The 57,671-nt window shown below is 36.6% G+C and carries 46 protein-coding genes, 6 tRNA genes, 2 rRNA genes and 1 pseudogene (2 of these 55 running past the window's edge); 9 read left to right on the top strand and 46 right to left on the bottom strand.

The genetic code is table 11. From position 1 onward, the window contains the following. Positions 1-138, bottom strand: a pseudogene (locus MHB51_RS13140) (transposase) (it extends 1,218 nt beyond the left edge of the window). Positions 139-802: 664 nt separating this feature from the next. Here MHB51_RS13140 and MHB51_RS13135 point away from each other — a divergent pair. The 3 genes from MHB51_RS13135 to MHB51_RS13125 all read left to right on the top strand — a co-directional run bounded on the left by MHB51_RS13135 (position 803) and on the right by MHB51_RS13125 (position 3,874). Continuing rightward, a complete protein-coding gene (locus tag MHB51_RS13135; RefSeq protein ID WP_342558328.1) occupies positions 803-1,045 on the top strand; it encodes a hypothetical protein in 243 nt (80 codons plus the stop codon). Between the two features lie 141 nt (positions 1,046-1,186). Next, positions 1,187-2,164, top strand: coding sequence for a hypothetical protein (locus tag MHB51_RS13130; protein ID WP_342558327.1), 978 nt, complete (start codon positions 1,187-1,189; stop codon positions 2,162-2,164). Positions 2,165-2,224: 60 nt separating this feature from the next. Beyond that, the gene (locus MHB51_RS13125; RefSeq protein ID WP_342558326.1) at positions 2,225-3,874 is read left to right on the top strand and encodes a GIY-YIG nuclease family protein; all 1,650 of its coding nucleotides are present in this window, start codon (positions 2,225-2,227) and stop codon (positions 3,872-3,874) included. A gap of 248 nt (positions 3,875-4,122) precedes the next feature. On the opposite strand, the gene MHB51_RS13120 is transcribed toward MHB51_RS13125, so the two are convergent. The 8 genes from MHB51_RS13120 to MHB51_RS13085 form a co-directional block, all read right to left on the bottom strand. Continuing rightward, a complete protein-coding gene (locus MHB51_RS13120; RefSeq protein ID WP_342558325.1) occupies positions 4,123-4,725 on the bottom strand; it encodes a transposase in 603 nt (200 codons plus the stop codon). Beyond that, a complete protein-coding gene (locus MHB51_RS13115; RefSeq protein WP_342558324.1) occupies positions 4,691-5,377 on the bottom strand; it encodes a transposase in 687 nt (228 codons plus the stop codon). Before MHB51_RS13115 ends, MHB51_RS13120 begins: the two co-directional genes overlap by 35 nt. Positions 5,378-5,436: 59 nt before the next feature. Then, complete coding sequence (locus MHB51_RS13110; protein ID WP_342558323.1) at positions 5,437-5,712, bottom strand: transposase; 276 nt, start codon at positions 5,710-5,712, stop codon at positions 5,437-5,439. Positions 5,713-5,774: 62 nt separating this feature from the next. After that, positions 5,775-6,128 carry an IS66 family insertion sequence element accessory protein TnpB gene (tnpB, locus tag MHB51_RS13105; protein WP_342558322.1) on the bottom strand — a complete coding sequence of 118 codons (354 nt, stop codon included), beginning with the start codon at positions 6,126-6,128 and terminating at the stop codon, positions 5,775-5,777. Continuing rightward, positions 6,125-6,319 (bottom strand): hypothetical protein, encoded by a 195-nt coding sequence (locus tag MHB51_RS13100; protein WP_342558321.1) that lies wholly within the window; start codon positions 6,317-6,319, stop codon positions 6,125-6,127. The genes tnpB and MHB51_RS13100 overlap by 4 nt, the downstream gene beginning before the upstream one ends. 479 nt (positions 6,320-6,798) lie before the next feature. Next, entirely contained in the window at positions 6,799-7,065 is a 267-nt protein-coding gene (locus MHB51_RS13095; protein ID WP_342558320.1) for a hypothetical protein, read from the bottom strand. A gap of 120 nt (positions 7,066-7,185) precedes the next feature. After that, positions 7,186-8,382 carry an IS256 family transposase gene (locus tag MHB51_RS13090; RefSeq protein WP_342558243.1) on the bottom strand — a complete coding sequence of 399 codons (1,197 nt, stop codon included), beginning with the start codon at positions 8,380-8,382 and terminating at the stop codon, positions 7,186-7,188. Positions 8,383-8,488: 106 nt separating this feature from the next. Further along, complete coding sequence (locus tag MHB51_RS13085) at positions 8,489-9,139, bottom strand: helix-turn-helix transcriptional regulator (protein WP_342558319.1); 651 nt, start codon at positions 9,137-9,139, stop codon at positions 8,489-8,491. 204 nt (positions 9,140-9,343) lie between these two features. On the opposite strand from MHB51_RS13085, the gene MHB51_RS13080 reads away from it, so the two are divergent. Beyond that, the gene (locus MHB51_RS13080) at positions 9,344-10,156 is read left to right on the top strand and encodes a hypothetical protein (RefSeq protein WP_342558318.1); all 813 of its coding nucleotides are present in this window, start codon (positions 9,344-9,346) and stop codon (positions 10,154-10,156) included. A gap of 587 nt (positions 10,157-10,743) precedes the next feature. Here MHB51_RS13080 and MHB51_RS13075 read toward each other — a convergent pair. After that, positions 10,744-10,965, bottom strand: coding sequence for a hypothetical protein (locus MHB51_RS13075; RefSeq protein ID WP_342558317.1), 222 nt, complete (start codon positions 10,963-10,965; stop codon positions 10,744-10,746). Between the two features lie 718 nt (positions 10,966-11,683). On the opposite strand from MHB51_RS13075, the gene MHB51_RS13070 reads away from it, so the two are divergent. Next, a complete protein-coding gene (locus tag MHB51_RS13070; protein WP_342559501.1) occupies positions 11,684-11,965 on the top strand; it encodes a hypothetical protein in 282 nt (93 codons plus the stop codon). 336 nt (positions 11,966-12,301) lie between these two features. On the opposite strand, the gene MHB51_RS13065 is transcribed toward MHB51_RS13070, so the two are convergent. Beyond that, on the bottom strand, positions 12,302-12,409 hold the full coding sequence (locus tag MHB51_RS13065) for a nucleotidyltransferase domain-containing protein (RefSeq protein WP_342558316.1): 108 nt from the start codon (positions 12,407-12,409) through the stop codon (positions 12,302-12,304). Between the two features lie 207 nt (positions 12,410-12,616). Here MHB51_RS13065 and MHB51_RS13060 point away from each other — a divergent pair, with 207 nt between their 5' ends. Next, positions 12,617-14,191 carry a histidine kinase N-terminal 7TM domain-containing protein gene (locus tag MHB51_RS13060; RefSeq protein WP_342558315.1) on the top strand — a complete coding sequence of 525 codons (1,575 nt, stop codon included), beginning with the start codon at positions 12,617-12,619 and terminating at the stop codon, positions 14,189-14,191. 86 nt (positions 14,192-14,277) lie between these two features. Here MHB51_RS13060 and MHB51_RS13055 read toward each other — a convergent pair whose 3' ends face one another. Next, positions 14,278-14,958, bottom strand: coding sequence for a VOC family protein (locus MHB51_RS13055; RefSeq protein WP_342558314.1), 681 nt, complete (start codon positions 14,956-14,958; stop codon positions 14,278-14,280). A 213-nt stretch (positions 14,959-15,171) separates the two neighbouring features. Here MHB51_RS13055 and MHB51_RS13050 point away from each other — a divergent pair, with 213 nt between their 5' ends. Both MHB51_RS13050 and MHB51_RS13045 read left to right on the top strand, forming a co-directional pair. Further along, positions 15,172-15,648 (top strand): NUDIX hydrolase, encoded by a 477-nt coding sequence (locus tag MHB51_RS13050; RefSeq protein ID WP_342558313.1) that lies wholly within the window; start codon positions 15,172-15,174, stop codon positions 15,646-15,648. A 177-nt stretch (positions 15,649-15,825) separates the two neighbouring features. Then, positions 15,826-16,347: a hypothetical protein gene (locus MHB51_RS13045; RefSeq protein WP_342558312.1), complete on the top strand. Its 522-nt coding sequence runs from the start codon at positions 15,826-15,828 to the stop codon at positions 16,345-16,347. Positions 16,348-16,360: 13 nt separating this feature from the next. On the opposite strand, the gene MHB51_RS13040 is transcribed toward MHB51_RS13045, so the two are convergent. The 18 genes from MHB51_RS13040 to rocF form a co-directional block, all read right to left on the bottom strand. Beyond that, entirely contained in the window at positions 16,361-16,657 is a 297-nt protein-coding gene (locus MHB51_RS13040) for a hypothetical protein (RefSeq protein WP_342558311.1), read from the bottom strand. A 247-nt stretch (positions 16,658-16,904) separates the two neighbouring features. Then, positions 16,905-18,347, bottom strand: a complete 1,443-nt coding sequence (locus MHB51_RS13035) for a hypothetical protein (protein ID WP_342558310.1) — start codon at positions 18,345-18,347, stop codon at positions 16,905-16,907. Between the two features lie 51 nt (positions 18,348-18,398). After that, positions 18,399-20,165 (bottom strand): ATP-dependent helicase, encoded by a 1,767-nt coding sequence (locus MHB51_RS13030; protein WP_342558309.1) that lies wholly within the window; start codon positions 20,163-20,165, stop codon positions 18,399-18,401. Then, on the bottom strand, positions 20,155-22,314 hold the full coding sequence (locus MHB51_RS13025) for an AAA family ATPase (RefSeq protein ID WP_342558308.1): 2,160 nt from the start codon (positions 22,312-22,314) through the stop codon (positions 20,155-20,157). Before MHB51_RS13025 ends, MHB51_RS13030 begins: the two co-directional genes overlap by 11 nt. A gap of 14 nt (positions 22,315-22,328) precedes the next feature. Beyond that, entirely contained in the window at positions 22,329-23,885 is a 1,557-nt protein-coding gene (locus tag MHB51_RS13020; RefSeq protein ID WP_342558307.1) for a Tn7-like element transposition protein TnsE, read from the bottom strand. Continuing rightward, the gene (locus MHB51_RS13015) at positions 23,860-25,749 is read right to left on the bottom strand and encodes a TnsD family transposase (RefSeq protein ID WP_342558306.1); all 1,890 of its coding nucleotides are present in this window, start codon (positions 25,747-25,749) and stop codon (positions 23,860-23,862) included. The genes MHB51_RS13020 and MHB51_RS13015 overlap by 26 nt, the downstream gene beginning before the upstream one ends. Positions 25,750-25,760: 11 nt before the next feature. Continuing rightward, positions 25,761-27,332: an ATP-binding protein gene (locus MHB51_RS13010; protein ID WP_342558305.1), complete on the bottom strand. Its 1,572-nt coding sequence runs from the start codon at positions 27,330-27,332 to the stop codon at positions 25,761-25,763. Then, on the bottom strand, positions 27,325-29,463 hold the full coding sequence (locus MHB51_RS13005) for a Mu transposase C-terminal domain-containing protein (protein WP_342558304.1): 2,139 nt from the start codon (positions 29,461-29,463) through the stop codon (positions 27,325-27,327). Before MHB51_RS13005 ends, MHB51_RS13010 begins: the two co-directional genes overlap by 8 nt. Beyond that, positions 29,463-30,272 (bottom strand): TnsA endonuclease N-terminal domain-containing protein, encoded by an 810-nt coding sequence (locus MHB51_RS13000; RefSeq protein ID WP_342558303.1) that lies wholly within the window; start codon positions 30,270-30,272, stop codon positions 29,463-29,465. The genes MHB51_RS13005 and MHB51_RS13000 overlap by 1 nt, the downstream gene beginning before the upstream one ends. 23 nt (positions 30,273-30,295) lie before the next feature. Continuing rightward, complete coding sequence (locus MHB51_RS12995; protein ID WP_342558302.1) at positions 30,296-31,108, bottom strand: DUF5677 domain-containing protein; 813 nt, start codon at positions 31,106-31,108, stop codon at positions 30,296-30,298. A gap of 176 nt (positions 31,109-31,284) precedes the next feature. Continuing rightward, a complete protein-coding gene (glmS, locus tag MHB51_RS12990; protein ID WP_342558301.1) occupies positions 31,285-33,087 on the bottom strand; it encodes a glutamine--fructose-6-phosphate transaminase (isomerizing) in 1,803 nt (600 codons plus the stop codon). Positions 33,088-33,786: 699 nt separating this feature from the next. Beyond that, on the bottom strand, positions 33,787-34,311 hold the full coding sequence (locus MHB51_RS12985; RefSeq protein WP_066165260.1) for a type 1 glutamine amidotransferase domain-containing protein: 525 nt from the start codon (positions 34,309-34,311) through the stop codon (positions 33,787-33,789). A 125-nt stretch (positions 34,312-34,436) separates the two neighbouring features. Beyond that, on the bottom strand, positions 34,437-35,789 hold the full coding sequence (gene glmM / locus MHB51_RS12980) for a phosphoglucosamine mutase (RefSeq protein WP_107943828.1): 1,353 nt from the start codon (positions 35,787-35,789) through the stop codon (positions 34,437-34,439). A 447-nt stretch (positions 35,790-36,236) separates the two neighbouring features. Continuing rightward, positions 36,237-37,241, bottom strand: coding sequence for a CdaR family protein (locus MHB51_RS12975; RefSeq protein WP_342558300.1), 1,005 nt, complete (start codon positions 37,239-37,241; stop codon positions 36,237-36,239). Further along, positions 37,234-38,061: a diadenylate cyclase CdaA gene (gene cdaA / locus MHB51_RS12970; RefSeq protein WP_066165453.1), complete on the bottom strand. Its 828-nt coding sequence runs from the start codon at positions 38,059-38,061 to the stop codon at positions 37,234-37,236. Before cdaA ends, MHB51_RS12975 begins: the two co-directional genes overlap by 8 nt. Before the next feature lie 189 nt (positions 38,062-38,250). Continuing rightward, complete coding sequence (locus tag MHB51_RS12965; RefSeq protein WP_066165252.1) at positions 38,251-38,862, bottom strand: anti-sigma factor; 612 nt, start codon at positions 38,860-38,862, stop codon at positions 38,251-38,253. A gap of 13 nt (positions 38,863-38,875) precedes the next feature. Next, positions 38,876-39,439, bottom strand: a complete 564-nt coding sequence (gene sigW / locus MHB51_RS12960) for an RNA polymerase sigma factor SigW (RefSeq protein ID WP_066165449.1) — start codon at positions 39,437-39,439, stop codon at positions 38,876-38,878. A gap of 442 nt (positions 39,440-39,881) precedes the next feature. After that, positions 39,882-40,781 carry an arginase gene (rocF, locus tag MHB51_RS12955; protein ID WP_066165248.1) on the bottom strand — a complete coding sequence of 300 codons (900 nt, stop codon included), beginning with the start codon at positions 40,779-40,781 and terminating at the stop codon, positions 39,882-39,884. 334 nt (positions 40,782-41,115) lie between these two features. Between rocF and MHB51_RS12950 the strand changes: the two genes are divergently transcribed. Next, on the top strand, positions 41,116-41,766 hold the full coding sequence (locus tag MHB51_RS12950; RefSeq protein WP_342558299.1) for a hypothetical protein: 651 nt from the start codon (positions 41,116-41,118) through the stop codon (positions 41,764-41,766). 81 nt (positions 41,767-41,847) lie between these two features. Here MHB51_RS12950 and MHB51_RS12945 read toward each other — a convergent pair whose 3' ends face one another. The 16 genes from MHB51_RS12945 to MHB51_RS12870 form a co-directional block, all read right to left on the bottom strand. After that, positions 41,848-42,063: a DUF6366 family protein gene (locus MHB51_RS12945; protein WP_342558298.1), complete on the bottom strand. Its 216-nt coding sequence runs from the start codon at positions 42,061-42,063 to the stop codon at positions 41,848-41,850. A gap of 818 nt (positions 42,064-42,881) precedes the next feature. Next, positions 42,882-43,163 carry a hypothetical protein gene (locus tag MHB51_RS12940; RefSeq protein WP_066165240.1) on the bottom strand — a complete coding sequence of 94 codons (282 nt, stop codon included), beginning with the start codon at positions 43,161-43,163 and terminating at the stop codon, positions 42,882-42,884. A 559-nt stretch (positions 43,164-43,722) separates the two neighbouring features. After that, the gene (locus MHB51_RS12935) at positions 43,723-48,156 is read right to left on the bottom strand and encodes an InlB B-repeat-containing protein (RefSeq protein WP_342558297.1); all 4,434 of its coding nucleotides are present in this window, start codon (positions 48,154-48,156) and stop codon (positions 43,723-43,725) included. Between the two features lie 120 nt (positions 48,157-48,276). Next, positions 48,277-48,876: a TetR/AcrR family transcriptional regulator gene (locus MHB51_RS12930; protein WP_066165227.1), complete on the bottom strand. Its 600-nt coding sequence runs from the start codon at positions 48,874-48,876 to the stop codon at positions 48,277-48,279. 164 nt (positions 48,877-49,040) lie between these two features. Continuing rightward, complete coding sequence (locus MHB51_RS12925; RefSeq protein ID WP_342558296.1) at positions 49,041-49,877, bottom strand: N-acyl homoserine lactonase family protein; 837 nt, start codon at positions 49,875-49,877, stop codon at positions 49,041-49,043. A gap of 34 nt (positions 49,878-49,911) precedes the next feature. Continuing rightward, complete coding sequence (locus MHB51_RS12920) at positions 49,912-51,084, bottom strand: iron-containing alcohol dehydrogenase (RefSeq protein ID WP_342558295.1); 1,173 nt, start codon at positions 51,082-51,084, stop codon at positions 49,912-49,914. Continuing rightward, the gene (locus tag MHB51_RS12915) at positions 51,085-52,515 is read right to left on the bottom strand and encodes an aldehyde dehydrogenase family protein (RefSeq protein WP_342558294.1); all 1,431 of its coding nucleotides are present in this window, start codon (positions 52,513-52,515) and stop codon (positions 51,085-51,087) included. 143 nt (positions 52,516-52,658) lie between these two features. After that, positions 52,659-53,645 carry a LacI family DNA-binding transcriptional regulator gene (locus MHB51_RS12910; protein ID WP_066165216.1) on the bottom strand — a complete coding sequence of 329 codons (987 nt, stop codon included), beginning with the start codon at positions 53,643-53,645 and terminating at the stop codon, positions 52,659-52,661. A 208-nt stretch (positions 53,646-53,853) separates the two neighbouring features. Beyond that, a tRNA-Lys gene (locus MHB51_RS12905) sits at positions 53,854-53,926 on the bottom strand. Positions 53,927-53,943: 17 nt separating this feature from the next. Next, positions 53,944-54,018: transfer RNA gene (locus tag MHB51_RS12900), tRNA-Gln, on the bottom strand. 14 nt (positions 54,019-54,032) lie between these two features. Then, positions 54,033-54,116 (bottom strand) — tRNA-Tyr (locus MHB51_RS12895). A 15-nt stretch (positions 54,117-54,131) separates the two neighbouring features. Beyond that, positions 54,132-54,207, bottom strand: a tRNA-Val gene (locus MHB51_RS12890). A 32-nt stretch (positions 54,208-54,239) separates the two neighbouring features. Further along, positions 54,240-54,314, bottom strand: a tRNA-Glu gene (locus MHB51_RS12885). 355 nt (positions 54,315-54,669) lie between these two features. Further along, a tRNA-Asn gene (locus tag MHB51_RS12880) sits at positions 54,670-54,744 on the bottom strand. A 227-nt stretch (positions 54,745-54,971) separates the two neighbouring features. Beyond that, positions 54,972-55,087, bottom strand: a 5S ribosomal RNA gene (gene rrf / locus MHB51_RS12875). Between the two features lie 250 nt (positions 55,088-55,337). Further along, a 23S ribosomal RNA gene (locus MHB51_RS12870) occupies positions 55,338-57,671 on the bottom strand; it runs 594 nt beyond the window's last position.

Genomic DNA, 57,671 nt, shown 5'->3' with positions numbered 1-57,671 from the left:
ACGCAATGTCTTTTTAGAAAAAAGCTGAAAAATTGGCTGTACATCGAAAGTGGAGAAAATGGCATCAAAACGACGTGAACTTTCCAAATCCAATAATTCTTGGATGTCAAAAAGGCTAATTTGTTTTACAATAGTCATAGGGCATTCACCTCTTGGTTAATTTGGTTTCGTCGCTTAAATTATACCAAAATGGGGAGGTGCCCTTTTATTTTTGTTTGATACCCCTTGATACCAAAGGGATTGGAATTATGAAATTAACTCAATTAAAGAAAGATTTGATTGATGAGGAAATTGTAAGACTAGCTGTAGAGGACAGTGGTTTGGCATGAAGCGAGGAGTTTTAGTCTATAACCAGCGGGAGCAAGAATAGCAAGTGTGGATCGGTCAGACGTGTTATTGGATTCAACCAGGTGACATGTTTGAATTGAAGATTCAAAAAGACTATTTTAAAGCTTTTTTAGAAAAAGATATAAGTGAAGGGATTATAAGGCTAAATCAATCCGTTGTATTTACTCTAAACGTGCATGAAGTTTATAAGATTCGTATTAAAACACAAGATTATTTTCCAGTTAATGCCCTATTTTAGGGCATTTTTTTATAAGTCTACATCTGAAAAAATGTGAACGAGAATGTGCACATTCTGAAATAAAGTGAAAAAAATCGCACATTAATTCAGATTTTCTCCTGAAATAAAGTGAAAAGGAGTACCCGAAATAATGTGCTCGGTTACAACAAGATAGGAAAAAAGATTGTAAGAAATGACTTCACAGGTGAATTAACTTTTCAATATTCTTCATTAAGATTGGAACAAGTAGAGCGTTTATTAAAAGCAATTTCCAATGAGTTAGGATTTCCTATTGCATTACCAAATGAAGAATTTATAGAAATTCAACAGTTTCATCTTGTATATGTAAATGCAGATGAAGTAAGCGACTTGATGGGAAATGAACGAGTTTTTAGTTATGCGTTTACAGGCAAAGATAAGATTGCTGTGAGTTATATGTACAAACGAGATATAGAGAGATTAAGGAAAGCAGGGGCTTAATGCTCCTGTTTTTTGAGTGGGGAAAACGCTCCTATAATAAAGTAAGTAAAAGGTGGTTTTCTTCAAATTTAATTTAGGATTTTGTCCTATTTTTTCGTAATAAATAAACAACTTCAATGTTGATAGAAAGAGAGCAATTTAATGACAACTAAGACAGACACAAATTCACCAATTGGTAAGGAAATATCAAAAGTTCCTAACCGTCATAAAGCATACTTTGAAACAGATGAAAGTGGAATCATCACATCATACAAGCGTAGCGTAGGCATTGATAAAGCCATTCTTAAAGCACGTTTAACAACAGAGGAAATTGATGATTTGCTTTCACGATTCAACTACTATATTGAGCATGAATCGCTATCAAATGGCTATATTGAGCATGAATCGCTATCAAATGGCTATATAAAGATTTACTACATCATGGACTTGAGAGAGCCGTTTGGTGTCTTTATAAAGTTACAGCCATTTGAAACAGGTGTTAATGCAGAAATTCAACTTCATTCACAGTTCGTAACCAATTTAGCAGGGAACAGCCCTATAATTCTTGATGTATTGAACAATCCTAAGTGGTTTATCGTTCGCTTAGATGTTGCTACAGATTATGTAACACCGTTTAACACAAGTGCTTATTTGCGTACACATGGTAATAAGAAGCAGGAGAACTTTGATACATCATCATGGGCAGGTTCTACCGCTAACCCTAACAAAAAATCATGTGATTCACATTATGATAGGGCTGTTGAAGATGATACACTTGAAACAAATTTTATCAATCGTTTTGAGGTTAAATTATTCTTTAAAGAAGCCGACAATATGACTTTTGGTAATCTAAATCATTCAGTGATTGTACAGCGATTGCAAAAAGAAATGTTTATACCATGCCTGACGTACTCGTATTTTAACGATAAGAGCGTTAAGACGAACAGGGGTACTAAATCATATATTGACCTTATTAAGCAAGCCAAGCAAGCAGGTAACGAGAACGCTATACGCTTGCTGTTGACTGATAGCCAATGGAAAACATTCCGTAAATGCTTCAAGGAAAGTCGTGATGATATTGAACAGGCATATCTTGATTCACTAAGTTATATATATGGATTTTTAAAAGCACATCTTTGATTTGATGTGCTTTTTTAATTTATAATATGTATAATTACGGTAAACTTGGAGGTGTTTATTTTGGAGGAACAGTACAATATTGAAGAGATTAATGATAGAAAACAAAGGCTCGTAGATTTATTACAAGAACGAATCTATGAATATGCAAGTGTAACTGATAAAGAAGATTTTATTATAGGTATTCACGTTGAAGAATTTTCATCGCAAGCCTTAGAATTTGAAAGCATTTACGCTTTGAAAGTGGTATTAGAAGGACTTATAGAAGATTACGAAATGGACACAGAGAGCGTAATATATAAACTCAATAAACTATTAGGCAATATAAATGGTTATGAAAGTTATCAAGAAATGAACAATGAAAATTCGGGATATATTTATTTGATGGTGAATCCTTCAATGAATGGCATTGTAAAAATAGGTTTAACTAAAAGAACTCCCGAAGAGCGTTTAGATGAATTATCTAAAGCAACAGGTGTACCTACTCCGTTTATTTTAGTTTATAAAGAGAGGTTTAATGATTGTGTTCGTGCAGAAAAAATAATTCATTCTTTATTAGAGGAACGGGGAGAGAGAGTATCTTCTAATAGAGAGTTTTTTAGTACAGAAACTAGCGAGGCAATTAAAATAATTCAAGAAGTGAAAGAAAACTACGATACAGATAGTTGGGACTTAGCAGAACAAAGTTATGATTGGTACGATGATAAACCGATTTCAAAAGAGTATCTTGAAAAAGGTATAGATTACCTTAATGGATATGGAAACTATCTACAAGATTATGATAAGGCAATTGAATACCTTGAAAAAGCAGGAGAATTAGGTGAAGCACAAGCATATTATGAATTAGGGAATCTTTATGTTGATACTATGAAAGAAGAGGAATTTACCTTAGATGTTAAGAAAGCCATAAAATATTTTGAAAAAGGTAGGAAACTCACAGGGAAATATGCTAATTACTGTAATGCAGGTCAAGCCTTATGCTATGTAAATGACTATTTTACTTATGCCAAAATTAAAAATTATACTAAAAATGACGCTAATGCAGAGAAATGTTGGAAATGGTTTTTTGAAAACTTAGATTTTAATGAAAGCGATTATCTAGCAGGAAGTCATATTTTCGATTTTTTAAATCATTTTATGTTGAATAATGAAGTATATGACGGCTATAAAAAAGCATTAGATAAAATTTCAATACAATATATAACGAAATGTAGATATGATTTATACAAAAGAACGTTAGATTTTTCTAGTTGGGATAAGATTAGAAAACATTTATTGAGTAAATTTAGTAAAAATCAGTTGGAAAGAAATGTTGATATAGAATGGTTAAGAGAAGAAAGTTCCTATGATGAAGATGGTATTAATTTTAATATAAAAATTAATAAAGGTTTTTTAAATAAAGAGGACATAATTAGTTTTAATGGAAATGGTGGGGCATATCGAAAGATAAAAGAAATAATCAAGAATGGGGATTCAGTGGATTCATTACAATTAGGTGATGTAGGAACATTAGTTGTTGATAGTGTTCTTGAAGATTTCGATGGTTATATGGTTAAAAGTTCAAGTCTAGAAGTAATAGGAAATGAAGTTTTAGAGGAAAAAGAAGTAATAAGCAAAGTGGATACAGTAAAAGTAAATGAAAGTAAAAATACTAATATTGAAAATACTACGGGCAAGGGAATATTGGGGAAAGTGAAAAGTTGGTTCGGTTGATTTAAAAGTGAATCAAATATAATGTGATGTTAATATTTTACGATACGATAGCGTTTGACCATTTCAAAATATTTTGAAGTGGTCTTTTTTTGTTCGATATTATACGTTAAAAAATTGGAAAGTTACTTTGCGACTAACTTTGTAGCAGAAGCAATTAATGTGTAAGCCCGAATTCAAAAAAACAAGCGCACCTGATCGCACGCACGACAAATAGCCAGCTTTCTGACGATTTTTTAAGAAACTGGCTTTTATGCTGTTTTGATCTTGGCACATGTTGCTTGAATTTTGGCCGACCAAGGCATGTACTCTTGTAATAATACAGGTTGCTGATGAATAGGTAAGTTCGGCAGTTCCGTTAAAAGTTTTACCAAGTATTGATAGAAATCAATTCCGTTTGCTTTTGTTGTTTCCGCTAAACTCAAACAAATCGCATTCGCTTTTGCACCCGCTTCACTGATAGAGAAGAGCCAATTTTTTCGGCCGATGACCGTTGGACGAATCGCATTTTCTGCTGGGTTATTATCAATTTCAATTTGCCCATTATAAAGAAATGCTTTCAGCTCTTTTCTTCTATTCAACGTATACTCGGTTGCCGTAGCTAATGCATTTTTACCAAAGAACTGTGACTTTTCAAGCCAGCCAAAAAACTTTCGAATAACCTTTCTTGCGTAACGCCATCTCATTTTTTGTCGTTGCTTTGGTGATAATCCTTTGAATTTTTGTTCTAATACATAAAGTTTGTTGCAGTAAGCCAAGCCAATACGCCCGTTCTTACTTTCAACTTTCCCCCAATATCGTCGAACGTGCGCCCAACAGTTAGTTAGCGAACGTAATATTGGATAACTTATCATAGGCAGCGTAACCATCACAAATAACAGTGCCTTTAAAGTCAGTCAAATATTTCTCCAATACCGTTTGACTTCTCGTTAATGCGTGCTCAAATAGAATAACCACTGGCCCCTCTGTGGGGACTGATCGGAATACCCAGTTATACGCATTTGATTGTGGACGTTTTCCATCGGAACGATTTAATACTTTGGCAACCGTTTCATCAATATGAAGCAGTGTTTTGGCCGAAAGGACATTTTTCATCTCTTCATAAATGGGCAATAGCCAATCTTCAGCTGCACGAATTACCCAATTCGAAAGATTTTTATCATTCGTGATTAATCCTGCACGTGTCCACTCTTTCACTTGACGATAAAGCGGTAGATAAAGCGAGAATTTATCATAAATTACTTTTGCCAACACCGTTGGCCCCGCAATGCTACGAGGAATCGCCGCCGTCGGCGCTTTTCCGCGTTGAATAAATGAACTTTGCTCATTATCTTTTTTACATTGCTTGCACTCATAGGCATGCTCAATATGCTGCACGCGCACCAACTTAGCTGGAATAAATGTTGCTTCTTCCCGGGCAATTGTGGAGCCAATTTCATGCAGCTGATTTTGGCAACAGTCACATTGGAGATTGGTTGGATGATGGTGAATTTCTTCTACTTCCACACCTTCTATGAATGAATCGTTGCGCTTTTTCTTTTTATTTAAACGGGTAACCGTATAGGTCACAGTTTCCGGCTTTGTTCTTCTGTTTGCTCAGAATCATTAAAAGATGGTTCATCTTCAAATAGCGAACATTGCCCGTCTGGTGCATGGTATTTTGACTTCTCTGAGCGCGAACCATAAATCATTTTCGTTAATTGGCGAACTTGTTCAGACAAGTATTTATTTTGAGCGAGGGACACATCTAATTTTTTTGAAAGCTCTTCGTTTTGTTGCTTCATAAAAGCGAGTTGTTCTTCTAATAACTGAATTAATTTTTCTGTTGTTTCTACACTCATCCTGTTCACCACATTTCCGTTCAAATTATCTGTGTTTAATTATACCATTCGGAAAGTTAGGATTAAAAGACACCTTTTGCAGATTTTAAAATTGCTTTTGGTTGTTGAAGAGATAAGCCTTCCAATAACCAACGTAATTCCTGTTGAGAGAGATTACGCACTTCTTTTTCATTTTTCGGCCATTGTAATCGGCCACTGTCTAGCCTTTTGTAAAGCAACGCAAAGCCGTCCCCATCAAAATAAAGACACTTATAGCGGTCTTTACTTGTACCTGAAAATAAAAAAATCGAGTCACTAAAAGGATCAAGTTCAAACGAATCTTGAACGAGGGTCGCTAGACCATCAATCCCTTTACGCATGTCCGTTTTTCCGCAGACAATATAAATATTTTGCACACGCGTAAAATCGTGCTTCATTTTTGAATCAGCTCCTTCATTACAGCTTGAATGATGTGCTCATCTACACCATTGAAGAAGGAGATTTCGGCCGCAGCAGTTTTGATCACACAGCTTGGTCCGGCTGTCTGTTGGAAAGAATGAGTCGGAGAATTTTCGGTTGAAAGGGAATCTAGTTTAACTGGCACAATGGTTAATTTATTCGTTGGCATAAAGAAAAGCACCTCCTTTGATTGATACGTTTATCGTACCGGAGGTGCCTGGTTGTTTATATGCGTTATTTGATTGGGGGCTTACAGACTAATTCCAAAATCGTAAGAAAGCATCATAAAAAAATCCCCCTTCACAATATGCAAAAAATTTAACACATTATCACGGGAGAGTATAGTAATCAATCTGTATGAATTTGAAAAAATCCGATAGTTTTGAGAGGGAATAAAGTGACTGTTTACATCAATGTAGGAAGTGTACCTGTTAGGATGGAGTAAAGTTTGATTAAAAGTTATCTTTAAACCTCTATATAGCCACTGACATATGGTTTATGATTGAAGTAAAGTTTACTCAAAACATCTCTATAATCCTATAAAATCAATGTTTTTTCTATTCAAGCTAATCCAAAATGGTATAGCTTTATTCCAAAACCACACATATCAATTGTATCCAACATCAGTACAACTATCGTATTGCTTATTTACTCTAGTGTAAATTTTAAGCCAGTATATATTTTTATTTCCTGTCTCAAAATTATAAGTGCCTCATTCTCATCAAACATTTTCATTAAATTCAAACCTTTTTCGATTTCTTTTTTTCCTTTCCCAGTTAAATTAATTAAACATATTCCCTTTCGAATATATATAACTGCTAATTGGAAGTATAATCGCTGTTCTTTACATATATTCTCCGCAATATCTAAATATTTTAGGGTACTGTCAATATTATTGTGTAAATGACTTTTCAACTTCTCAAGGTAGATGATCACCTTCGTATTCAAATAGATTTGTTCGAAGTTTGGATTTGGGTGTCTAGGAAAGGGCTAGCCCTTTCCTAGACACCCAAATTTCGCGCTGGCACGTCCCGGTTAGTTTGTCGGTTCATGCAGCTGTTCAAACATTTCTTCTAGCTTGGCACGGGCCTGATTAAAGCCGATGTGGCAGCGTGTGGCGAAACGTTGATTGTAGTCCTCGAACTGCGTCACTAAAAAGCGTTCCAGTGATTCTTCATTCGGGAACTGTTCCTTGCGCTTTGTATATTTTTTGATTTGCTTATTGAACGACTCAATTAAATTGGTCGAGTAGATGCTTCGCCAAATTGCTTTTGGAAACTGATAAAACGTGAGTAAATACGGATTATCAAGTAAGCTCTGTGTAACTTTTTTATACGATTTGCTCCATTTCTCGCAGAACTGCCCAAGTGCTAGCGCAGCTGCTTCGGCGTCCTTGGCCTGGTGAATCGTTTTAAAATCTTCGCAGACTTCCTTGCGATCCTCTACGCGTACTTTATGCATGATATTGCGACCGACATGAACTAAACAGACTTGATATTTTGCCTTTGGAAACACATTGAAAACAGCGTCAGCCATGCCTTTTAAGCCGTCTGATACGAATAATAAGACGTCTTCTACACCACGGTCTTTCAGCTCTTCTAGTAGCTCTTGCCAGTTGTAAGCAGACTCGGTTGGGGCAATCGTGTAAGCGAGTACCTCTTTAGAGCCGTCTTCGCGAATACCAACAGCGATATAGACGGCTTCTTTAGACACCGTATCACGACGTACGGCAATATACGTCGCATCTAAATACACGCATACGTAACGATTATGCAACGAACGGTTGTTAAATGCATCGACTGTTTCTGAAACCGCTTTTGTCATATTCGAAATCGTTTGAGGCGTATAGTGATGGCCATACATTTTTTCGATTAACTGGGCAATTTCAGCCATCGTAATGCCTTTTTTAAACAGGTGAATCACCGTATCTTCAAGCGTATCATTCGAACGCTTATACGGAGCCACGGTCTGTTGTTTGAACTCACCATTGCGATCACGTGGAATTTGAATGGCTAAATCGCCGTACTCTGTGTGAAGCGTACGCGAATAAGACCCATTGCGTGAGTTGCCTGAATTAAAGCCCATACGGTCATATTTTTCATAATCTAGAAATTCCGTTAACTCTGTCACAAGTAGCGAGTTGATCGCCATTTCCAAGTGCGAACGAAAAACCTCGGTAATATCTTGTTTTTTTACTAGTGCATCGATAATTTCTGTTGTAAACTGATTCATAGGGAAGACCTCTTTTCTAGGATTGGTTGTGGTGACTTAATTCTACCAAGAAAAGGTCTTCCTTTTTACATGGAATTTTTCATTTACACAAAATATTTTATACTCTCTATTTTAGAGCATCATTATATCTGTTATGTTCTATAGATAATAAAGATAAATTAATATGAGTGTTAAGAAAAATAGGTATTGTATTATTGAGATTCTTATATTTCTCATATCCTCTAAATAAGAAATTCTTTAAATTCAATGCTTCTTCAAAAGAGAAAATATAAAGAATAGCATTTAAAAAGTATAGATCATACAAGTACAAATCATTACTTTTACATAGTCGTTCCCATATAGGCTTTGCAATTTGCCGAGCTTCATTAAAGTCATTATATTTATAAATTATTAATAATGCTTTAGATAAAGTATATGCTTCCTTAATGATTGGGCTATTATAACTTGATAAATATGAGCGACATTCCATTTGTAAATTATTCAATTCTCTAATTCCATTAAAAGGAATATTGAAAAATTTATATAAAATTGCATCTTTTTTTGATAAGTTGTATTTATTATGGATATACATAAACTCATGATATGGTATATCCATCGAATCTAATATACTTATAAATGTTGAAGCACGAATATCTATAATTCCTTTTTCAAATTTAGCATAGTTGCTTTGTGATATTTGACAATAATCAGATATATATGATTGTGTCAACCCTTTGGAAATTCTAATTTGTTTTACAGATAAACCAATTAAGTTCATAGAATCCCTCACTTTATTCATTTTTAACTATTTTAACATATAATACTAATATGAGATAAAATTATTAAAAGGAGGTATGCATATGGTAGATTTAATTATTGAAGTTGTTAATGCTCTTGGTCTATGGCTCACTGGTTAATCACCAATTCTTATATTTAAGAAACATCATTAATTATTTCATTGAAAGTAAAAGGAGGAATTTCTATGAAACTAAAAAGCTTACTATTATTCTTTTCCATTTTCTTATTTTCTAATACTTTAATGGCAAGCGCTAACGAAAGTCAAACTATTGATTTACTAGCAGATGAGGACATTGCAATTTTGATTAATAGTGTTGGTCTTACTGAAAGTGAAATTAACGAATTTCCTGTAGAGGTTTTACAACAATTAATCAATAATAATGCAAAAAAAATTTATTTTAATCAAGAACATTTAGTTTTAGATGAAAATAATAAATTAAATAATATTTCACCATTCGTTGAAAAAGATACAGATATTACAGTAGGAGCAGCTGCATTTGAAGTGAATAGTGATAGAGTTGGTCAAAAGAAAATTTATGTATATGGTAATTTTAATTGGCTTAAAAGTCCTCCAAGTAGATGGACTGATGCACTTTCGATTGGTTGGCCAGATTCTGCCGAATTATCGTTTCCAATAAATAATAGAGGGGACATTGCACAATATGAAGCCAAATATTTTTACAGAGACGGTCCATATAGCGCATTCGGATGGCAAACTGGTAAATCAGTTACACAACCAGATGATTATGCATCCTTAGCAGGAGTAGGTTTTAGATTTAATTTAAAGAGTGGGTTTGGTTTTACAGAACACAAGGGATATGTGGGACAATACCTTTATACTAAGAAACCATCAGGTTTATTTAATATTCTTGTGAGGTATGGTCATTACTCAATCTCATTCTCACCATCTTTTACAGTTTACCCATCAATGGGTCTGGCTGTTACTCCTGTGATTAGAAATACAACTTTAAACTCCTATGCTATATTAAATTGGTGATTAAAATTAATTATAAGGATAAAGGTGTAATATGGGAATATTAGTTTGGTTAATCATATCTATAATATTTATATTGAGTTATTACTTCAAAATTAAATATATTGAATCAATGCTATCAGAAAGTAAATCTAATAGCAACAATTACAAAATTTTAACAATCACTCTATTCTCAGTAGGGATATTAATTATTTCTTTTTTACTAGTAGAGCTTTTATTCTCAAATCAATTTAATTTTTAACTTAGATTATTTTCCACACTCGACAGCAAGATTGAACAGCACCTCCATTGTTAGACACAATCTAATATTTGAGGTGCTGTTTTTCTACGCGAAAATAACCGTATCTAACTTTTAGGAGGCACTTAACTATAATCTAAGTAGTATTTCATCATAACTGTAGCAGTGGAATAAACTTTGATAAAAATGAAGTTACAACCCTTTATTTAGCAACCAACACAAAAACTCCATTTTGAAAAAAGATTGAATTGAAATGGAGTAATACTTTTAAATATCTATGAATTTTGTATAAAAAAGATTGATCATCTCAATGTGCCTTATTTCGCAAATGCTAACTGGTAGTGCAACAGCTTTAACATTTACAAACCATTAAATAGTTCCCATCAGGGTCTTTGAAATTAAACCAATGGTTATGCTCAATTTCTGTTCCGTTCATAGGTACTATATACAAATGGCCAAATAAGATTTCACCATCTGCTGATAAACCTAATATATCACAATACCATTTACGAGCTTCTTCAATGTTGCTTACAGGAATAAACACAGTACCAACTTGATTTAAAATAGGGTTCATAGATTACCTTCAAATTTAGCTATATAGGCTTAATTCGTCATTATTCCCTTCTTATTGAACCATACTGACCCCGTTAGTGAAATATCGTATTTGTAGCTAATCCCAGTACAACTTTTTTACAAACAGTATAACTTTGTTTCAAACCGACATTCAATAATAATAACATAAATTGTTCTCACATATTAATAAAAGACATAATATTCAGTCAAAATAGTAGTTTCGTTCCAAATTTAATAGAAATTTATGTTGTCTATTTGTTTTAATTCCTTTTAAACGAGTAGACCTTACTAACGATGAAACACCTTGAATGTTTATAGCCCCCACCCATTCCAGAGCCACAGCCTTCCTTAATCCGCTTTTCAACTTTAGCTGTTCTTGCTCTTTTAGACATAAAAACACCCCTCGTATATTAGTATTAAGAGCTCTTTCCGATAGAATTTCCAGTTGATCCGGACAACTGGAGGATCTGTTGGATTTCCTATAGGAAGTGGTCGCCGATTGGCTCCCTCACTAAGAGATTTATAAAACTCAACGAAAAATCTAGATGAAAGTTGCAATCTAAGCACTCAGTTATTATGATCCAAATGCCCATAACCATACAAATTTTGAAATGCCCTCACTCTGTGGTATAGACTTGATTTTATAAAGGATAGGACTGAAATGAAAAAATATTGTTTTTATTCGTTTTTCTATTATTAGCAGGCTGTTCGAAGAACCTGTGACATACGAAGGCCAACCGCTGAAAATTGCCGTTTTAGGTGAAACTATCGAGGAGCATAATATGAATATTCAGTTTGTAGACATAATATTTGAAGCACTTGAGGAAGGCGCTTTAAACTCAGTTTTAAATTTTAATGCACTTTTCATTACACCATCTGCATTTGAACAAGCTTCTCAAGATGAATATATAGAAATCTGTAGGAATTCAACTATTCCATCGTATTTTATGAAATTGCTTCTAAAATCTTTAGTTCAAGTGCAATGCTATCTTGTTTTGTGAAATCCTTCAAATTCTCGGAATTTCCCGCATATACCTCATGAATTCGATTCACACAGCGTTCAATTGTGGTAGTTTTATTTAAAATGACATCATTCATCGCCGAAAACACTTCCTCTTTCTTTAATCGCTTCAATTATCGGAGCACGCTGCTCGCTTAATGTAGCGTGCATACTTATAGGCACGCATTTTTTGACGTGTAAATTCATTTTTATCGTGAATATAAATCGGTATGCCTTGCTAAAAAATTTGCATCGTAAACACAGTATCAATGTCTCTTATATTGATTAAATCAACTTCACGATTTGCAAGCATAAAACGTTCATACGTTGAAAACGGTTATTTACTAAAATAAGCAAGATCAATATCACTTTCATCATGCGCAGTCCCTTTTGCAAAGGAACCAAATAAAAGTATAAAATTTGGATTCACATATTCCTTAATCATATCACTCAATTGTTGGTACAAGAAATCGCACATATTGTTCGCCGACACAGGGGTACTTCTTTTGCCATAGATGAATGGACAACGAAGAAAAAAGATTGTGCTAGAAAATATATTCGACAAGAAACAAGGTCCCTGTGCTAATATTATGAATATACACTCTTCCATTCACAATCACGCATATATACTATTTTTGGAGGAACTCATATTATGGACTATAACCTTGCACTTTCAGCAATTTTAGTTATTTTCACCTTTTGTTTCATGATGCTGCTATACTTTTCTTGGCAAAATAGAGAAACGCCTATTTCGATTAGTTATGGCCTAGGTGTGGTAGCTGCTACTTTATACACATTTGGATATGCATTTCAACTCGTAAGTACATCCATAGAACAAATGCTTTTTTGGATACAGATTCAATATTTAGGTATTTCTTTTGGACCGTTTATTTGGGTGATTATGATATTACAATTCACAGGTAATCAGCGAATTTTGACAAAAAAAAACATCGCTTTATTAGCAATCGGTCCACTCTATACATTAAGTGCCCATTTTTCAAATGAATGGCATCATTTATTTTACGAAAGCATGGGTTTAGATTATTCTCAAGGATTCCCGCTTCTTTTTTTAGACAGAGGTCCGCTTTTTTATTTACATATTTGCTACGTCTATAGTTACTATTTGCTTGGTATATGCTTATTAATCCATATGTATATTAAATCAAATAGAGAAAGGAAAAAACATGTTGCCCTAATGATGATCGGTTCTTTGCTTGTATTTGGTTTTCCCTTCATACATTCAATGGGGATTATAAAAATACCAATTGATATATCACCTTTCGGACTTGTTTTCTCTAGTTTATTTTACTTATGGGGAATTTCTCAATTTAATATGCTTAAACTATCTCCCTTAGCTATGAAAAAGGTTTTTAAATCCATCAATGATGCTGTAATTATTTTTGATATAGACGACACTTTAAAAAGCTATAATAAATCCGCCAATCTATTGTTCGAACCATTACCCAACAAAAAGTTAATTGGTAACTTTGCATCACAAGTACTAGCTCATTATCCTTCTCTAATGGAGCTTATTGAGAATAAACAGGAAATAGATAGTTTAACAATACAGTCAATGCAGCTAGGAGAAAACTATTATCGTGTTCATTTTTCTTTTATAGATGGAAGGAATAATAAGCCGGTTGGCAAGATGTTAATACTACATGATATTACAGAATCGATACAGTATGAAAAAAGTTTACTTCAGCAATCCAAACAATATGAATATTTAGCTCATCACGACATACTAACAGGTACATATAATCGTACCTATTTCGAGAAGGAAGTAAAACGAAAATTGGCACAGTCCAGAGAAAAAGACGGTGCATTAATGATATGTGATTTAAACTTTTTTAAAGCCATCAATGATGTATACGGTCATCTAATAGGGGATAATGTATTAATTTTTACGGCCAATTGCTGGCATGAGAATTTACCAAAGCCACATATACTAGCACGTTTAGGTGGCGATGAATTTGTCATGTTTTTTGAGCAAATTGAATCGAAGGAAAAATTTCTAAAGCAAATAAACGAGGCACGTAATACATTCAAAGTTGACTTGTATAAGCAGGACAACATCGAAATTGAAGTTGCCCCAAGTATTGGCATTGCATTTACTGATGAGGATGGCACAGATTATGAGCATCTCTACCACACATGCGATGTTCGTATGTATGAGGATAAAAAAAATATAAAAGAGCAGTACTTAATACAAACGAATGAAGAATGAGAGAAGCGTATTCGTCCCCGTTTAGCCGCTCTAAATCTCAGCTAAACGAGGACCATACTATTTCCTCCACTATCTAAAATACCTAGTTAACCTCGCCCCACCGTTAATTGTAGCTTTTCATTTATTTTAACTACCCGCCCGTTATTTAATGTAATATCTACTGGAAAAGTTGTTGATTTTTTATTTGAGAAAAACCACGTGCGGCCTTCGTTTACGAATAATAAATAAGTGGCATCTTTCCGTTCTCCCATAAATGATAAATCATCTGCAAACACTTCTTGATAATCTCGCTCAAAAACGGCAATTCCCTCCAATAAATGAAGTGCATCTAATTTATTAGGTACAACAATGCTCATTTCAGACATCTTTTGTAGAGAGGCAGCAGTAAATGGTTGTTCACTTGCTTTTGCGTCTGTAAAACGGCAAATAAATTCAACAATATTTCCTGCAGGGTCCTCAAAATAGATAGATTTCGCATCAATTCCTTCAAAATATACCTCATCATTGCCCTGTTCTCGCGCTAACGTAATTTTTTCTTTTGTCCATGCCTTCGCCTCTTCAAATTGATTGGCTGGCATATCGAATGCAAAATGATAAAATGGCTGGACTGCCAAAGGAGCTTTGACAAATGTAACAGTTGTTTGCCCTGCCTTGAATGTAAAACGATCATGTGTTATTGAAATGAAAGGGAATCTTAGTGTATTCTCATAAAATTGCTTCGTTGCCTCAAAATTAGAAGCATACATTGTGACATGTTCTATATTCATACAATTCACCATCTTTCTATAAGCCAACATTATCATTTCTTCAACATTTATTCTTCGTAAGGAAGTCTGAATTTTAAGTTATGTATATTAATTAGGAAATCAAGTGTTAAAAATACACTTAAACAAATAAATGATTTTGCGCAGTGAAATTGATATATTATATAAAATAACCCTAAATTCAGGAGGGGTGCTTGAGCTAAAAAAGGAGGAACTATGGGATACGTTGAAAATTTAAGAAAAATTGTGGGAAATCAGCCTCTTAATTTAGTTGGGGTTGCTGTAGCTGTGATTAACGAAAATGGAGATTTGTTATTGCAAAGAAGAAATGATGATCAATGGGGCGTTCCTGGTGGATTTATTGAATTGGGCGAATCTACGGAAGATGCCGGAAGAAGAGAAGTCCTAGAAGAAACTGGACTTGAAATCGGTAAGCTTAATTTAGTAGGGGTCTTTTCAGGAAAGCAGCATTTTGTTAAATTACCAAATGGTGATGAATTTTACCCTATTACAATCGCATATATTTCTAAAGAAATTAAAGGTGGGGTTCTTAAAGCTGATGGTCAAGAAACTACCGAAGCCATGTTTTTTAAACCAAGTGCGTTACCAGAAGATCTTAATCCATTAATAAAAAATCTTGTCAAACAATACTTTTATAATAACAGAATTACCGGCAGTAGCATCCGATATTAAAGATATAAAAAAGTCGTAAACGCTATCGTCTGAATGTTTACGACTTTTCTAATAAGATGTTGTTTGTGACAAAACTCTATTTGCCGAGACCATTAACGCCTCAAAATTCTACATATGCGCTTCACTAAAAGAGGAACGACTATAATTTCTTGTAGAAACCCATCCATTCTGAAGGAGATGCTGAAAATAAAGAAAATTGGCGTATTTTTCTCCATTTGCCTCTTATTCATTACTTATTTACTTGCTAGTAACTATAAATTTGAGAGAACCTTTTTAGATATAGGGTACACTAACATCGAGGAGGCTGTCGCTGAAGCTGAAATATATTTTCAACAAACCATTATTCTTCCCAATGAAGTCCCTCTATTAGAATTCACACATACTTTTGCTAGATTTATTCCTTCAGGCGAAAATCCGAACACCTATCTTGAAATTAAATATATAAGTCAAGACTTGCCAGAAAATCATTATAAAATTGTAATTAGACCAATAAAGCATAAGATTCCTACAAACAATACCCATATCACTCAACTGCTAAAATTAAATAATGGCAGGGATGCGATTTTCAGTACCAATATCCCAGGATTCAACATCCTCATTTTCGAGAACAATGAATGGCAGTACATTCTATCGCTCAATCAAAGAGTTTCACATCAAGCCGATGAATTGCTTTTAAAAATTGCAAATTCAATAGAATAGAGCCTTAATTTAACTATATATCCTTGAGCATAAATTCTAATTGCTTATGATTTTCTGATAGCCAAAGCATTTCCTTCACAAAACGTTTTGGAGGACTATTTTGCTGATCCATACTCGAATTTATCCACCAAGTGCTTTCCATAAACCACAACATTTTCAAAGAGCCAATTATGCATTCTTTTTCAAGAGAACACTGCTCACTATACCCTTCTAAAAAGGCCTGAACAAGAGAAACATCAAAGTTATTTTCATCTAAGGCTCCAGATATAATAGCTCTTGCGATATCAAGCTGTGGATAGTCATATTTCATTCTATCGAAATCTAAAACAGCACTTATTTTTTCCTCTTCTCAAATATTCAAATAAATATTTGAAACGACTTTCTCATTTACTTCATTATTCATGTATTTGAATAATAAAGTTGTTTAATTTCTACCTTAGAAATGCAATAACCACCTATCGATAAATTTGATAGGTGGTTTTAAAGTTGTTTTAAAATCTATTTTATACTAATGATTTGAATTTCAAAGAAATATTAAAGTTGTTTAAGAAAGAACACTATAGCTTTTTATTTAAAACTAAGCTATCCCACTTCAACATTAATAAATCGAATATTTTATCATCTTCACTATCTGCCTTTAAATTTATTAATTGGTGTATGTCATCATCTGTCAGAAAGATTATGTATCCTTGATCTTTGTTTAAAGCTGCTTGACACCTTTCTAATAAACTTTGCTTATCTTTAATAGTCCTACAAATTAAAATACCTAATTTCCCTGTATGTTTCCCTAATCTACCTATCAATTGATCTATCTCAGGATTTTTTGGATCTGAACTGTAATTTTTACACTCAATGATAATTTTTGGACAATATACTCTGTACGTTTCTTTTATATAAGAAAAGAACCCTTTTTCACCAACATTATCATACACTATATCAATACGTTTTTTTCCCTTATCTATCTCAACCTCTTTTGAACCTCGCATAAGTTGACAATCAAAAACCTGATTTAATACTCTAAAAATTAAATCATGATAAGTATTAGCCATATCACTTCCAACTTGAATTATCTTTAATTCTTCAGATAGTTTTAGTATTTCTTTATTATTTTCTAAATAGCTTGTTCTTTTTATACTAGTACCTAGTATTTCTAATATCTCATGAAAGATGCCTAATTCAACTCGTTGATTATTATCTTTATAAAACTCTAACAACTCCATAATATGGAGGGCTTTAGGTTGAATATTTAATTTCTCCAAAAACGATACTAAAAAGTACAAACAACTATTTTTTTCTTCAGCAGGATTTATTAATAAATCTTTTACTAACTCTATAACAACAACCCAAATTTGTTCTTTTAATTCTAATGAGAAATCAGATAAGCCTTCTACATCTTTTGGAAATAATAAATATTCTATTGGATAATCTCTCAAAAAATCTTGTTTTATTGTTGTTAGATTTAAAATAAGATTTTCTATTGATCCTATTCCTTCTTCAAGTGCTGAAGTATATACTAATTCTTCATCTATTTCCTCTGAAAAAATATCTAGTTCATCTCCCATATCAATAGTACTATATTCCATACCGTTTTCATCTATCGTACAATAAATAGCTCTATAGTAGATTAAGCCCTTATCATTCCAAAAAATTCTCTGTCCCTTTGCTCTGTATATATAATTAAAAGCTCCTCCTGCTGCATGAATCCCATCATTTAATATAAAGGCTTTTTCTGGAAATAAAGTAACATAATTATTTTTCCTTTCTTCTCTCATCGATTTATATAGTTCAGTATTATTTTCTTTTAAACGTTGATTTTTAATTATTTCATCAGAAAAATATACTCTTTCGGCCTCTTCTCTAAAAAAACCTAATTTTAATAATACTTCATGAATCTCTTGTAATTCTTTTATTCTTAAATGTTTCCTACCATTAAAACTTTCTTCCAGAAGATTAGAGATGACACCGTCTGTTAATGTATCCTTTTTTAGCAATTTTGACATAGCTCCTCCACGATATTTCAATTTTTATAATCTCATTATTCTTAAATACATTCAGAGGTCTAATGCATTTAATTGATAGTTCACCTCATACGGCATCCCCTTTAAAGTTCTCCTTCCAGTTTCAGAAAATAAAAATAAATTTTTCTTAGCTCTAGAACAAATAACGTATAATAATTTATTAGATTCTTCTATTTCATTACTACCTGGTTGATTAATAATTTGATTCCAATGTGGTAAATATCCTCTTAACAATCCAAATGATATAACTGTATGAAATTCTTCTCCTTTGACACCTTGACAAGTATTAATTACGATTCCTTCTTTTGTATTAAACATCTTTTTCATATAGTTAATATCTTTAGGGACATCGAGAAAATCCGAACTTTCATAACGACGTCTTAATCCCATAAAAAAATTATCCCATTGTTCCTTTAATAAGTCACTTGAACTATAATCAAATTCTAGCTTTTCAAATACATACTTAAAACTCTCTTCTAGATATTCTATTGCATCTTCATTTATTGAATTTATTGAATTTATTTTCTTCAATAACCTCCTACAGTTATCAGTATCAACATCAATAGTAATGCCACTTACCATAACTAATTCTTCTAAAATATCTCTTGCCCATTTCATCCTTACCAAATACTTATTTGGCTCTTTAGTTATTAAAATAATTCTAGCTAACTTAAACCAAAAATTGTCTGGATTCCGTGGTAAAAGAGTCAACCCCGGAGCATCAAATTCTATATCCGGTAAATTTGCTTTCAACTTTCTAGCTATAGAGGATAGAAAATTCCATTGCGGGGCTAAAATACAAATATCATTCGGAGATATACCATTTGAGATTTCTTTATTTATGATTTCTGTAATGGTATCTACCAAATTATCTTTATGCGTAGTTTTATTAAACATGATAATCCCGTCTTCACTACAATAACTCGCTAAGGATTCTATTAGTAAATCTGTACTTTGAAAATTACTGTATAGATTTATTAACCTTTGTGTTGATCTATAATTATTACTTAGTCCTAATTGCTTAATATTGTATCCTCCAATATCTTGGCTTATTTCCGCAGGGGATTTCACAATACCACCTAAGGATTTAAATATTGCTTGGTCTGGATCCCCAACTAAGAAAATTTTACATTGTCCTTCTGAAGCTTTAATTACCTTACCAACAATTGCATATTGAAGATCTTGAGTATCCTGAAATTCATCAATAAAAAAGTATTTAAAAATCTTCGAAAGATTACGTGGAATTTCAGGATACTTTTCAATTAAGAAGTATGCATAGTATAGAATTAAATCAAAATCTATTAATCTATTCTCTAATAAAAATTTATGATACGCCTTAGCTGCATCATTATATTTTTCTTCACTATTCACGTAATTCCCATTTCTATCTCTTCTAGTGATAAAATCATTGAATCGAGGTATATCGAACTCCGATTTAAAATTCTCCTTTAAATCTTTAGCTTTAAACTCATCTAAGATTGAATAAGTTTTCTGTAGTTCTGGCAAATAAACACCATATGGTTTAATAATCCATTGTAAACAAAAAGAATGAATAGTACCTGTCCATAATTGAGATATATCTATGCCCATAGAATTAATTCTTTTGTCAATTTCATCAGCGGCTCTATTGGTAAATGTAAGTGCTGCAATTCTATTGTTCCTTTTGTCTAACTTCTCCAACTCTTTTGCAATTTTCAATGTCAGTACTCGAGTTTTCCCACTCCCTGGACAAGCTAGTACTATTGAATTTTCCTCTTCATCTATCGCATCTTGTTGTAAAGAATTTAAATTAATATGCATGTTCAGTTATTTCAACTCCTAATAGATTTACAAATATAAGTAAATCATCGTCCTCTCTATTTCCCTTATCTTGATTTAAAATGGTCATTAAATCATTCAAGCTCATTTCATCAAAATCATACTGAGACTCTTCATATATTTTACTTATTCTGTATTGTGCCATTGCTCTTAAATGGTCATTTGTAATATGTTCCGAAGTAAATGCTATTGCTTTTAAAATATACTTTGGTATATAAGTGGCATAACTCAAGGATTCAGAAACTAATAAAGCAAACCATCCTTTTCCTTCTTTATTGGCTAATCTAAGGGCTTCTTTACCAATCAACACTCTATCATCTGATTCTAGCTTGTATTTCGATGTATCAATATCAGCTTGTCGTCTATAGATTAATGGTAGCGTCTCTACTATTTCATGTGTATTTGAATTTAATGCAAAATCAATCTCAAAAGTATGAGGTGCATAGAAAACATTTACCCACGGATTAAGTCTATATTTCCCATTCAAAACCTCGGCTCTTTCCTGACCTGCTTTTTGTGAATCTCTCATTTTCTTTTGTTCTTTAGTATCATCAGATGGGTCTTCCGGCAATATTTCTATTGCTTTATCAAAATCTGTAATAATTGCGCATTTTCTTTGAATTCTTGATTCATCAAATAAATTAGCAACATGTTCAAATACAGTGCTACTCATATTTACTACACTTATACCTATTTCATCAAGGTTAAGTCCAAAGACAGCCTTAAACATAGCTGGAATTAATATAAGCTCCGCATCACCTTCGACCAAAATCACTCCTTTGGCAAATAATAAAGTTGACCTTGTTGCATCTAAATATCTTTCAATTCTTTTACAAGTATCTGTATCCAAATCGTTACTAGGTTGGCAAACATTTGTATATCCTCTTTCTTTTATCAATATATTCATTGAGTCAATTTTACTTGCAGAAGAAATATGAGTTGAATGTGTAGTTATGATTACCTGTGTATTTTCAAAATGATATTTTTCAAACAATGTTTTTTGCACATGCGTATGAATATGAGCTTCTGGTTCTTCAATCAATAAGAAATGTGCTGCTTTTTCTTCTTGATCTTGATAAAATTCATATTCCAATAACTTTAAAGTGATATAAATTAAATTTGCACCACCTAAACTTAAGTCATCTAATTTCCCCTGATTACTGCTAGAGTCGTCCCCTACCCATAAAGTTAACGATTGAAGCAATGTTTCAACTTCCTCGGGTAATTCAGATTTAATGCTTACATTAGGAGAATATGTATATCCTAAAGTTCTGTTTAAAGATTTTTTAATCTTCTTTGTTAACATACTTATTTCATCTAATTCACTTATGTCGCCATTTAAATTCTGCACTTGTTTTTTTATCTTTTCTGCCTCTATAATTTCAATATCTTTAGTCGTTCCTCGTAGGAGTTGTAATAGAGGACTACTTTTCTTCTGCTTTAACTCCGATATAACATTTCTAAGTGCCTTTACAAAAGTACATGAAACTTCTTTTTTGATTAATGTAATATGAGGGGAAATGTTACCGAGAGCAAGATTATTATCCTCTTCAGGGTTAGGAAAAATGCCCTGTTCAAAATCTCCCACTAACTCTTTATACTGTTGCTCATCGTTAAAATCTGCGTTTACTCTACATGTAAATACACTTTCGTAATCTTTTAACGTTATATTCTTCAAAAAAATTTCAAGATCGCGCTTTACTCTTAAAGTATCCTCACCACTTTCTTGAAGTTCCTTAATTCTTTTTGTGAATTCAAATAATTTATTTCTCACTAATTTATTGGGACGATAATATAATGCATATGTGCCAAAAGATTCTTCCTCATTCCTTATATCTTGTGAATGATGTGCTACAAAGCTCACTGCTTCACTAGTATCTAAATCTTTAAAAGTAAGTTTTAAAACTATCCAATGTCCTCTCCAATCATTTAAATTCTGATTAAAATCCGTTTCTAAAAACCTTGTAGCATTCATTGGTAAACTTTCATCTAAAAGCAATCGAATTGCATATAGTGCATTAGATTTCCCAGAACTATTCTCGCCAATCAATGTGTTTACTCCTTGTTTAAACTTAAAAATAGAGTTTTTGAAATTCCTGAAATTTGTTAATTCCAACTGGGTAATATACATTCAAAATCATTCCTTTATTTAAATTTCATTTCTAATTTACGTTTCCAATCTATTAAAGTATCACTAGTATGTTTTAACTTCTCACAACTTAAATTCCTTATAATATCTTTATTCCATGATCCACCTCTTCTTACCAAGTCCATTAATAATTTTTTCAAATTGATTTCATTAATACCGTTTTCATATACAAGCAATGTTGATAAAGATTTATTATCTGGTGTAGCTATCTCAATTACATATTGAATTTTATTTGTTAATTGATTATTCACTCTAACGATACAAGCACACCTTCTTAAATCTTCCTTTATAAATGAAAATTTCCTACCTAATGGCAAGTAAACTAAATTCATTGCAATTTGATACTTATTAGTATCTTTAGCCAATAATTGAATCATTTTTATAAACTTCTCCAACCCCTGCCCTTTAATATCCTCCGTAACCTCTAACATTTTAAATTCAATAGGTTGGATCATCTCACCATAAACAGATTCATCAAGCCCTACTACTTGCTGCAGATGCTTTTGAATACCTCCACCTTGCCCTTGATTTGAAATATAAATACCGCCTTTATTAACATCTTGTGTATCACCAAACACTTTATGTATGTCAGCGAGATTCCCAAAATCAAATTGCGTTCCTTTTATATTTTCTACTTGCTGATTAGCATCCTGCTTTGAGCGTTCATTAGGATATGCATTTAAAATGTTTTCAAAGTCATTTTTTTGTTGTGAATTTCGATACTTCCTCTTACCTGGTGCATCAATTCTTTTCTTAAATGCCTTATGTTTAACTTCTACATCACTAAAGGAAGTTCCTTCCAAATTAGAACCTAACCATTGCAAAATCAAAAACTTGTTACCTTTTTGTATTCCTCGAAAACGAACTTGAGTGTTGCTGCTACTAGGAAGTTGAACCTCTAATTTTAAAAAATCCCCGTTGTTCATCTTAGCTTTAATTTTTGTATAAACAGATTCAAATGATGCTTTTATTTCTGAACTAAAGTATAGCCAACTAAAAAAACGTATAAAGTTGTCGTCTTTTACAATCACATTCGGAATCTCATCTGCAAGTTCTAAAAAAGCTTTCGAATTATTCAAATACGACCTTTTCACTAAAAATTCTAATCCATTTGGTTGCATCATTGAGTTTGCAATTGTTTTATTAATTGCAAATACCGCGCGAATAAATTCGAATTGCGGAAGGTAATACGTGTTACCTTCCATCGTAAATTCAAAGACATATTGATACATAAGCTCAGGACTCTTATGCAAGTAATAGCCAAATTCCTTACAAGCATCTAAAGAGCTTACAACTTTATATTGATTCAATTGAGGTATATCAACGTCATAAATAATACCCGTAGTCTTAGCATCCATTAGCTGACCATCTTTATAAAATGCACCTAATCGTAACAGTGGCAATGCAGCAATCGGAAAATCTAGCATTTCAATTCGATTATTGTCTTCAAATGCAGCTCTAATTCTCCATTGTTTATTTACAACCTCAACATTACCAATCCATTTCAAAACTACTTCTTTATCTTTATCAAAAGTCCATGGTCTTAATTTCATTTTGCATTTCCCCTTGCTGATAAAGTCTTATTTCATTTTCTAAAGCTATTTCTACGATATTACTTGTTTTCTCTTTTAGCCCTGCTAGTCTGCGAACTTTCCACATTACTACATTATTACCATCTTCCATATAAAGCTCCTTACATGCCCATTTAATACGACGAATTTGAAATTGCTCACGTGTTTCTAAATGTTTTTTAAGATAAGCCTTTGTTTTTGGAAGTTTATCCAATAGCTTTTCAAGCAAGGATAATTGACCAATTTCCTTTGCTACTCTACTTTTATTGACATATACAGGCTTTTCAATAGCATATAACTTTTGAATTGCTTCCTTGACCAAATGAAAAATCTCTAAATCTCGTTTCTCCCAATCAACTCTTTTACTAATCGCCAACTTCATAGCCGATCTAGGAGGATTTTCTATTAACCAACTACGATTATTACGATAATGCCAAGCATATAGAGCTAGATTCATTTCTCTTAATTGTGTAACCGTAAAATCAGGATATGTTTCGATCAACTTTAGCCATTCTGCTTCTTTTTGAAGGCGCAAATCTATTGAAAGCTCACTATTATGCGAGGACTTATCTTTTGAGTCAGAAATGTATTTTTTCACTGTTGCGTAATCACATTTTAGAATTTGTGCAATCCGATACGGACTCAAGTTACTTGTTACTAACTGTATTAACTTAGCTTGCCATACCGAACCAAAATTTTTGATTCTGCCCACTTTGAAGACATCATCCTTAACTACATCTGGGCCACGTCTTGAATAAGTAAATCCACAATCACAGCGAAACGTACCAACAGGCTTTCTAGTATCGGTACAAGTTGTTACGGTAATACTTGATATAACACGCTGTTTATAATGCTCCGCTGCTGGATTTAAACAATAATATGGTGCTTGCCCAAATGGCTCATATTTTTTGCCCATAAGATTTTCTAGATCTTTAAATGAGACATTTAGGAATTGTAATAACAGTAGATGCTGCACTGGATGAAATGCCTTACGGTGTTTTCTAACAATATTTCTAAGCCATGACGTGTCGGAATGTTCATCAAAATTGCAATCCACTAACGTTAAAAATTGTTCTCCATAGTATTGTTTGAATTGCTGCGTAAAATATTGCTGATGCACTTTCCCTAAATGATTGGCGTAGCCATTTATTTGCATTAAATATTTATAGATTTGTGTGAAGTCTTGAATTTGTATGTTTTCTGCATAGTGAATTAAATTAATACTTTCATCAGAAAGCTTTTTCAATCGTTCCTCAAGCTTTGATGAAAATACACTAACTAAATGGGGTGGTGATAACTCTGCTTTTTCAGCTGAAACAAATTCATGTTTATGTGGGTTACGAAATTCAATAGTTGAATCGTGAAGTAATTCTTGATGTAAGTGACAATAAAATACTTTCGGCAATTGGTGACTCTTATGCCAATAAGCTTCTCCGTATTGCTCTCTGTCTTGCTGTACACAGTTAGGACAAAAACGAAGATAATGCCAATTTTTGATTTTGGAAGCAGCAATGCCTAGAAACATGTGAATAGCTCCAGGGTTGCCTCCATTAGTAATATAGTTAAATGCACGACTTTTCATCACATCTGATTGAAAAGCTGTGTAGTAGTTATATAAGGTATGATTTCTTACCAAATCATTGATATTAGGTGGATTAAAATGTGAGATATTTTTATAGAAATCTCCTAAGTTATTAGGAAAATCAACTACGGCTACTGAACTTATATTTCCGAACAATTCTTTCATCGTTTGCTTTGAACTTGTGTTACCTGAGTGGTCATGATAGCGCGCAAAACAACTGTATAATAATTCGTCTGGATAAAGATTAGGAAAATAACTAAGCATGGCTTTTCCTCCTACATTGCAAATTCATCCAAAGGCGATTTGATATATCCTGCTTCTTTCAATAACTCATAATTCGACTGTTTATTTTTCTTTGCCTGTTCTACGATTTTTAATAATGGTCCCGTGCGTTCTTTAGATACTTTTGGTTTCGGCTTGCTCAATTGTTCAGCTAAATTAATTGCTGATTTCATTAATGATGGTAAATCTTCATTATCTGTTTCATTCAATGTCTTAGTAGCCACTTTTTGTGCTATCTCAACATCTATTCCTAACACTATTAAAGAACTCATAATAGTTTCTATATGCGTAGTTTGCTTTTCTTGTCGCTTTTGAGCTTGCAGTTCCTTTTTCTTTTGAATAGTTGCTCTTAAATCGATTTTTGATTCTCGCATAACTAAATATTCTTCAATATCCATTGGCATAATGTCCGCATATTTTTCTAATTCAGATGTTCGCCCATCTTTTAATGCCTTAAGCATTGGCTGTACTAGCTTTAGATCATCCTTTGCTACTTGTTTAATTGCTGCTGGTGTAATTTTCTCAGCACCTGTTTCAATGGCTCTTCCTTGTGCTAATGCAAACAATTTTACAGCTATATCTACAATACCTTGGCTCTCTTCGTATAAAGTTTGATTCAACTCTTCAGTTAAACTTGTACGTTCTTGAATCCATTGGTATTCCCAGAGACTCTCGATAAGTAAATCCCAATCATCGTCTTTTTTCATTTGCTGCCAAACCATATCACCTTGACCACTACCTCTACGTGCTTGTCTAAAATCTTGTTGCAATACCACTTTTGCTCGCATTGTTCCAATTAGTATTACAGGCACACCTACTTCATTAATTAACGTCACAAAGAAATTCATCATCTTCTCTGAATTATTATCTCGCGTCGCAAGTAAATGTTGGATTTCGTCAATAATGATTGCACCGATACAATGTAAACGAGCAATTTTCCCCATTTGTGTAACCATAGAACTTATTGAATTTCTGCGATTACCAAACTTCTCATAATAATTCGTACCAAGTAGCGTGTCCATTTTCAAAAAGAAATCCAAGCATAAAGATTTTAACGATCCATCATGAGGACAATTTAATTTTAGCCAAACAACTTGCATTAAATTTAGTGGATGCTCATGTAAAATCACTTGTGGATAAAGCGACAATACCCGTTCAATCGCCGTTGTTTTGCCGATGCCCGAAAATCCCATTAACGTCATACTGGATGCTGTAGAACGTATATCTTGGGACCCGTTTAATGCGCGATTATAATCTGCTTCCCTTGGATTTCGACTAACATAGCCATGACGTAGCAATCTAGAAAATCGCTGTTCTAAATCTAAATGCTGCATCACGGGCTGAAAGAATTTATTAATGCGAGGAATCGCATGATAGCGTATATGTGTTGGCAAATTTGCTTCCTGTAAATCATAAGGTGGATAGTAACTTAATTTTTCATACGCCTCTTCAGGTGAAAGAATCGGTGGCAATGCTTCGATTAAAGGATTTCCTTTAAAATCAATAATTTCTTGCTCGTTATATACAGCTGGCATAATCCCTCGAAAACCTACTTGCTCATTCATCTTTATCACCCTTTCTACGTTTTAAAAAGTCTCGTACATTAGGTCTTTTAAAATCCGTTTCGGCGACTGTTTGTGGAAACGCTATAATCTCTGTATCTGCTACTTGCTTTTCAATTATTGGCTTTGATTCGGCTCTGCGCTGTCTTTCCTTTTCTTCCTTACGATTATCTCGAATCGCACTAACTTGCTGTAATTTACTTAGCGTTGGATCTTGCTGTCCGTTTTTTGCCTTCTCTGCTTTCTTAATAATCGCTTCCACATCAGCAATATAATCCACATCTTTTTGAAGCTGTTTATGATTTTGTCCTTTTTCTAGCAGTCGCTCTTGTCGTTTCCAATACGTTATTTCATCTAAGCTTAAACTTTCATACCTTTTAGATACTTCTAGCATATAGCAAGCTTCAAACGAATTATCTATATCGTTTAAGACGTACACATAGCTCATATTTCTAGGGTCATACGCAATCTCAATTTTCCAAGAGCCCTTCATTCTAGCATTTTCAAACCAACTCTCTTGAATTGCTCTATCACAGCTATAAGATATACCTTTAAATTGAATCCCTTTAAAATTTACAGTAGCTGTACCTCTAGGTAACAATTGAAGCTTCACTAAATCTTCAGCGAAGGCTCGGAGCTTTCCTGTACGATTTTTAATGCCCCAATTCCAAAGTTCAAGAGGAATTGGCTGTACATCATCTGCTATTAAATCTCGGTCACGTACATACGTTTTCAAATAGTGCTTTGTGTTATGTTGTAAAACTTGCTTAATTAAAATTTGCGTAAATTCCTTCAATGTCAATTTCGCATCTAATCTATAATCCTTTGCTCCGCGCTCTTGAAAATCTACATCAATATAACCTGGTAGCAAAGGCTTTACTTTCTTTTGAATTAAATCAAATTGTTTTTCTACTATGCCTTTCCAATCAGCACGGTATGAAGCCGCATTTTCAACATGTAAATTAAATGCTTTTACCAATCGTTCAACATTATATCCTTCGAATTCACCTTTATCTGCTAACAAAATTTCTGGTAAGTGGCAGCTTGGCCAATCTTCATCATTTATTTCAATGTCATATTGCGCACAATACTTCTTTTTATTAGCAACAACATTAGTCATTGCCATCATTGCTCCTGCCCACGAGGGACCTTCTAAACCTACATACATGCCAACTACCATTCGGCTAAATACATCCATCACTAAATACACGACTGGACGCCCTATAATCCAATTTCGATTTACTTCTGAAACTAAGTAAACATCCGCAATCGTTGCATCAATTTGATAGCGAGAACCTGGACCAAACACTTCTGATTGAGATGTATTTAAAACTGCGCGATGATCTTTATTGAAGCGCTTTTCACCTTTCCTTGCGATTAATACTTCTGGCGCATTATATTCTTTTTGATACCAATATTTAAATTGTGTTAATGTAGGGAGATCTTCTTCATTTTTCAACAATTCCTTCTCCACACCATTTTCGTAATAAATATTCGCTACATAAAATTCTCTAACCATAAACTTATAGGCTGCTGTTAAACTATTTTGTTTTGAAGTTAGATAATATTTTTCAATAGCTAATCTAAAAATTCGTTTTGTATCTTCATCAACATTTATTCCTTTTATGCCATTTAAGGTCGGTCTACCGCGCTTACTTTCTCCAACCTTTTTCTCTTTCCCTTTTCCACCAGAGTTTTTATAATCCGGGAGTAAAGCGTCTAATGTTTTACCTCTAGACCAATATTTATATAAATATTTGCGTATAGTTGGATAAGTTACTTGATGCTTTTCCTGAGTTTCTTTTATAAGCTTTGTACGAAAGGTTTTTTCATAAATTGCTGGTTCTTCCTTTACGATTGCTTCAATAATTGTCCATGCAGCATCACGTAATTCATAATGTTTATTTTCATATTCACTTGACACAATCACATCATAAGAAGTATCAATAACCTTTCTCCAATCACCAATAACAATCAAATCGCCTATTTCAGATACCAATTTCTTTTTTGGAAAAGCTTTAGCATTATCAAGCTCTAAAATATACATAATAACAGCGCCTGAATCAACCCAAAGAATTCTATATGTTTTTTCCTGTTGGCAGTCTTGTAAAATTTCATTAACATAAAAATTCATTAAGCCCACCTCTTTTTAGAGTCATTTAAAGTTTGAACTATCACATTTGAAACATCATCATTCAAGTTTATTTTTTCATGCATATTCACTTTTAATAATTTCTTTGCCAAAGCGTGCTTATATAGGCTAATCGCTGTTCCTATCTTAAAATTATATTTGATGTCAAACGTTTGTAAGTTTGAAAGAATAGAACCCGTAAAGCTACTCCATCCCTCAATTAACAAATTAACTTTCTTTGGATCATCAATAAAATAGGCATCACGTAAAAACTTTAAATTACCGATAAAAATTTTAGGCAACTCTTTTTCGGTCACAATTGCCCAATCTATTCCTTGCTGTTCCCAATAGCACCTCTCTATTTCGAATTTTTTGATAACTCTTTCGTCATTAAGGTCTTTTTCAAATTTCAATGTGCGAGCTTTATAAACGATAGAACCTCCTTCTCTTACAGTTAAAAAGCAATCCGTAGTCATCACAATAGGTACTTTTGTGTTTCGATCGATTGGATGCGCAATGCCTAATTGCTCTGCTATTCTCAATGTAACTTCACGCGCTAAAGGAAATTGTTCACGAATATCAATTATATTATCTGCCCAATCACAACAACAATGATAGTTAAATTCTAAATCAGACATTAAATGGTGTTCTCGCGCCGTTTTCCATCCGATGAACCTATGAATCCTTCCTCTCGACGGAACGTCTTGTATGGTCAACCACGGCTTATAAAGGGCAAGTTCTCCTTGCCCCCTACCTTCCTTAATATACCGAGAGATTTTCGCTTCAGACCAACCTGTTTGACGTTTTGACATTTAATATTTCTCCTCTCAAAAAATTAGTATCTTAGATATGGAGCAATACGTTGAGCAAACGCTAAAAAGTTACTTTCATTTTCTGGAAAAGCACTTTGCATAAACTTTAATATTGAAGAAGTCAACAAGCTTCTTGTACCAAGAAAATTATATTCATCTTTATTTGAATTAAAAAAAGCTCGAACTGGTTTAACTGTAATTAACTCATCGCTTTTAAGGATACTATTTAATGCCATATAATTATGGGCATCCGTAGATAAAAAGCCATATAAATTCGCTACTAGTTCTTTATCTTCCTCATCCTTTTCAGCTAGATACTTTGCTAGCTGGTTAATAGTTCGAGGTCCGTCATTAAGTTCATACCACTTTGGTATAAAACCTTTACTATTTCGATTTTGCAACTCATTAAATACTTTGAAAATATCTTGCAAACTTTCGTTTTTCATTTCATTAGTATGATATTGAATAGCTGATTCAAAGAATGCTCTTTCATCATCGTTTGATGCTCTTTTTAAGGAATAATTACCAGCCTCGACTTGCTGCTTGTGATATCCGATTTTATATGCCTTCGCCCTATCTTCTAACAAATGTTCATTTTCAAGTATATACTTGAAAGCTAAATAAGCTTCGATAAGTCCTCGATAATTTAATAAAGCTGGACCAGATAAGCCATTCGCACCAGAAACTCTAACCCCTTCGCTTAATTCTATAATTTTTCTATATAGGGATGTGATCACCATCGTTGGTATATCATCTAAACTTTTTGTTACTTTAAAGTCTTCTAATTGTTTAGAAGCAAATTTGATTGACTCTTTCAAAAGATCATATGGTTTCATTAATATCCCTCTCACTTTCCACAATAAAAAACATCCGTTCGCTTATTTTAATTATAAGCGAACGGATGTAAATAGTTCAAATTTTTAAACAACTATTTTATATTTTAAATGACTTTATTATTTTTTAAACAACTTTATTATTCAAACACAATTCAAACACACCAACACCAAGCTCTCTACTCCACCGTTACACTTTTCGCTAGATTGCGTGGTTTGTCGACGTCGCAGCGGCGGTGTAGTGCTGCGTAGTAGCTGATGAACTGCAATGGTACAACGCTTACTAAAGGTGTTAGTAGCGGGTGTACGTGAGGGATGATGAGGCAATCGCCTTCTTCCTCTAGGCCTGCGCTTGCAATGAGGCAGGCGTTGGCGCCGCGCGCTACAACTTCTTTGACATTGCCTCGAATGTTGAGGGCTACTTCTTGTTGTGTGACAAGGGCAAAGACGGGTGTGCCTTCCTCGATTAGAGCGATTGTGCCGTGCTTTAGTTCGCCTCCCGCAAAGCCTTCAGCTTGGATGTAGGAGATTTCTTTTAGCTTGAGTGCGCCTTCTAGGCTGACGTAGAAGTCAAGGCCTCGTCCGATAAAGAAGGCGTTGCGTGCGACTTTTAAGTAGTCTTCTGCAATTTGTTCCATCGTTTCCTTTGCGTCCACGATTGCGTCGATTGCTGTTGCGGCAATGGCAAGCTCCTGCTTTAAATCAAAATCCAGTGCTACTCCGCGTGCCTTAGCAGTAGCATAGGCAGCTACCGCTAATACTGCGAGCTGGGCTACGTATGCTTTCGTAGAAGCTACGGCAATTTCCGGACCTGCGTGCAGTAGTAATGTGTAGTCTGATTCGCGTGATAATGTCGAACCTGCTACGTTCGTAATCGTTAATGCAGGGTAGCCCATTTCCTTTACTTTCACTAACACTTGACGGCTGTCTGCTGTTTCGCCTGATTGCGAAATAAAGATGAATAAAGGCTTTTCGGAAAGGAGCGGCATATTGTAGCCGAATTCGCTTGAGATATGCACTTCGACAGGAATGCGCGCGATTTTCTCGAAATATTGCTTGCCAATTAGTCCGGCATTAGCGCTCGTGCCTGCTGCGATAATATAAAGGCGGTCTGCTGCATTTAGCGCCTGTAAAATTGCTTCATCAATTGCTAGCTCTCCATTTACCTCATAGGCTTGGATAATTTTGCGCACAACGCCAGGCTGCTCATCCATTTCCTTCAGCATATAGTGCGGGTATGGGCCTTTTTCGATATCACCCATATCAAGCTCAGCTGTATATGGTGCGCGTTCAACGATGCGACCATCCAATTTAGAAATCTCAACATGATTACGGTGAACGATAACGATTTCCTTATCATGTAGCTCGATGAATTGGTTCGTTACTTGTAGCATCGCCATCGCATCGGAAGTAACAACATTGAAATCTTGCCCAACACCGATGAGCAGCGGTGATTTATTTTTGGCAACGAAAATCGTTTCCGTATCCTCGCTGTCGAGTAGTGCTAAAGCGTAAGATCCATGCACTAAAGATAGTGTTTTACGGAAAGCTTCTACCGTTGATAAGCCCTCTTCTTTTACGAAAAGCTCAATTAGCTGTACGAGCACCTCTGTATCTGTGTCAGACTGCATTTGGATGCCTTTTAAATAAGCTTTTTGCAGTAAATGATAGTTTTCGATGACACCATTATGCACAAGTGTAAAGCGGCTTGATGCGCTTTGGTGCGGATGGGCATTGCGGCGATTTGGCACACCATGTGTTGCCCAGCGCGTATGACCGATTCCGATTGTTGCGTCCGCGTCCTCATCGACCGCTTTGCGTAAGTCTGCGATGCGCCCCTTTTCTTTAAATATCGTTACTCCTGCCTCATTGCGAAGCGCAATGCCTGCTGAATCATAGCCACGATATTCTAGCTTTTCTAATCCTTTTAGTAAAATTTCCTTTGCATCTAATAATCCGTTATATCCAACAATTCCACACATCGTATATTTCCTCCAAGTCGTTGCGAGGACAAAGCTACGATTTATAATCTATATTTATGACAATTCCATTACCTCACAGGGCGAGGCTTTCTCTTCTTTTATCCCGCATTAACGGGCAGTAAGATGCCCATTCCAAGGCTCAACTGCCCGTAAAAGCCCGATTCGTTCAACTAACAATCAATGGGGAAAACATCCACTGATTAAAGTTTCATTTTATAGAGAAAAGGCAATACGAAATAGACTACAAATCAGCACCTTTTTGTGGACAGCTGTTCTGTTTAACAGGCGTGCCAACGTTTAGGCTTTGTAGTTTTGCTCTCGCTTTTTTATGCCTATTCGCTTGTTTGTACAGAAAATCGCTTTTCTGTTTTTAAAACGAATATGACGACTGGGCATTGTCAATCGGGAGGTATCCGCCGAAATTTCGATAAACCTCCACCTCGTCAACTAAGGATTGATGTCCGCTCTATTTCCTTAGCTCAGGCGCTATAATTATTTTCCTTTATGATTTATAGTGCGCTATTTTTCTCCTCCTTCGTAGCGCATGCAATAAGCTTTTTCATCATACAAAAAATATGACAGTTCGTCAATCATCCACTTTAAGAAATATGCATTTATATCTGTTTATTGTGGCAAATGTCAAGATATTTTAAAAAATCTGTAGACGAAACAACTATCCTCTCGCCTACAGATACTCTATTATAATCCCTTCTCTTGTAAAAGGTTCACGATTTCCCGATTGAACGCTGGTAAATCCTTTGGTGTACGACTTGTGACAAGCTGCTTTTGACAAACGAATACTTCCTCATCATGAAATTTTGCACCCGCATATTCCAAATCTACTTTTATGGATTTGTAGCCTGTCGTATCTCGTCCCTCTAAGGATTTTGCTGTAATTAATAATTGGGGGCCGTGACAAATCGCAAATACCGGCTTCATTTCATCCATAAAATGCTTTGCAAATGTGACAATCCTCTCATCATCACGTAACAAATCTGGTGAAAAGCCTCCGGGAATTAACAGGGCATCAAAGTCTGCTGGGTTTACTTCATCAACACCGTAGTCAATCTTTACCGTTGCCTCGCCTTGTTTACCTGTCACCATTTTATTGCCTTCCTTATCAATATTAATAACTGTATGCCCAGCTGCTTCGAGTGCCTCTTTCGGGCTTGTGTACTCACTGTCTTCAAACTTGTCCGTAATCAATGTTGCTACTTTTGCCATTTCATTACACTCCTTTGAATTTAGTACAGTTGTATACTTCCCCTTTATCATCATATGTAAACGCCTTGAACTAGCAAAAGCGTCCAAAATGCCAACTATGTCCGGCTTTTTGAACGCTTCTTTTTCTATTCCGTTAAACCCATTTCCGCGCGTACAACTTCTGCAATTCTTTCTACATATGTCGTACAGTCGGCCTCTGTCGCAGCCTCGACCATAACACGAACTAGTGGCTCTGTTCCTGAAGGTCGCACCAATACGCGACCATTCCCATTCATGTCTGCTTCTACCTCTGCAATAACTGCTGCTACTTTTTCATTTGTAGTAACTGCATGTTTATCCGTTACACGGATATTTACTAGACGTTGCGGGAAAATTGTCATCTCAGCCGCTAGCTCAGATAGGCGCTTACCTGTCATTTTCATAATGTTAACAAGCTGGATAGCTGTTAATAAGCCATCTCCAGTTGTATTAAAATCTAAAAATACAATATGACCAGATTGCTCGCCACCGAAATTATAATCATTTGCGCGCATTTCCTCCACAACATAGCGGTCGCCTACTGCAGTTTGCACGCTTTCCATCATATGCTCACGTAACGCCTTATAAAAGCCCATATTGCTCATTACTGTTGAAACAATTGTGCCCTTCTTTAAACGACCTTTAGCATTCAAATATTTCCCGATAATAAACATAATTTGGTCGCCGTCTACGATATGGCCTTTTTCATCCACTGCGATTAAACGGTCCCCGTCGCCATCAAATGCAAGACCTACATCTGCTCCACGCTCAACGACAAATTCAGCCAATTTTTCCGGATGTGTTGAACCTACGCCATCATTAATATTTAAGCCGGTCGGAGATGAGCCCATTGTCGAAATATCAGCCTCCAAATCAGCAAATAAATGTGTCGCAAGAGCTGATGTTGCACCGTGTGCACAGTCTAACGCAACATGGATATTGACAAACTCATCTTCCACAGTTTGCTTTAAGTAAGAAATATATTTTTGCCCACCCTCAAAATAATCGTTTACAGAACCGATGTCTGCACCAACAGGGCGTGGTAAAGTATCCTCCGCTGCATCAAGCAAGTTTTCAATCTCTGCTTCTTGCTCATCAGATAATTTAAAACCATCAGAACCGAAAAATTTGATGCCATTATCTGCAACTGGATTATGTGATGCAGAAATCATAACACCTGCATCAGCATTCATAACACGTGTTAAGTAAGCCACACCTGGTGTACTAATAACCCCTAGGCGCATTACTTCCACACCGATTGATAACAGCCCCGCCACTAATGCACCTTCAAGCATCTCGCCTGAAATGCGGGTATCTCTCCCTATAAGAACTTTCGGTCGATTTTCTGTATCCTTCGTTAAGACATAGCCACCAGCTCGCCCTAGCTTAAACGCAAGCTCTGGCGTCAGTTCGCTATTCGCTACCCCACGGATGCCATCTGTTCCGAAATATTTACCCATTATTTTTCTCTCCTTCAATACAACATTGTTCGTCCAACTAACTAAGTCTCGTCCAGACTCTTATCAATTAGGCCTCGGCGTAATTGCGTCCAGATTTTTCGAGCTTGCTCGAAAACTTCATTTCAAAACCTGTGACATTCGCCGAAGCTTGGGCCAACACAGTGTTGGTCACTCAGTCGTTGCCGTAGTATGTGGCGGTCTTAGACTGAGTTCCTCTTTGTCAGCGTGCGTCTCGCCACCTGTAGAGGTGAGAGACTTCTGTATCTGTACCTATCGCCACTCTTTCGATACAAAAGAATTTTACCCCTGCGGTTACTCGTCGCAGAAATTATTTACTGGAAGATGTTAAATAATTTAGAGGAGATATCCTTGCGGCACATTTAGTAATTATTCACTCTGTGTCCGAGTATGTCTTCTCTTCACAAAAGTCTGTGAGAGCTCCCTTTTCTATTCTTCTCCTGTATCCCCGTCTGTTACAGGGTCCTCAGCCGTAACTTCCTCGCTTTCAATTTCTGCTATAGTGATATTAGCATGAACAGTAACTTTTTCATCAGAAAGCTTCATCGGAGTTTCCGGTTTCTGGATTATCACTTCGTATTCTCCAGATTCAGTTAATCCGGATAAATCTAGTTCAGCTATAACCTCATTTATGGAATCCACAATGGACTGTGGACCAAACACTTTGACACTTTCCTGACCTAAAGATAGTTCATTAATTGTTACACCTTCTGGCAATTGCCCCACTTGTTTCAGTGTAAGGGGAATTTCTCGATTATATTCATCAATTTCAACATTAATATCTACTGCCTCTGGCTGTATTGTGACATCCAGCTTATTCAAATCGCGGTCCAATACTTTGACATTTGCCTGCTGCTTAAATGACTCTGTGATACCATCCTCCGCTTTTATCGAGGCTTTCACGTAATTAATGTTATCCATTACGCTTTTCGCACCTGTTACAAAAACGTAGTTAGGCTCCACTGTCATCCCTTTCAATACGTAGCCTTCATTAATTTGTCTACTGTTCATTTCAGGCTCTACACGAAACTCCTTCGTAACCTTTTCCTCAATGCTGATATTAACGACTTGCGGATAAACCGTTACCTCTAACTTCTCTGAAAAGTTTTCAGTCTGTATTGTAACTCTATGCTCGCCAATAAACAATGAATTTAAATCGACAAATACTTTATAATCTTTTGCTAATTTCTCACGCATGACGATAGGCATAGGTCCTTCGATTCCTACATTAACCGTTTCTGGAAGCCCCGTTACAATTAAATTTTCATCATCATAATATACTTCCAGCTTCACGTCCTCAATAACATCTGCCTGCTCTGCACTAGGTGTGCTTCTAGTTGAATTATTTTCAGATTGCACATAGAAAAATAATGCGATAGCAAATAATAGTGCAGTAAGACGAACTAACCAATTGCTATTAAATAATTTATCCATTCTTTTTCCCCCTCCAAGTCCACTTAGAGGCTTGATTTGTTTCTTGCTCTGAACCAAACCATGCTTTACGTAGCAATGTCTCGAATTCCTCAATCGCTAAATTGCGATGTAAATTGCCGTTGACTGTAATGCTTATTGCACCTGTTTCTTCTGATACAACAATTGTTATTGCATCTGTCACTTCACTTAAACCTAGTGCAGCGCGATGTCGTGTACCTAGCTCCTTTGAGATAAACGGACTTTCAGACAATGGTAAATAACATGCCGCTGCAGCAATTTTATCTTTTTGCATAATTACTGCACCATCATGTAACGGTGTATTTGGTATAAAAATATTAATTAAGAGTTCTGAGGATACAGTTGCATTCAGCGCTGTTCCTGTTTCAATATATTCTGTCAAACCCGTTTCTTTTTCAATCGATATTAACGCACCAATCCGACGCTTTGCCATATAGCTGACTGATTTTTTCATTGCTTCAACTAGGCGTGTTTGCTCTTCATCCTGCTGGTTCGTCGAGCGTTGGAATATCTTCCCTCTACCTAATTGTTCAAGCGCACGGCGTATTTCTGGCTGGAAAATAATGATAATCGCCAAAAAACCCCATTCGATTACTTGTTTTAATAAATAATCTAGCGTGCTTAAACCGAAAAGAGCTGTAGCGATTTTAGCAATTACAATAACAAATATCCCTTTTAATAGCTGCACAGCCTTTGTTCCTTGAATAAGACCAAGCAGCTTATAAATTACATACCATACAACGAGTATATCTATTAAGCCAAATATATAATTTACAGGTGTTAAATCTGTAAACTGATTCATTATTAACTGCACGTGGCATCCCCCACTTTTCTAACTGTTGCATACAAAAATAGTATAACACACTTCCCCTTGCTACCGCTTTCTCTAAAGAGCTGTTGGAGCAAAAAAATGAGTGTAGACAAAATGATTTATCATTTCATCTACACTCTATCTTTATCGAACGTTCAAGTTCAAGAAAAGTTGCATGAATTATTCAAATAACGCCACGAAGTCGTTCGCCATTTTTTTTATTTTATACCAAAGCCAATCGAATGTTTCATTTATCTCTTCGATTTGCCCTGATACGACAGCAGTAGAAGCCATATAACTGCCGTTAATTACTGTGACATTGCCATCTACTTCCCCTTCAATAATTAGGTTGCCATTTTTTACGACGACATCCCCTTTAACAACCTCACCCTTTGGCACAATAACAGTTTGACCGTCAACAACTAAATTTGGCTGTGTTGTTACAGAAAACTGATTGTCATTCGGATAGCTGGCGATTAAAGTTGCCCCCATTAATAGAAAGAATACCGCAGCCGCCACAATAATTGGATGTCTGCGTAGCCATTTTTGAATGCCCAACGCATTTTTACGCTTCGGTAAACGACTCATTACATTCACCTCAAAATGCGGAGGCGCTGTAATATGTGTCGCACTTTTGACAAATGCCACTGTATCGCTTAGTTCATGCATATGCTTTTGACAATCGACACAGCCTTGCATATGCTTTTTCAGCTCTTGTTCATGCTCACGTGTAATATCGCCATCTAAATAATCATGCATATAGTCAATATAATGTTCAGGACACGTTCTCATGCGAATTCTCCTCCTACAAATTGTTTAACTGCTTGCGAAGTGCTTCCCGACCACGATGAATACGTGTCTTTACTGTGCCAAGGGGCATATCAAGAATTTCACTAATTTCTTGTAGCGATAGCTCTTCAATGTATTTTAAAACAATGACAGAGCGATATTTGTCTGGCAATCGGCTAATCTCGTATTGAATGCGGTCCTGTAGCTCCATCTGCATCGCTGCTTCTTCTGGTAGCTGCTCATCTGCTGCAATTTGTGAATACATATCTAAACCATCCGTCCCTGCTACTTCCGCATCTAAATAATAATCCGGCTTCTTTTTACGAATGCGGTCAATGCAAAGATTCGTGGCTATACGATATATCCACGTTGAAAATTTCCTTTTTTGATCGTATGAGTGCAAATTAATATACGCACGTACAAATGCCTCTTGTGCAATATCCTCTGCCTCCTGCTTGTTGCCAAGCATTCGATAACAAATTTGATACAGCTTGTGCTGATAGAGGTTCACAATATCGGCGTATGCGTTTTGATCACCTTTAAGCACTTGCCTTATTCTCTTGTTCACTAACGCATCCATCGTGCCAATCCTCTCTACCTTCTCAGCTGTTACTACCATATACGAACAACCTTAAGAAAGGTTTCAGTTTTTTCTTTTTATTATACCAAAAATTAAACAGGAAATTGTAGTAAATTCAATTTTGTTTAGATTCTGTATAGCAATGTCATGAATTGTGGAATAAGGTTCATCAAATTACAGAAGAGTTAAGTGGAAAGGGGCTGTCCAAAAAGCCGTGCATAGGCGGCATTTTGGACAGTAGCAATGGTGTTTCACAAAATGTTGATTCATTTAAACAGAAAACGCCTCTTTTAAAAATGTGATGAACATTGGTTTTATCGTGTTATCCCTCAGTAAAAGGGAAGCGATGAAAACATTGATTTCAATGCGGTGTCTAAACAAAATGGACTTTCCGGACAGCTCCTTGTGTCAAATAATGGAGGAATTAATGGCTGATTGTACTTTACACTAACGTCTCGCCGAATAATGAGCCAATTAGCGCAACAGCTACATTCGCCGTTTTGTTTTTATCGTCTAATATTGGATTAACTTCTACAAATTCTACAGAAGTAATCATTTCCGACTCTTGCAGCATTTCCATAGCAAGATGGCTCTCGCGATATGTAATACCTCCCGCTACAGGTGTACCAACACCTGGCGTGTATAATGGGTCTAAACCATCCAAGTCTAATGATAAATGCACACCATCAACACCGCGCTTCTGTAAATAACGAATCGCATCTTCCATAACTGCCGTCATACCAAGACGGTCAATTTCATGCATCGTGTAAACTTTAATATTTTTTTCCTTAATTAACTCACGCTCACCCTCATCTACAGAGCGAGCACCGATAATAATGATATTTTCCGCTTTTACTTTCGGTCCCGCATGGTGAATCGAAGTTAAACGCTCATGACCAAGACCAAGGCTTACCGCAAGTGGCATACCGTGTATATTACCAGATGGTGTTGATTCTGGTGTATTAATATCAGCATGGGCATCAAACCAAATCACACCTAAGTTTTTATATTTCTCAAGCCCTGCTAATGTACCAATTGCAATGCTATGGTCGCCGCCTAGTACAAGGGGAGTGCGTTTGTCATTTACTGCTCCTTCTACCTTTTGCGCTAGCTTCGAGCATACTTCTACAACTTCATCTAAATTTAATAATTTCTCATTTTGCTCCTGCTTTACTGGCGCCTTTTCTACACGGATATCGCCTTCATCCTTCACTGTATATCCTAACGCCTCCAAACGTTCCACAACCCCTGCATAACGAATAGCGCTTGGTCCCATATCCACACCGCGGCGTCTTTGTCCATAATCTGATGGTACCCCAATAATAGCTACTGATTTATTCATGTTTTTCAAATCTCCCTTCCATAATACCCTTATTGTAAAACGAGATAGCCTGTTGGCTCAACTCGACATTTTTATGTATAATTATTCGTTAATTTTATAAAATCTATCCATTTAAATATTCAATAATATAGATAGAACAATTATTATATCAATATATATCTATATGTAAATGCTCATAAACAGCAGAAGATAAAATATTCATTCCATATTTAGTAAAAATATATTGACTTTTGAATATAAATATTTTAGCTTTTAAAATATAATTCCAATTAACTTTAAATTTAGAATTTATTTAGTTAATATATACTATAAATTAAATGAAAGGGTGATTTTTATGAAAAAATTTCTAATTTCTATATTTACTCTGCTACTTTTTTCATTCATAGCGACTAGTACAAGCTATGCAAATGAAACACTGGATGTAAAAGATCTATCCACCGGAAAAGTTAAAGTCACTGTTACAAATAATGAAACTGGAGAAACAAAAGTTTTAGATTCAATCAAACCAACAAAATACCTAGAAAAAACTAACCTACTAAGAACACTAGGAAATGAATCAGTAATTGAAGGTTACGAAATATTCATTCCCATGGAAACAGGAGAAATTAACATCACTCCTTTCGATTCATCTGGAGGAACAAGAACTGGAGGTGGTATAACTGCCGCATTATATGTTGATTATAGTCTAAGATTAGCTAATCAAGAAATTAGATTAAATAAATTATGGGGAAGTTGGACACCAAGTTCTAACCTCTACTATTTGACAGACAGAGAAGCTAGTGCACACTCTGGCGCTGTATGGGGCAACAGTATTTACAAATATCCAACTTCGAATACTTTTTCATATAACACTGGATTTGTTGATTATAACTATTTTGTTCTGGGAGGAGATGGTGCTCCAAGAGCTTGGAGTAGTGCTATCTCTCGTCTAAGTGGAATGATTGCAACATATACAATTACTGTAGAATTCACATACCCTGATTAACTATAAAATTCCCCTCTATTTTTAAGATAGATTCAAAAAAGAGGGGATCTTAAGATATCTTTAATCCCCCACCAAACTTCGTTACTCGAAAAAAATAAACATGATTATTCTCCCCACTATAATTAGAAGAATAATTATCCCTAACCCTTTCCAACCTAGACTACCCGTTAAATCTGCTAAATTACCACTACTCCCCCTATTAAAAGCATCATTCATACTTCCTGTAGGGTTTCTTTTTAATTCTTCTTGTCTTAATCTTTCTCTTCTTTGTTCGGGAGTTTCTTTATCATTATTCATAAACACACCTCCTATCAGCAAAAACATAAAATCTTTCTTTGAAGCAATTTTACCTATCCGATACTTATTATTAATTCTAGCTAACTCTCTTGTAATTTTTTTGTTAATACCTCATCTTCTGTGGATACAAATTTTTCACTGCCAATATCAATAAAATGGTGGTAAAAACAAAACTCAAAAACACATTTCCAGTTCCCTCTTTAATGGTGTTTATTAGAAATTATTGTAATCCTATTTTATCTAAAATTCAAAAGATATGGTAAAATATACTTAAGAAAAGTAGCGATTACTCTAAAAGATAAATCTTTAGTGGTCTTGTGGATTTATTTTTAGAGGTGTATGGAAATTAATAAGTGTTATAGTTTTAATTTATATTGCTTAAAAATTCCCCAACAAAACCACAATCAAAGCAACAGCTTATCAGCATTGTAAAATCGCTCAACTGTATCCAACAAACCTGTCGCTTATCCAGTTTAAATGTTTACAGTTAAAAAACATTTCCCTACATGACTAGCACGATGTAAGAAAGCATTCTAAAATCTACTTCGATATAACAAAGCTACTAATTGTTCACGTGTCATTGAGATATTTCGATGTAAGTAATTATTATTCCCACTTGTTCTAATGCGACAATATCACCCTAGATACTACTTTATTGCAAAGGTCGAATCCTTATATCCCCCTTCAAATATATAGCTTTTTCTTACAAGTAAATCACGGATTTTTGTGTTCAGTGAAATTTCTATTGGTGTTGGGATGACATTCCCTGTTACCATTGCATTCGCTTCATATGCTGGAAAGTCTTGTCTGTCGTCACACTATAGTATTGAATATGTAGCCGGATCGTTCAATATTGCGCCTCCTAAGTCCGCTTTATTCGCAGTAATAGAAACATTTGTTATAGTTGAATTACTATTGTTCCAATTGTATATGCCTCCACCTTTACGCTCCGCTATATTTTTAGAAAATATAACATCTACTAAGGACGGGCTATTTCCGCTATTGTACATTCCCACTCCGTACATATTGTGAACTTGCGTGCCATGGATTGCATAACCTGCTGTAATTGTGATGCCATCAAGTATCGCTGTTTCATTCAATTTGAGATCTGGTTCGTCTCGATGGTAAAATTCCCTCCGCTTGGAAGGGCGCCACTGAATATCGTTTCAATGCTTTCAATATCGCGCTGCGCTAATGTTTCTTGATTCCCCGCAAATCCTCCGTAGATTGCTACGCCATTTATTTATATTAGCCCGTTTTGTCAGGGTATAAGTTCCTGCAGCAACCCAAATTCGGTTGCCAGCGCTAGCCTTATCTAATGCGACTTGCACGCTTTTAACAGCATCCGCATTTTTATAAAGCATTTCTACACTTCAATCTAATAAAACACCTATCTATATAGCAATTAAGAGTAATTGAAGCATGTGAAAAATCAATATTTTTATGCAATCCAATTATTAAAAAGAAAATAAGGCTGTCTGAAAAGGCTATTTGTTTTAGCGATATTTTGGAGAAAGATTTTCATCACATTTTTAGTGGAAGCTATCTTCATTTTTTAAATATCAAATAAAGCGCCCAAAACATCGGCAATTGCACGATTTTGGACGCCTTTTATATATTATTATAAAGTAATATAATTGTAGAAATTTTTATTTTGCCTTATTCGATTAGTTCATCCTCTAACAAAACTACTTGATTTGAAGCCATATAAGCTCGGTATAAAAACGCTACAAATTGGGCGCGTGTGACAGATTCGTTTGGACGAAATTCGCCATTATCTCCAAGCGCAATTCCCTCACGCTCAAGTACCGCAATATACCCCGCACTCCAATGTGCGCTATCGACATCAATAAATGAAGTCGTCCCTTCAGGTGTTAACCCGAGTACACCAACAAGTATCTTTGCTAGCTGCGCTCGTGTCATTTTTTCTGTAGGTAAAAAAGCACCATTTACACCATCGACAACCCTTGCCTGTTGCAATACTTTAATTGCGTCATAATAAGGATGGGCGGGTGAAACATCTGTGAAATCACTTGCTAGTCGTACTGGTTCGAATGAAAAGGCTCTTGTCAGCAGTGCTGCTACATGCATACGGCTTACTGATTCGTTCGGTCGGAATGTACCGTCCTCATAGCCTTGAATAATGCCTTGTGCTGTCAAGGCTTCAATCATTTCCTTTGCCCAATGATTCTCAATATCTTTGAAGGTCTTTTCAGTAGGTAGTTCCTTAGCTAGCTCTATCCATTTAGCGTAAAGAGTGAGATTTTCTGTTACTAGCGTATCCCCCACCCATTTTTCTGTTAGTGTTTTATCTGTATACCAGCCCTCAAACATAAAGCCCTCTCTTATTGGAACAGGTAAATCACGAATCCTTGTATTATGATTAATCTCTATTGCTTCTAAAAGTTCACCACCACTGGTTTCAAAGGAGATTTTAATCGGTATTGCTATGTTGCTATCTCTATCCAATGGCGGATTAGAAGGATTCTTTTCTTCATTTAGTGTATTCGATTTCCATTGTGCATACAAACGAACATTCCCTGCCTTCATTCGGAAGGTTGTGTTTACGGCGTAAGCGGTTCCTTTTCCATCTGCTTGTGTATTCCAGCCTGTAAAAGTATGACCGGCTTTCACTAGATTTCCGCTATTTCCTTGCACTGTTACTAGAGTGTTTTCTTCATATGCCCTCAAATCCTGCGGCACAGTTCCTCCTGTGGCACCGTTGGCATCATAGCTTACACGATACGTTGGATTCGCTGTCCATTGGGCATATAATGTGACATTCCCTGCCCCCATTTGGAAGGTTGTGTTTACGGCGTAAGCTGTTCCTTTTCCATCTGCTTGTGTATTCCAGCCTATGAAAGTATGACCAGCTTTCACCAAATTTCCACTATTGTCTTGCACTGTTACTAGGGTATTTTCTTCATATTCCCCTAAATCCTGTGGCACAATTCCTCCTGTGGCACCATTGGCATCATAGCTTACACGATACGTTGGATTCGCTGTCCATTGGGCATATAATGTGATATTCCCTGCCCCCATTTGGAAGGTTGTGTTTACCGCGTAAGCTGTTCCTTTTCCATCTGCTTGTGTATTCCAGCCTATGAAAGTATGACCGGCTTTCACCAAATTTCCACTATTTTCTTGCACTGTTACTAGGGTATTTTCTTCATATTCCCCTAAATCTTGCGGCACAGTTCCTCCTGTGGCACCGTTGGCATCATAGCTTACACGATACGTTGGATTTGTTGTCCACTGGGCATATAATGTGATATTCCCTGCTCCCATTTGGAAAGTTGTGTTTACGGCGTAAGCTGTTCCTTTTCCATCTGCTTGTGTATTCCAGCCTATGAAAGTATGCCCTGCTTTCACTAAATTTCCACTGTTATCTTTCACTGTTACTAGAGCATTTTCTTCGTATGCCTCTAAATCCTGCGGGACATTTCCTCCTGTGGCACCATTGGCGTCATATGTGATGCTATATGTCGGATTCTTTACCCAGTTTGCGTATAATAGAACATTTTCTGCCCCTATTTGAAAGGTCGTATTTACGGCATACGCTGTTCCTTTTCCATCCGCTTGCGTATTCCAGCCTGTAAATGTATGGCCAGCTTTCTTTAGATGTCCTGTATTATCTAGCACTGTAACGGACATATTTTCCTCGTATGCCCCACTATCAATAGGAACTGTTCCTTCTGTTGCCTCGTTGGCATCATAGCTTACTGTATAATAAGGCTGCATTTCATATACACCTAAATCGATGGCAGCCCCTTGAACACGCTTTTTCCCTGCAAGGTCTGTTGCAACTGTATGGGCATTAGAATCCCCTACATCAATCGCTGGTGAACCTATTTTCAAATGCAAGTTTGCACCAGCCGGATGAACAAATACATCTTCTGGCATATAAGTTGCTAGGCTTATCGGGTCACCACTCGCATCAAACAACTGTCCTTTATGGATTCCTGAGCCTGCCAATACGTCGACCAAGCTATTTACAACCTTGCCCCCAAAATTAGTCAGTGCCCCTGTATTTGCATTTCCTATGATGATACTATTAACAATTTGGCTGTGCGCGGCGCCTCCGTGAATCGCTGCTGGTCCATTCGCATATATGGTCGCATTCATTAAATTGATATTTGTCGTATCAAAGCTATATATAGCACTTCCCGCGAAACTATTTTTCGTTAGATTGAAAGTAAATAGTGCATTTATTAATGTTGGGCGTGTATTTGCCGCATTATACATGCCGCCTCCTGTACCGGCTTCATTTGCAGTAAAAGAAACATTTGTGATGATTGGCTCGCTACCACCACCATTGTATATGCCACCACCTCCATTGTCTGCTATGTTTTCAGAAAAGATGACATCTGTTAAGGACGGACTACTTGCGGAGTTGTACATACCCGCTCCAATACCACCTGAATTAGATTTCTCTGTTGCTCTATTTTCATTAAAATTAACGCCTGTTAAGGTTGGGTTACTATTGTCATTATACATTCCGCCCCCTAACGTCGTTTGATTCATATTAAATATTACATCTGTTAAGACTGGGCTACTGCCATGATTAGACATCCCGCCACCATACCAAGTTGCTTTATTTTCCTCAAATACTACATCTGTTAAAGTTGGATTACTTGCATTTTTATTGTAGATTCCTCCCCCTTGTTGGGATGCTGTATTTTCATTAAACTTTACATCTATTAGCGTCGGGCTACTGCCAATATTATAAATCCCTCCTCCATAAAATGCCTGATTTCCACTAAACGTTACATTTGTTAAGGCTGGGCTACTGTTACTATTATTCATCCCCCCGCCTGACCAATCTGTTGTATTTTGCTCAAACACTACATCTGTTAGCGTTGGGTTACTGCTACTATTATACATTCCGCCACCTTCCACAGCTGCTTTATTTTGTTTAAATAAGGCATCCGTCAAAGTAGCATTACTGTTCCCAGTATTGTAGACCCCCCCTCCATTGTTTGTTGCATTGTTAGCTGTAAATGCAGTGCGTATTAGGATTGGATTACTGTTATTGTTATAGAGGCCACCACCGTCCATTGAAACTCTATTGTTATTAAACATGACATCTGTTAACTGTGGATTACTTGATTCATTGTACATCCCGCCGCCCGAATAGGCTCTATTCTCAATAAATGTTACATTTATTAGGGCTGGATTACTTTCATAATTGTATATTCCTCCGCCATATCGGTAGGCAATATTTGCAGTAAATACTACATTTCTGAGAGTTGGGCTATTTCCACTATTGTACATGCCTCCTCCGTGCATATGCTGGTTTTGTGTAGCATGATTAGGATTCCCTGCTGTAATGATGACGCCATCAAGTATAGCTGTTTCGTTCAAGTGTAAGTTATCTGGATGATAAAATACATGATAAGCATTTCCTCCACTTGGAAGTACACCACTTAATATCGTTTTATTGTTTTGAAAATCCCGCTGTGCTAATGTTTCTTCATCCCCCGCAAATCCTCCATAAATCGCTACACCATTTTTCATTCTAAAATACGCACTACGAGGGTCACTGCCATTAGCTCGTTTGGTCGGTGCATACGTTCCCGCGGCAATCCAAATTTGGTTGCCAGCGCTAGCCTTATCTAATGCGACTTGCACGCTTTTAACAGCATCAGCCCAAGTTGCTCCGCTATTGCTATCATCCCCATTTTCGCTTACATAAATAATTGGATTTGCTGTGAATAATGAAAACGGTTGTGGGCGAATATCAATAAAACGCTTATAAATAGTAGACTGTCCTATAATTCGAAACCAAATCGTATGCTCGCCTTGCTGTTCCCATGTATGCGGTGATGCTAAATTAAATAATGTCCATGAATCCCCTTCATCAATCGACCACTCTACTTGAATAGTGGCGCTATCTGTCGAAGTTGTTGTGACATGAATGGTGACAGGTTCTGTTGCAATATCCCCCTCCTCGTATAGCTGGTCACCAATTGTTAGCATAATATTTAATGTAGGATTCGTTTCCGCAAATACCGGCATATACCCAAATATAGCATGTGAAAACAACAACAAAATAATAAATAACGACATCCTTTGCTGCCATATTTCTTTCACCAATATCCTCTCCTTTGTGTAATTTGTATTAAAAATAACATATAACTCATTGCTGGTTTTATATTATATTACTCAAAAGTAATATTCAACTATAAAAAAAGAAAATATGTATTTTCTTTTTTAACCTTCTTTAGATAACATACCTTCCAATAATAAATCCACAATATCGTTCGCTATTTCCTCCGGTTCTTTTAGTTTCGTTAGCAATTGTGTAAATGTTAATCGCTCTATTATACCGATTAAGCACTCTGCCACCATTAGCGTATCTACATCTTTCCTAAAATAACCAGCATTAACCTCAAAATCTAGATTACCTCGAATTTGCTCAACCATATGTGCCTTTATTTCATCCGCTTTTGCGGACAAATAAAATCCAATTCGCGTTAAATCTGGATTTTTATCTAGAAATACCAATAACTCTTTTAAATTATACGTAATTCGCGTTTTAATTTTTGCTGATTCCAGCATTGGCTGTAAACGACTTTGCTTTGTATACTCAATAATTCGCATACGAAATAAGTGCTCCAACTCCTCAAAAATTGCTTCTTTGTTTTTAAAATACAAATAGAAAGTAGGCTGACTTAATGACGCACCTTTTACAATTGAGCTTATTTTTGTTTCATGATACCCATTTTGTGCAAATTCTCTCGCAGCTATCTCAAGCAATAATGCTCGACTTTCTTCACCACTTGCTCCTTTGGGTCTTCCTCTCTCTCCCATAAAAAGCACCTCCAATTACAATCCATTTTTTCCAATAACATATTTATCTATATAAGTATTATAAAGCTTAGAAAAAGAGCTTTCAAATAGTCAATTAAAAGCCCTTCTTATTAAGCACAAAAAACGGGAAAGACAGATGGATATCTGCTTCCCCAACAGCCCTATTATTCGTAATAGCCTTCCGTAGATTTCACGAAATTTTTAAATTGATTTGAATCATGTCCAAACCAAACCTCAGCATCATTTTCAGTGGCGAATTTACGAATCCGCTCCACTGTCGAATTATAACCCACGGAATCATAAATAATACCCGGTGGCTTGACTGGCGGGCCATAACTTTCTGCCGTATAAACGGCATCGGATGCTAGTAAAACATTACCATGACCAGGCAGCTCAACATGTAAGCCAAGCATACCATATGCATGCCCTGGACCAAAATTAATAATTTTGATTCCTTCCACCAGCTGTACTTCTTTTTCATGCGGCTTTATTGTGCGCCAGCGTAATTGATTTTGAATCCATGCCATGACATCACCCCAAATATATGCACCCATATCACGCGTCATCGTAAATTGCTTCATAACACTCGACAGCTCTGAATCATGCACGATAATTTCCGCATTTGTAAACAACTCCAAACAGCCTGCATGGTCTAAATGCAAATGTGAGGCAATTACATATTTAATATCCTCTGGTCGTACTTTTAATTGCTCTAAACGATTAATCAAATAACATTCTTCGCTCGCAAATGTTGGGAAGGCCTTTTGTATTCCTTCAGGCCAACGCCCATCTTCTCCCATACCATCGGGATTACAGCCTGTGTCGAATAAGATTTTCCCTTCTGGATGGTCAATTAATACAGCATAAATCGGAAATTCTACAAACTCTGCTGGTGGATTAGGATTATCAATTGTCGCAGGGTTATGCATGGCAATCATATAATTTTTATCCATCTTCATTGTCCCAGTGTCTAATACATATAACTTTTTGTTATTACACATTTTTCTATCCCCTTTGCTGTTTGATTAATTCTATTTATTTGAAAACGACGGCATCATATGCTGCCTTATAAATAGCAAAAATATCATCCTTCCCTAACGGCATCGGACTGCGCGCTAGGAGTCGCGTTTGCTTTGCTGCATCCTCCGTTAAGCCGGTAAGTGCCTCTTCACTAATATCGAAGCCTTTCAAGCTTGAAGGGATACCTACATCTTCAACAAGGCGCTGCAATTCCTGTACACATTTATGCGATGCCTCCTCCTGCGATAAATAGCCACTATTGAAGCCCATAGCATTATAAATGTCTTTCATGCGCTTTTCACAAGATGGACGGATATAGCCCATTACATACGGCAATAAAACCGCATTGGAGTCACCATGCGCGATATGGAATTGTCCACCCAATGGATAAGCTAGTGCATGTACACCCGCAACACCTGCATTGAAAAATGCTAGGCCCGCTAAATAACTCCCATAGCTCATATCGATACGTGCCTGCTGATTTTGCCCATCCTTTACCGCACTACGAATGGATTGGCTAATTAATTGTATCGCCTGCAATGCTAATGCGTCAGAAACCGTACTAGCATTTTGCGATACATATGCCTCAATCGCATGAGTTAAAGCATCTACTCCCGTTGCCGCTGTTACTTTTGGTGGTAACGACATTGTCAACTCTGGGTCAACAATCGCTACATCTGCCAGCAAATAGTCATGTGTTACGACATCTTTCGTACTTTCTAATGAAACAACAGCAATATTTGTGACTTCTGAGCCAGTACCAGATGTTGTAGGAATTAATATTGTCGGCAGCCCTTTCTGTTCAATGGAACGTGTAGCGCTTAAATTTAAGTAATCTTTGACATCACCTTCATGCACTGAAATTACGCCAGCTAATTTAGCTAAATCGAGCGCACTCCCCCCACCTAGCCCGACAACGATATCACTTTGATGTTCCCTTGCGTAAGCTACTAATTCCTCCGCTACAGCTACTGGGGGCTCTGGCACAACCTTTGTATAAATATTGATAGTTAAATTCAACTCTTCAAGCAGTGCAATGATTTTTTGCGTTAAGCCCAGTTCGTGCAAGAAAGGATCTGTCACTAATAATACTTTTTGACCTTTTAAGCGTTGCACCTCTTGCTGTAAATAGCTAAGGGAGCCCCAGCCTGTGTAACTTAAAGGTACAAATGTAATCTTTTCAGCCATCTATAGTCCTCCTTCTTGATTCCAAATAACAAGCTTTGTTTCCGTCATTTCCTGTATTGCATATTTAAGTCCCTCTTTGCCTGTTCCACTTTGCTTTACACCACCATACGGCATTTGATCAACGCGATATGTCGGTATATCGTTAATGATAACACCACCTACTGAGAGATTTTTCGATGCTGTAAAGGCCGTTTGAATATCCTTCGTGAAAATACCTGCCTGCAAGCCATAATCTGAATCATTAATAGCTTCGATACCCTCCTCTATTGAAGAAATCTTATTAATGCTTACAATCGGTGCAAACACTTCCTGACAGCTAACTTTTGATTTCCTGTCGACATTCGCTAAAATTGTAGGTAATAAAACACCATCTTCCACCTCGCCTCCGTATAGAAGATTTGCACCTTCTGCAATTGCCTCAGTAATCCACTGTATTGCTCGTTGCTGCTCCTTATCATGAATCATGGCAGATATATCCGTCGTTTCATCGAGCGGAGAACCTATTTTCAAGCTTTGTGTTTGAGCAATCATTTCCTCAACAAATGCAGCAAACACCTCTTCCATTACATAAATCCGCTGTAAAGAGATACATACCTGCCCCTGATTAGAAAATGCACCTGTAACGCATTTTCTCACTACATGCTCTATATTTATATTGCGGTCAACAATTAATCCAGAGTTCGACCCTAATTCAAGTGCTAAACGTTTCAATCCTGATTTTTCTTTGATTTGAATACCGACTGCTGGACTACCCGTAAATGTAATCATTTTCACCTTATCGCTCTCAACAAGTGCATCACCAACGATACCACCACTCCCTAACACGACATTAAATGCGCCTTTAGGTAAATCTGTACAATCAATGATTTTTGCTAAAAACAATGCAGATAGTGGGGTCTGTGAGGCAGGTTTTAGTACAATCGTATTCCCAGCAGCAATTGCTGGTCCGACTTTATGCGCTACTAAATTTTGCGGAAAATTAAAGGGCGTAATAGCAGCAATTATTCCTAATGGCTGCTCTAGCGTATAAGCAAAACGATTTTCCCCGGTTTTCGCTGCATCCATTGGAATCATTTCCCCAATAAGACGCTTAGCCTCATCACCAGCGAAACGATATGTTTCAATTGTGCGGTCTATTTCGCTTAGCGCATATTTTAGAGGCTTCGAACTTTCCCGGGAAATAATTGTTGCTGCCTCCAAGCGCTTGCTAGCAAATGCCTTAGCAATTGCATAAAGGATATTCGCCCTTTCTAATGCAGTAAGATTAGTCATTGCTTGCTGTGCCCTTTGAGCCGCCTCCACAGCCGCTGATACATGCTCTCTTGTTGCTTGTGGTATTTTCGCTATTACTTCCTTTGTGTATGGTGATTTTAACTCTGCATACTCGGCTGTAGAAACCCATTCACCATTGATATACATTTTTTGTTCCAAAATATACACCCTTCCCAAACTTCTTTATTCTAAATATTCTGTTATGAATACGTAACCATTTTGTTATAAAAAAATATACTTATATCCTACAAATATCTCCTGATAGGGCTCAGAAGAATATTTGTAAGAACAGAATCTTCGCCTTAGTTTAATCGCTTCACTGTTTTCCTATTAAAAAGTTTAACAGATTCGGTTATATGAACACAAGAATTTTTTTTATTTTCAATCATTTCAATTAATTTAACAATAGCGATTAATCCTAAATTTCTTTCCATCGCATGTCCTACTGTCGTTAATTGAATTTGTTCATATGCCGCCAATTCAACATTATCAATCCCAATAACACTAATATCCTCCGGGATACGAATATCGCGCTTTAATAATTCATCAATGACATTTAGCGCTATCGAATCAGATGCACCTATTATAGCAGTTGGGGAATTTGGCTGCTGGAGCAAATAATCAATTCCCTCACTAATATTTGCACGGGTTGTATTGGAATGATAAATATATGCTTCTGGCAACGCTTCTCCTAAAGCACGCAGCGCCCCTCTAAAACGATTAGCGTACGTACTAACCGTTAAATGCCCCCCTATATAGGCAATATGTTGATGTCCTAAAGCCTGTAATGATTGTGCAGCAATAAAACCTGCTTGTTCATTATCAATTTCGACAAAATTTTCATTTGATTGGTGCTTACGGTTAAATGTAATAAAGGGAATGTTTAATTTCTTTAGCTTTTCAAAAAACGGATCTTCATACAATATACAAGATAAAATGATTCCATCTACTTTGCGCTCTAAAATTTTTGAATAGGCATTTTCTAATTCCTCATCCTGTACAAATTGTACATCGACTTTATAACCTTTACTATTTGCATAATTAACAATAGCCGCAGTAGTGTCTGAGAAGAAAGGATTGTGTAGCGGACCAGATAATAGTGCAATTGTATTTGTTCGACTAGTCACAAGCAATCTTGCCTGTTCGTTAGGAATATAATTTAATTGTTCAATCGCCTTCAACACCTTATCAACCGTTGAGGCCTTTACTTGTTCAGGTGTATTCAAAACCCGGGAAACCGTCGTCTGTGACACACCAGCTAATTTTGCAACATCTTTTGACGATACGATAACTATTTCACCTCTACAACCTCAATCTCTATTTCTAAGTAAGCAATATTCATCAACCTTTAGTTTAACATATTATTTTTTATTCTTCTTTAAAAGATAAACTGCGCCTTATTATAATTACCATAGGAGCAATGTTTTGAAGATATTAATATAAAAAACAGGGACTATTTGAAAAGATATAATCTTTTCAAATAGTCCCTGTTAATAATGAGCCATGAAGGACTCGAACCTTCGACCCTCTGATTAAAAGTCAGATGCTCTACCGACTGAGCTAATGGCTCAAGAAAAAACAAAAAAATGGCTGGGGTACTAGGATTCGAACCTAGGCATGACGGAATCAAAATCCGTTGCCTTACCGCTTGGCTATACCCCAATCATTTTCAAAGATGGTGGTGGGGGACGGATTCGAACCGCCGAACCCTAAGGAGCGGATTTACAGTCCGCCGCGTTTAGCCACTTCGCTACCCCACCGACATAACACTTGAATGGTGGAGGATGACGGGTTCGAACCGCCGACCCCCTGCTTGTAAGGCAGGTGCTCTCCCAGCTGAGCTAATCCTCCATATATGAGTGTTACAATTATTTATTTTTAAATGGTGACCCGTACGGGATTCGAACCCGTGTTACCGCCGTGAAAGGGCGGTGTCTTAACCACTTGACCAACGGGCCAGTTAAAATATCTCAAACAAGACAAGAATTATAATACCATATTTTTTAGATTTGTACAAGCCTTTTTGATAAAATTTCATCCTAATTTGCAATTTTTTTTTGCGAAAGCCTCAAATTAAAAATTAGGGCTTTTTTCATTGTTAGGAGCTAAATGCTTGTTTTACTTATTTTAAACTTTATTGAAGTTTGACACTTTGCTAAGTAAACAACGAAATGTAACACTGATTTTAGATTAATCTACTTCGTTTAGCTAATCAAGGAAAATTCGGATTAAAACTAATAGTGGACCTGTTAATTCTACCTCTAAAAATAATGCTACTATAATTTTTTCATTTCAATTAATAGGCAAAAAAAATGGCTCCGAAGGCAGGGCTCGAACCTGCGACCAACCGGTTAACAGCCGGTTGCTCTACCACTGAGCTACTTCGGAACGCTAATATTCATTTATGCACTTTGTATAAGCTACTTAGTACATTTATTATTATAACAATCATTTTAATTATTACAAGTGCTTTTTTCAAATAATTAAAACTTTCGATTTAATTCACTATTTACTCATATTATCGATATGTTTGCGCTATCAATTACGCTTCAGCTAACTACTAAATCAAGATAAAAAAAGCCACTACTGATTAATTATCAGCAGCGACTTTTTGCGCGAAGCAATGTCCTACTCTCACAGGGGGAAGCCCCCAACTACCATCGGCGCTAAAGAGCTTAACTTCCGTGTTCGGTATGGGAACGGGTGTGACCTCTTTGCCATCATTACTTCACTTGCACATGGATGTGCTGGCGTCTACGTTACCACAGGATGTGGTGCTTTTAGTAGACGTTCCTTACTCGGCTTCCAATCTACTGCGCTATTCTTCGTCAACTGCACTCGCTCATTCAGTCATGTACTTTAGTACATTCCTTCAAGCGCTCTTTTGTTTCCTCGATTAGCTTGTGTCTTGAAATCCTTGTTTTTAGAAAGTGTTTGTTCTTTCAAAACTGGATAAACGAACATTGAAACAAGTTTTAATTGTGGTTAAGTCCTCGATCGATTAGTATTCGTCAGCTCCATGTGTCGCCACACTTCCACCTCGAACCTATCTACCTCATCGTCTTTGAGGGATCTTACTTACTTGCGTAATGGGAAATCTCATCTTGAGGGGGGCTTCATGCTTAGATGCTTTCAGCACTTATCCCGTCCATACATAGCTACCCAGCGATGCCGTTGGCACGACAACTGGTACACCAGCGGTATGTCCATCCCGGTCCTCTCGTACTAAGGACAGCTCCTCTCAAATTTCCTACGCCCACGACGGATAGGGACCGAACTGTCTCACGACGTTCTGAACCCAGCTCGCGTACCGCTTTAATGGGCGAACAGCCCAACCCTTGGGACCGACTACAGCCCCAGGATGCGATGAGCCGACATCGAGGTGCCAAACCTCCCCGTCGATGTGGACTCTTGGGGGAGATAAGCCTGTTATCCCCGGGGTAGCTTTTATCCGTTGAGCGATGGCCCTTCCATGCGGAACCACCGGATCACTAAGCCCGTCTTTCGACCCTGCTCGACTTGTAGGTCTCGCAGTCAAGCTCCCTTGTGCCTTTACACTCTACGAATGATTTCCAACCATTCTGAGGGAACCTTTGGGCGCCTCCGTTACCTTTTAGGAGGCGACCGCCCCAGTCAAACTGTCCGCCTGACACTGTCTCCTACCCCGCTAAGGGGCACGGGTTAGAATTTCAATACAACCAGGGTAGTATCCCACCGACGCCTCCTTCGAAGCTGGCGCTCCGAGATCTCTGGCTCCTACCTATCCTGTACAAGTTGTACCAAAATTCAATATCAAGCTACAGTAAAGCTCCACGGGGTCTTTCCGTCCTGTCGCGGGTAACCTGCATCTTCACAGGTACTATAATTTCACCGAGTCTCTCGTTGAGACAGTGCCCAGATCGTTACGCCTTTCGTGCGGGTCGGAACTTACCCGACAAGGAATTTCGCTACCTTAGGACCGTTATAGTTACGGCCGCCGTTTACTGGGGCTTCAATTCATAGCTTCGCTTGCGCTAACCACTCCTCTTAACCTTCCAGCACCGGGCAGGCGTCAGCCCCTATACGTCACCTTACGGTTTTGCAGAGACCTGTGTTTTTGCTAAACAGTCGCCTGGGCCTATTCACTGCGGCTCTCATGCGCTTGCACGCTCAAGAGCACCCCTTCTCCCGAAGTTACGGGGTCATTTTGCCGAGTTCCTTAACGAGAGTTCTCTCGCACACCTTAGGATTCTCTCCTCGACTACCTGTGTCGGTTTGCGGTACGGGTACCTCCCACCTCGCTAGAGGCTTTTCTTGGCAGTGTGAGATCAGGAACTTCGTCCATACGGACTCGTCATCACAGCTTGGCGTTAGAGTGTGCGGATTTGCCTACACACACGCCTTACTGCTTGAACAGAGACAACCAACGCTCTGCTTACCCTACCCTCCTGCGTCCCCCCATTGCTCAAACGGTGGGGAGGTAGTACAGGAATATCAACCTGTTATCCATCGCCTACGCCTATCGGCCTCGGCTTAGGTCCCGACTAACCCTGAGCGGACGAGCCTTCCTCAGGAAACCTTAGTCATACGGTGGACAGGATTCTCACCTGTCTTTCGCTACTCATACCGGCATTCTCACTTCTAAGCGCTCCACCAGTCCTTCCGGTCTGACTTCAACGCACTTAGAACGCTCTCCTACCACTGACATCGTAGATGTCAATCCACAGCTTCGGTGAATCGTTTAGCCCCGATACATTTTCGGCGCAGTGTCACTCGACCAGTGAGCTATTACGCACTCTTTAAATGATGGCTGCTTCTAAGCCAACATCCTGGTTGTCTAAGCAACGCCACATCCTTTTCCACTTAACGATTACTTTGGGACCTTAGCTGGTGGTCTGGGCTGTTTCCCTCTTGACTACGGATCTTATCACTCGCAGTCTGACTCCCGTGTATAAATATCCGGCATTCGGAGTTTGTCTGAATTCGGTAAAGCGAGATGCCCCCCTAGTCCAAACAGTGCTCTACCTCCGGTATTCTCCATCACGAGGCTAGCCCTAAAGCTATTTCGGAGAGAACCAGCTATCTCCAGGTTCGATTGGAATTTCTCCGCTACCCACAGCTCATCCCCGCACTTTTCAACGTACGTGGGTTCGGGCCTCCAGTAAGTGTTACCTTACCTTCACCCTGGCCATGGGTAGATCACCTGGTTTCGGGTCTACGACAACGTACTCCTTCGCCCTATTCAGACTCGCTTTCGCTGCGGCTCCGCTTTCTCAGCTTAACCTTGCACGTTATCGTAACTCGCCGGTTCATTCTACAAAAGGCACGCTATCACC

It is taken from the genome of Metasolibacillus sp. FSL K6-0083 (assembly GCF_038630865.1).
In the GTDB taxonomy this organism is placed as follows: domain Bacteria; phylum Bacillota; class Bacilli; order Bacillales_A; family Planococcaceae; genus Metasolibacillus; species Metasolibacillus fluoroglycofenilyticus.
Note: the sequence above shows the minus strand (reverse complement) of the source record. Positions and strands in the feature narration are given on the sequence as shown.

What these genes read in the sequence shown, in the direction of transcription:
- MHB51_RS13130 (WP_342558327.1), top strand. Translation starts at nt 1,187, where the DNA reads ATGACAACTAAGACAGACACAAATTCACCAATTGGTAAGGAAATATCA.
- MHB51_RS13120 (WP_342558325.1), bottom strand. Translation starts at nt 4,725, where the DNA reads ATGATAAGTTATCCAATATTACGTTCGCTAACTAACTGTTGGGCGCAC.
- MHB51_RS13110 (WP_342558323.1), bottom strand. Translation starts at nt 5,712, where the DNA reads ATGAGTGTAGAAACAACAGAAAAATTAATTCAGTTATTAGAAGAACAA.
- tnpB (WP_342558322.1), bottom strand. Translation starts at nt 6,128, where the DNA reads ATGAAGCACGATTTTACGCGTGTGCAAAATATTTATATTGTCTGCGGA.
- MHB51_RS13100 (WP_342558321.1), bottom strand. Translation starts at nt 6,319, where the DNA reads ATGCCAACGAATAAATTAACCATTGTGCCAGTTAAACTAGATTCCCTT.
- MHB51_RS13090 (WP_342558243.1), bottom strand. Translation starts at nt 8,382, where the DNA reads ATGAATCAGTTTACAACAGAAATTATCGATGCACTAGTAAAAAAACAA.
- MHB51_RS13085 (WP_342558319.1), bottom strand. Translation starts at nt 9,139, where the DNA reads ATGAACTTAATTGGTTTATCTGTAAAACAAATTAGAATTTCCAAAGGG.
- MHB51_RS13080 (WP_342558318.1), top strand. Translation starts at nt 9,344, where the DNA reads ATGAAACTAAAAAGCTTACTATTATTCTTTTCCATTTTCTTATTTTCT.
- MHB51_RS13075 (WP_342558317.1), bottom strand. Translation starts at nt 10,965, where the DNA reads ATGAACCCTATTTTAAATCAAGTTGGTACTGTGTTTATTCCTGTAAGC.
- MHB51_RS13065 (WP_342558316.1), bottom strand. Translation starts at nt 12,409, where the DNA reads ATGATTAAGGAATATGTGAATCCAAATTTTATACTTTTATTTGGTTCC.
- MHB51_RS13060 (WP_342558315.1), top strand. Translation starts at nt 12,617, where the DNA reads ATGGACTATAACCTTGCACTTTCAGCAATTTTAGTTATTTTCACCTTT.
- MHB51_RS13055 (WP_342558314.1), bottom strand. Translation starts at nt 14,958, where the DNA reads ATGAATATAGAACATGTCACAATGTATGCTTCTAATTTTGAGGCAACG.
- MHB51_RS13050 (WP_342558313.1), top strand. Translation starts at nt 15,172, where the DNA reads ATGGGATACGTTGAAAATTTAAGAAAAATTGTGGGAAATCAGCCTCTT.
- MHB51_RS13045 (WP_342558312.1), top strand. Translation starts at nt 15,826, where the DNA reads ATGCTGAAAATAAAGAAAATTGGCGTATTTTTCTCCATTTGCCTCTTA.
- MHB51_RS13040 (WP_342558311.1), bottom strand. Translation starts at nt 16,657, where the DNA reads ATGAAATATGACTATCCACAGCTTGATATCGCAAGAGCTATTATATCT.
- MHB51_RS13035 (WP_342558310.1), bottom strand. Translation starts at nt 18,347, where the DNA reads ATGTCAAAATTGCTAAAAAAGGATACATTAACAGACGGTGTCATCTCT.
- MHB51_RS13030 (WP_342558309.1), bottom strand. Translation starts at nt 20,165, where the DNA reads ATGCATATTAATTTAAATTCTTTACAACAAGATGCGATAGATGAAGAG.
- MHB51_RS13025 (WP_342558308.1), bottom strand. Translation starts at nt 22,314, where the DNA reads ATGTATATTACCCAGTTGGAATTAACAAATTTCAGGAATTTCAAAAAC.
- MHB51_RS13020 (WP_342558307.1), bottom strand. Translation starts at nt 23,885, where the DNA reads ATGAAATTAAGACCATGGACTTTTGATAAAGATAAAGAAGTAGTTTTG.
- MHB51_RS13015 (WP_342558306.1), bottom strand. Translation starts at nt 25,749, where the DNA reads ATGCTTAGTTATTTTCCTAATCTTTATCCAGACGAATTATTATACAGT.
- MHB51_RS13010 (WP_342558305.1), bottom strand. Translation starts at nt 27,332, where the DNA reads ATGAATGAGCAAGTAGGTTTTCGAGGGATTATGCCAGCTGTATATAAC.
- MHB51_RS13005 (WP_342558304.1), bottom strand. Translation starts at nt 29,463, where the DNA reads ATGAATTTTTATGTTAATGAAATTTTACAAGACTGCCAACAGGAAAAA.
- MHB51_RS13000 (WP_342558303.1), bottom strand. Translation starts at nt 30,272, where the DNA reads ATGTCAAAACGTCAAACAGGTTGGTCTGAAGCGAAAATCTCTCGGTAT.
- MHB51_RS12995 (WP_342558302.1), bottom strand. Translation starts at nt 31,108, where the DNA reads ATGAAACCATATGATCTTTTGAAAGAGTCAATCAAATTTGCTTCTAAA.
- glmS (WP_342558301.1), bottom strand. Translation starts at nt 33,087, where the DNA reads ATGTGTGGAATTGTTGGATATAACGGATTATTAGATGCAAAGGAAATT.
- MHB51_RS12985 (WP_066165260.1), bottom strand. Translation starts at nt 34,311, where the DNA reads ATGGCAAAAGTAGCAACATTGATTACGGACAAGTTTGAAGACAGTGAG.
- glmM (WP_107943828.1), bottom strand. Translation starts at nt 35,789, where the DNA reads ATGGGTAAATATTTCGGAACAGATGGCATCCGTGGGGTAGCGAATAGC.
- MHB51_RS12975 (WP_342558300.1), bottom strand. Translation starts at nt 37,241, where the DNA reads ATGGATAAATTATTTAATAGCAATTGGTTAGTTCGTCTTACTGCACTA.
- cdaA (WP_066165453.1), bottom strand. Translation starts at nt 38,061, where the DNA reads ATGAATCAGTTTACAGATTTAACACCTGTAAATTATATATTTGGCTTA.
- MHB51_RS12965 (WP_066165252.1), bottom strand. Translation starts at nt 38,862, where the DNA reads ATGAGAACGTGTCCTGAACATTATATTGACTATATGCATGATTATTTA.
- sigW (WP_066165449.1), bottom strand. Translation starts at nt 39,439, where the DNA reads ATGGATGCGTTAGTGAACAAGAGAATAAGGCAAGTGCTTAAAGGTGAT.
- rocF (WP_066165248.1), bottom strand. Translation starts at nt 40,781, where the DNA reads ATGAATAAATCAGTAGCTATTATTGGGGTACCATCAGATTATGGACAA.
- MHB51_RS12950 (WP_342558299.1), top strand. Translation starts at nt 41,116, where the DNA reads ATGAAAAAATTTCTAATTTCTATATTTACTCTGCTACTTTTTTCATTC.
- MHB51_RS12945 (WP_342558298.1), bottom strand. Translation starts at nt 42,063, where the DNA reads ATGAATAATGATAAAGAAACTCCCGAACAAAGAAGAGAAAGATTAAGA.
- MHB51_RS12930 (WP_066165227.1), bottom strand. Translation starts at nt 48,876, where the DNA reads ATGGGAGAGAGAGGAAGACCCAAAGGAGCAAGTGGTGAAGAAAGTCGA.
- MHB51_RS12925 (WP_342558296.1), bottom strand. Translation starts at nt 49,877, where the DNA reads ATGTGTAATAACAAAAAGTTATATGTATTAGACACTGGGACAATGAAG.
- MHB51_RS12920 (WP_342558295.1), bottom strand. Translation starts at nt 51,084, where the DNA reads ATGGCTGAAAAGATTACATTTGTACCTTTAAGTTACACAGGCTGGGGC.